At 58.6% G+C, this 45,626-nt stretch carries 35 protein-coding genes; 18 read left to right on the forward strand and 17 right to left on the reverse strand.

What is annotated here, in order from left to right:
- Positions 1-317: 317 nt before the first annotated feature.
- A complete protein-coding gene (locus AC1DF8_RS33770; protein WP_478157092.1) occupies positions 318-905 on the reverse strand; it encodes a response regulator in 588 nt (195 codons plus the stop codon).
- A gap of 1,280 nt (positions 906-2,185) precedes the next feature.
- Between AC1DF8_RS33770 and AC1DF8_RS33775 the strand changes: the two genes are divergently transcribed.
- Positions 2,186-2,872: a hypothetical protein gene (locus tag AC1DF8_RS33775; RefSeq protein WP_478157094.1), complete on the forward strand. Its 687-nt coding sequence runs from the start codon at positions 2,186-2,188 to the stop codon at positions 2,870-2,872.
- Positions 2,873-3,120: 248 nt separating this feature from the next.
- On the opposite strand, the gene AC1DF8_RS33780 is transcribed toward AC1DF8_RS33775, so the two are convergent.
- Positions 3,121-3,573 carry a ferritin-like domain-containing protein gene (locus AC1DF8_RS33780; RefSeq protein ID WP_113208570.1) on the reverse strand — a complete coding sequence of 151 codons (453 nt, stop codon included), beginning with the start codon at positions 3,571-3,573 and terminating at the stop codon, positions 3,121-3,123.
- 918 nt (positions 3,574-4,491) lie between these two features.
- On the opposite strand from AC1DF8_RS33780, the gene AC1DF8_RS33785 reads away from it, so the two are divergent.
- The 3 genes from AC1DF8_RS33785 to AC1DF8_RS33795 all read left to right on the forward strand — a co-directional run bounded on the left by AC1DF8_RS33785 (position 4,492) and on the right by AC1DF8_RS33795 (position 8,350).
- Positions 4,492-4,776, forward strand: a complete 285-nt coding sequence (locus AC1DF8_RS33785; protein ID WP_478157096.1) for an RT0821/Lpp0805 family surface protein — start codon at positions 4,492-4,494, stop codon at positions 4,774-4,776.
- Between the two features lie 203 nt (positions 4,777-4,979).
- A complete protein-coding gene (locus AC1DF8_RS33790) occupies positions 4,980-6,833 on the forward strand; it encodes a glycoside hydrolase family 15 protein (protein WP_113208571.1) in 1,854 nt (617 codons plus the stop codon).
- 599 nt (positions 6,834-7,432) lie between these two features.
- Positions 7,433-8,350, forward strand: coding sequence for an SDR family NAD(P)-dependent oxidoreductase (locus tag AC1DF8_RS33795; RefSeq protein ID WP_478157098.1), 918 nt, complete (start codon positions 7,433-7,435; stop codon positions 8,348-8,350).
- 452 nt (positions 8,351-8,802) lie between these two features.
- Here AC1DF8_RS33795 and AC1DF8_RS33800 read toward each other — a convergent pair whose 3' ends face one another.
- Positions 8,803-9,576 (reverse strand): SDR family oxidoreductase, encoded by a 774-nt coding sequence (locus AC1DF8_RS33800; RefSeq protein WP_478157100.1) that lies wholly within the window; start codon positions 9,574-9,576, stop codon positions 8,803-8,805.
- A 473-nt stretch (positions 9,577-10,049) separates the two neighbouring features.
- Here AC1DF8_RS33800 and AC1DF8_RS33805 point away from each other — a divergent pair, with 473 nt between their 5' ends.
- From AC1DF8_RS33805 to AC1DF8_RS33825, 5 genes are all read left to right on the forward strand, one after another.
- On the forward strand, positions 10,050-10,505 hold the full coding sequence (locus AC1DF8_RS33805) for a DUF883 domain-containing protein (RefSeq protein WP_113208573.1): 456 nt from the start codon (positions 10,050-10,052) through the stop codon (positions 10,503-10,505).
- Between the two features lie 329 nt (positions 10,506-10,834).
- Complete coding sequence (locus tag AC1DF8_RS33810; protein WP_113208574.1) at positions 10,835-11,032, forward strand: DUF2934 domain-containing protein; 198 nt, start codon at positions 10,835-10,837, stop codon at positions 11,030-11,032.
- Between the two features lie 1,286 nt (positions 11,033-12,318).
- On the forward strand, positions 12,319-12,606 hold the full coding sequence (locus AC1DF8_RS33815) for a hypothetical protein (protein WP_210301450.1): 288 nt from the start codon (positions 12,319-12,321) through the stop codon (positions 12,604-12,606).
- Between the two features lie 1,147 nt (positions 12,607-13,753).
- Complete coding sequence (ligD, locus tag AC1DF8_RS33820; protein WP_113208576.1) at positions 13,754-16,435, forward strand: DNA ligase D; 2,682 nt, start codon at positions 13,754-13,756, stop codon at positions 16,433-16,435.
- 81 nt (positions 16,436-16,516) lie between these two features.
- Positions 16,517-16,858, forward strand: coding sequence for a DUF4267 domain-containing protein (locus AC1DF8_RS33825; RefSeq protein ID WP_113208577.1), 342 nt, complete (start codon positions 16,517-16,519; stop codon positions 16,856-16,858).
- A gap of 111 nt (positions 16,859-16,969) precedes the next feature.
- Here AC1DF8_RS33825 and AC1DF8_RS33830 read toward each other — a convergent pair whose 3' ends face one another.
- Positions 16,970-17,122, reverse strand: a complete 153-nt coding sequence (locus tag AC1DF8_RS33830; RefSeq protein WP_478157103.1) for a hypothetical protein — start codon at positions 17,120-17,122, stop codon at positions 16,970-16,972.
- A gap of 389 nt (positions 17,123-17,511) precedes the next feature.
- Positions 17,512-17,943, reverse strand: a complete 432-nt coding sequence (locus AC1DF8_RS33835; protein ID WP_162735872.1) for a hypothetical protein — start codon at positions 17,941-17,943, stop codon at positions 17,512-17,514.
- 180 nt (positions 17,944-18,123) lie between these two features.
- On the opposite strand from AC1DF8_RS33835, the gene AC1DF8_RS33840 reads away from it, so the two are divergent.
- The 7 genes from AC1DF8_RS33840 (at position 18,124) to AC1DF8_RS33870 (ending at position 22,882) form a co-directional block, all read left to right on the forward strand.
- On the forward strand, positions 18,124-18,258 hold the full coding sequence (locus AC1DF8_RS33840; protein WP_246715738.1) for an entericidin domain-containing protein: 135 nt from the start codon (positions 18,124-18,126) through the stop codon (positions 18,256-18,258).
- 418 nt (positions 18,259-18,676) lie between these two features.
- Positions 18,677-18,820, forward strand: a complete 144-nt coding sequence (locus AC1DF8_RS33845) for a hypothetical protein (RefSeq protein WP_478157106.1) — start codon at positions 18,677-18,679, stop codon at positions 18,818-18,820.
- Between the two features lie 1,172 nt (positions 18,821-19,992).
- Positions 19,993-20,196, forward strand: a complete 204-nt coding sequence (locus tag AC1DF8_RS33850; RefSeq protein ID WP_113208579.1) for a hypothetical protein — start codon at positions 19,993-19,995, stop codon at positions 20,194-20,196.
- 24 nt (positions 20,197-20,220) lie between these two features.
- A complete protein-coding gene (locus AC1DF8_RS33855) occupies positions 20,221-20,412 on the forward strand; it encodes a helix-turn-helix domain-containing protein (RefSeq protein ID WP_113208580.1) in 192 nt (63 codons plus the stop codon).
- Between the two features lie 24 nt (positions 20,413-20,436).
- Positions 20,437-20,838, forward strand: a complete 402-nt coding sequence (locus AC1DF8_RS33860; RefSeq protein WP_162735873.1) for a helix-turn-helix domain-containing protein — start codon at positions 20,437-20,439, stop codon at positions 20,836-20,838.
- 686 nt (positions 20,839-21,524) lie between these two features.
- Positions 21,525-22,532 carry an adenylate/guanylate cyclase domain-containing protein gene (locus AC1DF8_RS33865; RefSeq protein WP_478157109.1) on the forward strand — a complete coding sequence of 336 codons (1,008 nt, stop codon included), beginning with the start codon at positions 21,525-21,527 and terminating at the stop codon, positions 22,530-22,532.
- Positions 22,533-22,660: 128 nt separating this feature from the next.
- Positions 22,661-22,882: a hypothetical protein gene (locus tag AC1DF8_RS33870; protein ID WP_478157111.1), complete on the forward strand. Its 222-nt coding sequence runs from the start codon at positions 22,661-22,663 to the stop codon at positions 22,880-22,882.
- A 361-nt stretch (positions 22,883-23,243) separates the two neighbouring features.
- Here AC1DF8_RS33870 and AC1DF8_RS33875 read toward each other — a convergent pair whose 3' ends face one another.
- From AC1DF8_RS33875 to AC1DF8_RS33920, 10 genes are all read right to left on the reverse strand, one after another.
- Positions 23,244-24,917: a response regulator gene (locus AC1DF8_RS33875; RefSeq protein ID WP_113208582.1), complete on the reverse strand. Its 1,674-nt coding sequence runs from the start codon at positions 24,915-24,917 to the stop codon at positions 23,244-23,246.
- A 10-nt stretch (positions 24,918-24,927) separates the two neighbouring features.
- A complete protein-coding gene (locus AC1DF8_RS33880) occupies positions 24,928-31,230 on the reverse strand; it encodes a HAMP domain-containing protein (RefSeq protein ID WP_113208583.1) in 6,303 nt (2,100 codons plus the stop codon).
- 445 nt (positions 31,231-31,675) lie between these two features.
- Positions 31,676-31,960, reverse strand: a complete 285-nt coding sequence (locus AC1DF8_RS33885) for a hypothetical protein (RefSeq protein WP_113208592.1) — start codon at positions 31,958-31,960, stop codon at positions 31,676-31,678.
- 354 nt (positions 31,961-32,314) lie between these two features.
- Complete coding sequence (locus AC1DF8_RS33890; protein WP_113208584.1) at positions 32,315-32,890, reverse strand: alpha-ketoglutarate-dependent dioxygenase AlkB family protein; 576 nt, start codon at positions 32,888-32,890, stop codon at positions 32,315-32,317.
- 700 nt (positions 32,891-33,590) lie between these two features.
- On the reverse strand, positions 33,591-33,890 hold the full coding sequence (locus tag AC1DF8_RS33895) for a DUF982 domain-containing protein (protein WP_112543206.1): 300 nt from the start codon (positions 33,888-33,890) through the stop codon (positions 33,591-33,593).
- 512 nt (positions 33,891-34,402) lie between these two features.
- Positions 34,403-35,476 (reverse strand): ROK family protein, encoded by a 1,074-nt coding sequence (locus AC1DF8_RS33900; RefSeq protein ID WP_113208585.1) that lies wholly within the window; start codon positions 35,474-35,476, stop codon positions 34,403-34,405.
- Positions 35,477-36,091: 615 nt separating this feature from the next.
- The gene (locus tag AC1DF8_RS33905) at positions 36,092-36,502 is read right to left on the reverse strand and encodes a hypothetical protein (RefSeq protein ID WP_113208587.1); all 411 of its coding nucleotides are present in this window, start codon (positions 36,500-36,502) and stop codon (positions 36,092-36,094) included.
- Positions 36,503-36,726: 224 nt separating this feature from the next.
- On the reverse strand, positions 36,727-39,045 hold the full coding sequence (locus AC1DF8_RS33910) for a bifunctional diguanylate cyclase/phosphodiesterase (RefSeq protein WP_183882166.1): 2,319 nt from the start codon (positions 39,043-39,045) through the stop codon (positions 36,727-36,729).
- Between the two features lie 356 nt (positions 39,046-39,401).
- Entirely contained in the window at positions 39,402-40,280 is an 879-nt protein-coding gene (locus AC1DF8_RS33915) for a DUF72 domain-containing protein (RefSeq protein WP_478157115.1), read from the reverse strand.
- Between the two features lie 314 nt (positions 40,281-40,594).
- On the reverse strand, positions 40,595-40,876 hold the full coding sequence (locus tag AC1DF8_RS33920; protein WP_113208589.1) for a hypothetical protein: 282 nt from the start codon (positions 40,874-40,876) through the stop codon (positions 40,595-40,597).
- 591 nt (positions 40,877-41,467) lie between these two features.
- Between AC1DF8_RS33920 and dinB the strand changes: the two genes are divergently transcribed.
- On the forward strand, positions 41,468-42,541 hold the full coding sequence (dinB, locus tag AC1DF8_RS33925; protein WP_478157123.1) for a DNA polymerase IV: 1,074 nt from the start codon (positions 41,468-41,470) through the stop codon (positions 42,539-42,541).
- Positions 42,542-42,570: 29 nt separating this feature from the next.
- Complete coding sequence (locus AC1DF8_RS33930) at positions 42,571-43,332, forward strand: DNA polymerase III subunit epsilon (RefSeq protein WP_312866609.1); 762 nt, start codon at positions 42,571-42,573, stop codon at positions 43,330-43,332.
- 395 nt (positions 43,333-43,727) lie between these two features.
- Here the strand turns inward: AC1DF8_RS33930 and AC1DF8_RS33935 are convergent, their stop codons facing one another.
- Both AC1DF8_RS33935 and AC1DF8_RS33940 read right to left on the reverse strand, forming a co-directional pair.
- A complete protein-coding gene (locus AC1DF8_RS33935) occupies positions 43,728-44,294 on the reverse strand; it encodes a DUF1003 domain-containing protein (RefSeq protein ID WP_478157118.1) in 567 nt (188 codons plus the stop codon).
- Between the two features lie 822 nt (positions 44,295-45,116).
- The coding region (locus tag AC1DF8_RS33940; RefSeq protein WP_478157120.1) for a Hint domain-containing protein at positions 45,117-45,626 on the reverse strand (510 nt) is incomplete at its 5' end.

A 45,626-nucleotide genomic window follows, 5' to 3' on the forward strand; every position in this document is an offset into this window, starting at 1 on the left:
GTGGGAAGCCCGGCTGCCGGCCGGCGGTCAGGCAACGCCGATGACCTATATGACCGATGACAACAAGCAATATGTCGTCATGGTTGCGGGCGGCCACGGTTCGGTCGGCACCAAGCCGGGCGACTACGTGATCGCCTACTCGCTCCCGTGAGCATTGGAGCCACAATCGACCCCGCCAATCCGGCTCATGCCAGCGCATCATCAGCTATGTCTGTTGTCGCGGGTAGGAACGGTATGGAGGGAGACCGATCTTCTCGCTGCCAGGGGGCTGCCCTGATGCCCGGCTCCTCGCATAGGCGGTGTTTCCAGCGCCAATGTCAGGTTCCGTATGCCGCCGCGGCGACTGGCATTCGTCCCGTAACGTGCCTTGCTGCCGCGGCCCAATCAGTTGGTTTTGTGAAAACCTTGGCGTTGCGATAAAAGGGTGGACGGGACATTTCGTCATAGCCAGTCACGAAGGCGAAGGGGATCTGCCGCATCGCGAGGAAGGCTGCAACAGGATAAACCGTCTCCCCCGAGAGATTGACGTCGAGCAGCGCCCCATCCAGGTCAAACTCGTGCTCTGCAATTTCGAGGGCTGCCGACATCGTGGGAACCGCGAGCACTTGAGCTCCAAGGGTCCTTAACCGCTCCATCGCCTCGGACGCGGTGTAATAGTCGTCTTCGACAAGAAGAAAGCGATAGCCTTCCAGGCCCGTGTGTAAGGCAAATTTTGCCCGTGCCGCGATCCGGCAGAGATCTTCCAGCTTGTCGCGCTCCACCAGACCATGTCGGTACATCCGCATGATGTAATGCGCAAAGCCTCTCCGATTCGCCGCCCCTTGAGAAAACCACGGTTCGGAACTGACCGTGATAAAGACATCACGCATCACCTGAAGGTCGCCAGGAGTGTAAATGCCATGCATTAAACTCTGCCCCATGCTGACCCCCGTCGTTTGGATTGAGACCGCATTCTTTCACTCCGGCCGCTTGGGATCAACCTAAGATCGCCGACTCAGACCGCTAGGACTGCTACCGTACCGAAGGTCTATTTTGGATCTGAGACGTAAAATTGCTTGACGAGACGCGGATCAGCGTGCCCGACGCCTGGGTGGGAAAGAACCGATGCTATGTCGTTCTGCAGGAGCGAGCAGCGGCTGTGGGAAAGTACTGCGCCAAGGCGAGAAGGAGTCGCTGCGTACCACGCAAGGCACGCCTCACGGCATGAAAGAACTTGATCGCTGCCCGCCGAGCCAGGGTATCCGCAAATGTACGCTACCGCACGGAAACAACCAGGGCTGGCGCAGGGTTGGGCGGCATCGGAATGAGGACGCCTGGATCGCGACGCCTGCAATGGTTGGCGACCTGCGCAATGGAGATAAGAGTGATGAATAGGAATGTCCTTGTGGATCTGGTGATCATCGTGGTCCTGTCGGTTATGGCCTTCGTGATTTTTTCTGGCGGCCCTGCCACCCGTGATGTGGGGTCGCCAAAGGCACCTTCTCCACCGGCCGGATCTTCGACTGCACCGCCTTCCAACGCGCCTGCTCAATGAGAGGAGGTTAGCCTCCCTTGCGCTCTAAAGTGCGTGTAGGTCGGTGCTTTATTGGCGACACCAGTAACTTGTGCTGGTCTACTGCCCCACGTACTGGTCAGCGGGTCCAGCAGGCGCGATCGAGCCGCGGTTGGATACGACACTCGTCTCCAGCGTCGATCAAGACTGCGTCTCGGACGTCAAGGCGAGAAACTCGCCAACGCCTTCAAGAAGCAGGCTTCCTGCAACAATCGCGCCCACCTTGCTGGCGGTCTGGGCAAAGGTCCCATGCCATTCGAACACCGGGGCAGCTCAAGAGAAAGGCTTATACTGAGGCTGGCCTATACGGAGGCGACTTCGCATCCCCGACCGAAAACAGGGTCGCGCAGGTTTCGAAACGGGGGAAGGCAGCAGCGCTGTCAGCGCGGATAGAGGTCGTAGCCGGCGGCGCCTCCCAGTGCGAGGAACGCTCCAAATTTTCACGGTCCCTGTTCAGATGCCACCCGCGCGAATTCCGTCTCGATTGTGAAGTGCCAAGCATAATTATCGCGGCTGAGAGTGTCGCAGCGCCAGGTGCATCCGCGATGTCCCGCCGTCCTGACGCTCCGGTCATGCGCGGTGTTCTTTCACATGAGATAGCCTCGGGATACGGCAGGCATCTGTCAGGCTGCGATGACCCTGCTCGCCCTCGATCCGCCGCCAACCATTGTTGCATCATGGAGTTCCCAGCCAAAAGACGGGTTTCAAGTTAAAGCCTTTTCAGTTTCTCTAGATCGTCTGGCAGACGCGCGCTGTGGAACATCCGGTGTAGAGGCTTGTTCGAAGAGGATGACAGATGCCCGCACAGCCTTTCAGGACGCGCTCGCCGAGATATCAGCGCTTAGCTATCCATGCGACGAGCGCTTTTCATTCCGGTTCTCGGTAGAATATCTCAGGAAAGATTTGACCTGTTACCAGTTCAGGGCCCGGAGCTGCAGCGGGCTTGTCCAAATTGACGGGCATCGCATTGACGTGAGTGGTGGCATTATCACCCGCCTGCCCGGAGCGTTGGCCGTAGCGGTCATTGATGCCTTTGAAGACAATGCCGTCATCGCGTTTTATAGAGGACGAAACGTGCGGCTGGGACGAATTACCTCCGAACTTTCAACTCAATTCGCGACCATCCCGGAGGTCCTCCTCGTCGAGATCATAACCCAACAGGACGCTGATGGGCCGATGCCTTTGTCCTTGACCCGCATTGCCTTGGCAGGGTTTGAAGCCGGCGCCCTAGGATCGCCAGCAGCAAACGGCCTTGGGGCACAAGAAGAAGACGATGTCGTTCATCCCTATTGGTGTCGCGACAGATACATTGCTCTGTAGCGGCAGCGGCCGGACCGTTTTCTGCCTCGGAACCAGAGCACGAAAAACTGCCTGGACGAACCTCGCAAGCCGTCTATCCTTCTCGCGCAGCGCACGGGTAAGCCAGGCTCGGCCCCATGGCAAGGCAGGCGCTCACATGGTGCTCGCTGTCGTTCTGGCCGAGCGTCCCGCAACGAGACGACCGCGGTCGACGTCGATCAGGTCGCCGTCCCCGGCTCGATTAAGGGCATAGTTCTGAAGTGGGGCAGTCAGGATAGTGTGTCCGCCGTCGTGCTCATCCATGCCCGATGACGTTCCTCATCCAGGTGTGCACTCATGAAAAACGCCTTCGTGGCCGGGATGGCATCCTCGTGCCGGATTGCACGCTCATACGCGGTGACGGTATCGTCCTCGTTCGTTTTCATCGCCTTAAGGATGGCGGCATCGCCCATAACTTCCGCGAGAGCGATCTTGCCAGTCGTCAGCATCTTCTTCAAATCGCCTCCGGGCGGCGCCTGCACACCCAACTCGCGGGCCATCTCGGTAAGCACCTTAAGGTGTTGTAGATGGTCCTGTTTGAATATTGCGATTTGTGCACTGAGCTCCCTGTTGTCAAGCCGAGCCATGCAGGACTCGTAGGCAGCGATCGCGTCGTGCTCAAGAGAGATCAGATCCGTTACCAGCTCTTTGATACTAGATTCCTCGCCGACCATCGTGACCATGTTGCTTCCTCTTTGCGATGTTTCCCGGCACCAATGGTCGAGGGGCATCGATGTTCCCCAAATTCGGGGAACTGTCCGCTGCCGTACACATATCACTTCGTGGGACGTGACAACTCAAGTTCGAGCTGCTCGCCACTCCCCGCGATCATTAAGGCGATCCGAGAACCGACAGGCGAAAACGCGTAGGGGAACAATTATGTGAAGCAGCCATTATCTTCTCGAACGAGAGGAGGCTCGATGTTCGTTCTGCTGACAATCTTGAGCGCCCTGATTGCCACAATGTTCGTGGCCTCGGTTGTGGCGACCATTCATGAACTGAAAAGGGATAGTGCCGACAAACGGCCATCGCGTGGCGCACTTCCATGGTAGCATCGCCAGCAGCCTGCTGAGCCTATAAACAGCTTCACTGAAGAAGGTTCAGTTCTTTTCCACACGTCGAATTCTGCGCCAAAGTCCATCAAGCGTCGTTACTGGTCGTTAGTGCTCAAGCACCTGTTTAACCGTCGGCCACCCTCACCGATTTCGCTCCGAAACATCCTACCCCAGGCCCCGATCGACAACCACGTTGCGAAATCGATCGACGTTGCGGAACAAACTGATCGTATGCAAGTCTTTATGACGGGATCGCGTGGCGGGCCTGTTCTCGCCCGTTCCTCTGTTCGCGCTGAGGCCGCGCGGTCCCACCAAGCACCTCCAGCTCAACTAGGCTGCAAGCGTTGTTCAAACGACATTTTCGCTCATGGCGTTCCGCGGATCGTATCGCTGTGGGTATCGGGTCATGGACATTCGACACCTCAACCGGAATTGGGTCAGGGGTCATCGTCATCTTCTAAGATTGCCGACGACCGTTGTGGTCGGTTACTCATAAGCCATCGCAATAATAGTGACGTGCAATGGGCGAAACGATTTATCTAGCAGATGAATCCGAAGCATTTCATCACGGCCACGGCCACGGGCGCGGCTCTGGCGGCATGTTCACAAGTTGAGCCTCTTGGGACGCCGCTCGCACGGGTGCCGCTGCTTGCGCCGGCCGATCAAGCAGTGATTGCAAATACCGTCGGACGTAGTCCTGTCGGCGCAACCGCGCTGGCCTGGGCCAATCCATCAACGGGCAGCGTGGGTGTCATTGAAGAGATCGATGCCAGCATCGACGGTCGGAATGGACGCCGCGGTTTTGTGACCAGCCGGCAATCGCTCGAATAACGCGCTTCAACGGCGTTGCCTGCCCGTCCGGTGACAGTTGGAAACTCACTGACCAATAAGGGTCGATTTCAGCTAAGCCCAATCTCTCTGGTCACTCTGATTGCTGATTGGTCAGGTTGTTCTTTCAAATCCGGACTGGAGCCGCGATCCCGGGACCCATCTGGTCTATCATGCGTTTCCTCGTGGTTTGCATGGAGCACTTCATGGATCCGCGAACGAAATCCAATCGCCTGTCGCCGCAATCCCGTAGAGAAGTCACTGTGCCGAGGCCGATTTCGGATCACGGTGTTATCGGCGATCTCGCCACGATGGCGTTGATTGCCAAGGACGGTGCCATCGATTTCATGTGCTGGCCGAATTTCGACAGCCCGACGATTTTTGCGGGCCTTCTCGACCCGGAGCGCGGCGGTGTCTTCGAACTTCGCCCCGAGATCGAGGACGCGCGGGTGACGCAGCAATATCTGCCGGATACGAACGTCTTGCTCACGCGTTGGATGGGCAAGGATGCAAGTGCCGAATTGACCGATTTCATGGCTGTAAGGGACAGCGACAGCGATAGCCCGACGACGGTTGGGCGCCGGCTTCGGGCAACACGTGGCGAAGTTCTCTTTACGATGCACTGCGCACCGCGTTTCGACTACGCCCGCGAACCGGTGGCGCCCGATGTCGACGAAACCGTTGCGTTGTGGCGGCCGTCGCAAGCTCAAGGCTTCCGTCTCTCTGCGAACTTTGCGCTCACGGCCGATGCTACCGCCGTCCGCGCCAGCGGTAGGTTCGTGGCCGGTGAAACGGCCGATTTCATTCTTTCGAGCATCGATGACGGGCAAATCGCGATCCCGGAGATCGATGACTTCGAAAATGCCACCATCACCTTCTGGCAGGATTGGGCCGCGAAATCCACGTATCGTGGCCGCTGGCGGGAAATGGTCATCAGATCCGCCCTGTCGCTGAAATTGATGACGTCGCGGCGTCACGGCTCTATCGTCGCTGCGGGAACGTTCGGCTTGCCGGAAGCGTTCGGCGGCACTCGAAACTGGGACTACCGCGCAACCTGGATCCGCGACGCTTCCTTCACCGTCTATGCCTTAATGCGCCTCGGCTACAGGCAGGAGGCTGAAGCCTTTAATTCCTGGATCGGCAAGCGCGCCATGAAATGTGGCGCCGGTGGCAAACTCGACATCATGTATGCCGTCGATGGCAGCCAGGTGCCTGACGAGATCAGCCTGGATAGCCTGTCCGGTTATGGAGGGTCACGTCCCGTGCGGATCGGCAACGGGGCAGCAGAACAGTTCCAGCTCGATATATATGGCGAGCTAATGGATGCGATCTACCTGAGCAACAAATACGGCCACGCTATCTCGCACGATGGCTGGAACGGCGTGCGCGAAGTGATCGACTACGTCTGCCAACATTGGCGAGACGCGGACGCCGGCATCTGGGAAATGCGCCGCGAGCCGCAGCACTTTCTCCATTCCCGGCTGATGTGCTGGGTTGCCGTTGACCGTGCAATCCGACTTGCGAGCAAACGATCTCTTGCCGCGCCCTTCAGCAAGTGGATCGATGTCCGCAACGATATATACGAGGATATCTGGGCGAACTTCTGGAACGAGGAGAAAGGGCATTTTGTCCAGACCAGGGGTGGAGATAGTCTCGATGCTTCCCTGTTGCTGATGCCGCTGGTGCGCTTTGTCAGCGCAACGGATCCTCGATGGCTCGCGACCCTCGATGCCATTGGAAAAACCTTGGCCGATGACGGCGTGGTTTATCGCTACAAGAACGCGGATGGGTTGAGAGGCAGGGAAGGCGCATTTTCAGCTTGCTCTTTCTGGTATGCTGAATGCCTTGCGCGAGCCGGGGACCTGAAGAAGGCCCGCCGCGTGTTTGAATCCGTCCTCAATTACGCCAATGATCTCGGACTCTACGCAGAGGAATTCGATGTTCGCGGAGATTTGCTTGGCAATTTCCCGCAAGCGTTCACGCATCTGGCCCTAATCAGTGCAGCCTATTATCTCGACCGCGAACTTGACCGGCGCAACGATCAGGAATGGCGACCGTAAGATGCGCTGGCTCGCCGCTCTGCCAGTGCAGCAATCCAGGCAGCTACGCGGGGTGTCTTCGTTTGGGGCCGTCGCGTTTCCGTGAGGACCGCCCGGCTTCTTGGCGGCGATGGCTTTTGCAATTTCACCAGAGGGAGGAGACCTCTACCCAACAGCGCTTGCGGTTCGACCCTGCTCACAATTCTCGATGCGGTATTGTTCTCGCAGACGGCTTGGAGACGGCCAGCAACGGCCCGTCAAGACGCAAGGCCCCGGTGGGAGCATTGCGTTGACATGGAGAGCGCGAAGTCCCGGCCTCATCACACAAGCAGAATTGCACGGGCGAGCACTATCCCGAGCGGCCACAAAAGCATTGGAACTTTTGCTGATAGTTGAGGTTCGATGCGCGGATCGTGCGGCGAATCTGTCGTACTCAGACCCTCGTGGCTGCCTTGCGGCGCGCGCCACTCTGTTGTCGTGCTCCTCAACAGCCCTCTAAATGAGAAGGATATCGTGGACAACATCGGCGTCACGGTACAGCCCGGTTGGCTAGTAGCCGAGGCTTGCAAAAGGCTTGGGCCAGCCACCCTCAGCTCAAGCGTCTCGGAGCCTTGAGTTAGATGAGCGCGACCTCAAAAGACCACCGAGCCATCGTCATTACCGGCGCATCCAGCGGCATAGGACGTGCAACGGCCGTCGCATTTGCCGCTCGCGGGGACCGACTGATTCTTGCAGCGCGCGATCGTTCGACACTTGAAACTGTCGCCGCTGAATGCATCGAACTGGGCGCGAGCGTCGAGTTCCGGTCGACTGATGTCTCGGACGAGAGACAAGTCGATGATCTCGCATCCCTTGCTGTCACCGCGTTCGGCAGGATTGACTTGTGGATAAACTGCGCGGCAGTCCTAGCGTTCGGACCCTTCTCGGAACTGCCGGCGGATATGTTTCGTCGGGTCATCGACGTCAATCTCATCGGAACCGTCCATGGATCGCGCGCCGCGATCAAAACGTTTCAGAAGCAGAATAACCGAGGCACGCTCGTCAACGTCGGCTCGATGCTGTCAATGTTCGCGGAGCCCTATCTCAGCGCCTATGTCGCCAGCAAGTTTGCCATCCGCGGGTTTTCGGCAGGGCTGCGCCAGGAGCTCGCGCACCATCCGGGTATTCATGTCTGCACGGTGCTTCCGGTGGCTATCGACACGCCCATCTACCAGAAAGCCGCAAATGTCATGGGCCGACCCGTACGTTCGATCGTGCCGCTTTACAGGACGCAGGTTGTCGCCCGAACGATTGTCGGCCTTGCTGTTCAGCCGAGGGCGGAAACGATAGCCGGGGGGTACGGATACCTGCTCGACATACTCAACCGCATGTCGCCTCATCTGGTGTCTTATGTGAGCAGTTGGCTGGCGCCGAAATTGCAATTTGAACAAGGCTCCGCGGTTAAGACCGCAGGCAACGTGTTCATAAGTCATGGCCCTCGCACCATCGATGGTGGATGGCGGCATTATTGGAAAGAACGGCTGCGGGTCTATCGGTAAGCGAGATGTGTCTTTTGAGGCGGCGCGAGAACAACACCCATGAAAGCCCCGCCCGGGAGGAGCGCAGAATGAAGGTTCAGACGCTATGGGTGGCAATGGTTGCGTTACTATTGAATGTGGCAAATGGGTGGCCAGCCTCGCATATTTGGTGCGGCCAAGGCCGTTCAAGCGGTCACAGCGAGCTGATGCAGAGGGGGCTTCGATTGCTTCTCATGATGCCGTTACGCGTACCAGTGGCCGGTTTGCTTTCCTTCCGGGCTGTCCGTTAGATCGCGAAGCTCAAGCGTGTGATCTATAACAACCCGGCTTTTGAACATGTAGCCCGCTCTCTGTGGAGGGTGGAGCACGAACCTGAGGAAAAGACAGTTTTTGCCGCCGCGCCCTGTCGGGACAGAGCCGTCAACAAAGCAGCACGAACCGCTATCGGAAATCGCGTAGCGCGGGCGCCTACCTTATCGCAAGAGGCCCTGGCCGCCATCGACCCAGACCGGTGAACCGGTCATGTGGCGGGCATCATCTGACGCGAGAAAGGCGATTACGGAGGCGACATCCCTGCTTCTGCCGGGCCTTCCCCCCGTGATCGGGACTTGCCCTTCGGGCCAGACAACCGGTATCGCCGTCTCCTCCTCCTGGCGAAGGTCCGTATTGCTTTCGATGTTCGTCTCGATTTCACCGGGGCAGACGGCGTTGATCCTTATATGATGGCGGGCTAGTTCAAGTGCGAGCTGCTGCACCATCGCCACCTGCCCTGCCTTGGTCGCCGTATAGGCCGTTGCGCCCGGCGTCGTAAATGTTCGCGTTCCATTGATCGAGGACACGACGACGATTGCGCCACCCCCCGCACGCTTCAAGTGAGGCACCGTCGTGTGGATCGTCAGGAAGGTGCCCGTGAGGTTGATCGCGATGGTGCGGTTCCATTCCTCGAGCGTCAGATCATCGATCGGCGCCCACACGCCATTGATGCCGGCATTGGCGACAACAGCATCGAGCCTGCCGGCCTGTGCGACGAGACCGTCGACGGCATTCCGCATCTCCTGTTCGTTGGAGATGTCGGCCTTTAGCAGTATGGCTTCACCGCCGCGTGCGCCGATCTCATGCGTGGTGACAGCGATTTCGGCCTCTGTGTGACCAAGCACGCCAACCTTATATCCGCGAGAAGCCAGCAGGACGGCTGTCGCCTTGCCAATACCCGATCCTGCTCCCGTCACCAGCGCGACCTTCGTCATGTCCGATCTCCTGCGTTCGCCGGGGGGCGGCGCCCCCAACCTTGATGATGATGCCCTGGTCAGGTCGTAGAGTGATATCGCCACCGGTTATGCCTTTCGCGATCAAAGGACGAGATGTCGCCACACCCTTCGCTCATTCAGGATCTCTGGCGAAGAGATTGAAACGACAAGAGCGGTGGCCGGTTCCGGTACGAGAACGTACAGTTGCCTGCGAGTGCGCGACACCTTCTTTAAAGGCATTTATCGTGTCGGATAATTCGGTTGAGCATGCTGTCTTTCGTGACGGTTGCGACCCATACCTTTAGCCGTGGCGTGAATGCGCCGATCAGTTATCTTCACCGCTCCCGTGGCCTGTTCTTCTTTCATCTCTACGCTCTTCAGCTTCTTTGGAACTCTGCATCGTCAAGGCTGTTCATGACGTGATGGGACGGGGCTTTCAACTGCGCCGTCACCGAGCAAGCCAGGAGGCACATATGGACAAAGTTCCAGCGGTCGTTGACTTGGAGCAGGACGGTACCGAGCACCGGGCGATACCCGTCTATAAACCTGAAAAAGGCCCGGAAGAGACTTCCCCGGCATCTCAACCACGATCGCCGAACGTTTCGTCCCAAGCTGAACCCTTCCAGTTCGCACCACCCGGCAACCTTGTTCGCGACGATGTCGCTCCCCTTGTCGATCTTGCTCTTGCGAGCGTACGAGATCATGACCGCGTGTCAGCGAGCGTATCGCCGGACGAAGAACTGGAAGCTCTCCGCGCCGAGGTAAGCAGGCTGCGGGAGAGCGTTGCCGAGATTGGTTCGGCGTCCGCCCGCGTCCTGCGCGCAAGAAGCGAAGGCCTGGTGGATGATGCCCGCGCCCGGATTAGGGAACACCCTTTCGGCGCTGTGGCCTGCGCCCTGATCGTCGGTTTTTTATTCGGCAGGATATGAGATTTTGCCATGAATGAGACCGCTATAATCGAGCTGCCGCACACGAGGCGATCCCAGGGCGCGCGTCGATTGGTCGTTCGAGCGTGCGCTCGAAGGGAACCAAGGTCACACTCTGGAAGTTCGAAATAGATACGTCACTACGACAAAAATAAAAGCTAGTGGAGATCGCGGTGAACAAGTCAAACCAATCGGAGACAAGCACGAAGAGTATACCAGCCTCTAGCGCCTCATCGAGGAAAGCGAGCAACAGAATTGGCTCCGCGGCCTGACGAGAAAGGAGAAGCTCTTGCCGATCGGAAATACCGAGATAAAAAGAAGAACAGAAGTTGATGGAATTGTTCAACCAGGATCGTGACGACTGGATCGCTAGACGGGCATACGATCTATGGGAACATGCCGGGCGGCCCTTTGGCCACGAAGCCGATCATTGGGATCAAGCTTCAATCGAATATGATCTGGCCAATCCCTTGCCCGCCAAGAAAGCAGTGACTGATGAAGGGTCGCGCCGACTGACGATCCTTCGTTGACTTTGTTTATTTGCCACGCGAAAGCTGCGCGGCGGGCCAGCAGGAACTCTCGCAGATCCAGAGAGCGAACCTGCTGCGGCCGACGGCAGGTACGGGCGGCGGCCGATACCGCGGCGATTGCGCACAGAAACGAACCAGGTTTGAAAGGGATCGTGGTTCGTCCAATGTGGTTTCCACCTCAGTTCTGAGCCCCTCCTCCCTCCAACGGGATCCTAGATTGAGAAGGTCCTGCAGGAGCAGGGTCGGTTAGCTGACCCTGCAGCAACGCCACCCAAGCAAACACGGCTCCCACAAAAATGGCCGCGATTGCGATTGCCCAGAGCGAGCGGGCTGTCCCGGCTCGCCCCCCACGCTTTCCTTGAGCTTCATATTCGGTTGACCTCTTTGTTGATCCGTAAGGGTCATAGTCCGTCATGTCACTCTCCTGAAATCAATGCCGGCAAGAGGGTCAATAGGACGAGCGGCTGGTGTTCCCGAGGGTCCGCTCTTTAATAATCCTCCGCTTGCATGTTTGCTTCGTCTTGCGCGCTTGTCCGTTGCCAGCCGAGACGCCTGGATGAGGCGATCCGCACATCCCTGCTTTAGGCAACCGATCCAGCTTCGGCTTTTCGGGCGGAGCATTTGCATGGTCGCTCGCGGCCGACAATGAGAAGGAAACTCGTCCTGCGTCGAAAGGATGCTGTACGGCTCCGTACAGTGCTGGCGAGCCGGATTTAAAGAGCGACAAGGTCGAACAGCTTGTCAGATCCGGGATGGACACCGATGCTCAGGTACGAAACGCGAGCTCATCGGACGCGGTGGTGAAGCGGAGCACCGGACGCCACGAAGGAACGCTGTCTTCCAATTGGAGACATTGGTCCTGGGAGATGATCAGTTCAGAGGCGTCTAGTCCCCGCCTCAGTGAAGTTTGCACTGGCCGCTGGGGATATTCGTTTCGAGGAACGGGCGGTCCACTTGTTAATCTGCCCTCACCCGCTTTGTGGACGCGATTCGCTGCCAGCGGCGGAGCATACCGCGACTAGCCGCACTTGAGGTGAAGCATGCGGAGCACCAGTCGAAGCATCGTAACGGGAACTCATCCTCGTGCTTCTTGTTCGTGCCGGACGAGAGCGAAGAAGAAGATCGACGATCGACAAGCCGTGCCTTTCGCCACGGCAAAAAGCTATGCGCCGTCAGCCTGACGACGACGGCACGACAGGACGCAGATGCGAACCAGCACGCGATCGCCACAAGTGAGGCATGTATTTTACGGCAATTGCCGGTGTAAATGAGAAAGGGAGCAACCAATGCTGAAAGACATACGCTTATCTGGCGGGATCGCAGCGATCATAGTCAGCCTCGCGGGCTGTGCTGCGCAGCCGACGACAAGCTCGCCTGCTGGCATGCGACCGCTTCCCGGCAGCCTCACCTACGGGGGCAAGGTTGTCCACTCCCGCTATAAACCTGGAACCGTGGTAAAGAATTCCTTCCTGGGCAAATTTGGATATCGTGTATTCGAACGCTACGTCGTACAGCCTGACGGAACGCTGAAACTCACATACCAGATGACCGGCCCCGATTTCCTGTGGGACTAATTCCGTTCCTGGTGCGCCCCTGATGGGGGCGCGATCGTGTTTTGCAAAGCAGGGCATCGGCGTCAAGCTTGTCTTATCGCAGCGCATTAGCCCATGGAGGCGACTGGTGCGGCATCGGCAGCCGGTGCAAATCCAGTCGTTCCGGGTCAATAGCGAGTTCAGGTCAAGTTTCCTGAAGATGATCGTGTTCCACATGGCACGCTGGAAAGTCGGCGATCAAATAATCATCGCCCAAAGCGGCGCCCGGCCTGTCCTCCTGCCTGCCTCGGCTCCGCGAGGGCCATCGATTTGCCACTATGATCTGGAGATTGGTCTCGTAGCCTCATCCTCGCCCGCGCACGTCTCCCCCGTGGCGGGCATCTTTCATTCGAACTATTCAGGATCTCTGGCCCCCCGCAACCATTTGGTCATTTTGGGTTGGGCAGCGGTGGTGGATCAGCTGACTGGTGCGTGGCGCTTCCAGCCCCAGCTCGAACTAGCCAGATTTGCGGAACTTTTTCGGCCGTTGGCCGGCTGCTTGGAAAAGCGAGTGCAGATTGTGGCCAGCCAAGGGAACGGGAGGACGCGAAAGTACCGGCGGTTGGTCGGTTCATCAACGACCTGCGGCAGCCATTCACGCCGCTCCTGCGCCATGAGATGCGGCGCCCTCTTCCGCCAAGAAGAGGGCGAAAGTCATGTCCACGCTCACCGAAAGGCAGGATCATCTCGCATCCCGTTCCCTCTGGAGATCAGCGCGTTGCCTCCCGACGAACTCGATAAGTACCCATTTGAGTCGAGGCCGCCACTTAATCATCATCATAGACGAAGACCGCACCCTCTCGTGCGACAGGACGACGACAGGCCGCTCTTCGAGAGGCTGTTGTTGTGAGAAGCCTAGCTCACCTTGAGGACTAACAATACGGACGGATCGGGGATTAAAGCGAGCCTCGATCGCGATGTGCTGCGGTCTGTAGCGGAACAAAATCAACCTTTGCACGCTTCTGGTAGCGAGGTCGCCGGCCGGTCAGCCGGAACGGACGGGGATGCACGACGCTGTTCAAGGCTTCGTCGCCACGAAGCGCCAGTTGAGATCCTTCCTGTCCTTGCCGATCCGCGCCGATCTGTCCTCCGCTTTAGAGGCGGACGACGAATTCGTAAGGGGAATACAATGGCCAGCGACAAGCTCTCGACCTACAAGCAAAAGCGAGACTTCAAGAAGACGCAGGAGCCGAGCGGCCAGGCCAAGCTGAGAGCATCGAACCGGAGGCGCTTCGTGATCCAGAAGCACGATGCCACGCGTCTGCATTACGACCTTCGCCTCGAGCTGGACGGGGTCTTCAAATCCTGGGCAGTAACGAAGGGACCCTCTCTCGATCCGCAAGACAAGCGGCTGGCTGTCGAGGTAGAGGACCATCCCCTCGACTATGGGGACTTCGAGGGAACGATCCCCAAAGGCCAGTATGGCGGCGGCACGGTGATGCTATGGGATCGCGGCTATTGGGAGCCGGAGGGCAACAAGAGCCCGCAACAAGCTCTGGCAAAAGGTGATTTCAAGTTTTCCCTGGAGGGCGAACGTCTTCGTGGCAGCTTCGTGCTGGTGCGCATGCGCAACGACCGTGACGGCGGCAAACGGACCAACTGGCTGTTGATCAAGCATCATGACGATTTTTCTGTCGAGGAGAATGGCGCCGCCGTGCTCGACGACAATGAAACCTCGGTCGCCTCTGGCCGGACAATGGCAGCGATTGCTGCCGGCAAGGGAAGAAAACCGAAGCCGTTCATGGTGGAAAGCGCTGACGTGCAGGCGGATGCGGTGTGGGACAGCGACCGGGGTCTGGCAGCCGAGGAGCGCGCCACCGGCCCTAAAGCCAGACGGCAGACAAAGGCGACAGAGATAGCAAAGTCATCCATTTCACCAACGTCAAACATGCCTGACTTCATTTCGCCGCAGCTATGCGAAACACGCGAGCGCCCACCTGGCGCTGCCGGGTGGATCCACGAAATCAAGTTCGACGGCTACCGCATCCAGATGCGGGTCAATGACGGCGACGTTACGTTGAAGACACGCAAGGGCCTGGACTGGACAGCAAAGTACCCGGCGATCGCCGGATCCGCCTCGGGTCTTCCTGATGCGATAATCGACGGTGAAATCTGCGCTCTCGATGAAAATGGTGCACCCGATTTCGCAGCACTTCAGGCAGCGCTATCTGAAGAAAAAACAGACGAACTGGTGTTCTTTGCCTTCGACATGATGTTTGAGGGCGAGGAAGATCTGCGCCAGCGTCCCTTGAGCGAGCGGAAGAGCCGCCTGCAGAGAGTGCTCATCGACGCCGGCGAAGATCCGCGGCTGCGTTTCGTCGAACATTTTGAGACTGGCGGGGACGCGGTCTTAAGATCGGCATGCAAGCTTTCCCTTGAAGGCATTGTCTCGAAACAGGCCGAAGCTGCTTACCAATCGGGACGCACCGAGACCTGGGTCAAGTCAAAGTGCCGCGCCGGGCACGAGGTGGTCGTTGGCGCCTATGCAAAGACAAACGGCAAATTCCGCTCGCTGCTTGTTGGTGTCAATCGGGGCGACCATTTCGTCTATGTGGGACGTGTCGGGACGGGATATGGTGCAAGCAAGATCGAGACGCTTCTGCCCAAGCTGCGCGCATTGGAAACGAACCGATCGCCATTTACCGGCATGGGTGCGCCGAAGAAGGACGCGGAGATTGTCTGGGTGAAGCCGGAGTTGGTGGCCGAGATTGAGTTTGCCGGCTGGACCGCCGACGGGCTTGTCCGGCAGGCGGCCTTCAAGGGTCTTCGTGAGGACAAGCCTGCAACGGAGGTCGTCGCCGAGAAGCCCGCCGCGCCCGATAAGGCAGGCACTCCCGATCCAGCGACATCTGCCAAGCCGAAACAAGAGGCCAAGCGCCTCCGCAAAGGTGGCAAGGAAGATGTCATGGGCGTTTTGATCTCCAACCCCGACAAGTCGCTCTGGCCGGATGCCAACGACGGCGAACCGGTGTCGAAGGCCGATCTCGCCCGCTATTACGAAGCGGTCGGTTCCTGGATGATCGACCATATCAAGGGACGGCCGTGCTCGATAATCCGTTCGCCGGATGGCATTGGCGGCGAGCAATTTTTCCAGCGCCACGCGATGCTCGGCACCTCGAATCTTCTGGAGCTGGTCAAGGTATTTGGCGACAAGAAGCCCTATCTCCAGGTCGATCGGATCGAAGGCCTGGCCGCCATTGCCCAGATCGGCGGGGTCGAGCTGCATCCATGGAATTGCGAACCTAGGCAGCCGGAAGTACCGGGCCGCCTTGTCTTTGACCTCGATCCTGGCCCGGATGTCTCCTTCGCGACCGTTGTCAAGGCAGCTCGCGAAATGCGCGACCGACTAGAAGAACTCGGGCTCGTCAGCTTCTGCAAGACAACTGGGGGTAAGGGATTGCACGTCATCACGCCGCTTGCTGTGCCGAAAGGCAAGAAGCTGATCTGGGCCGAGGCGAAGGGATTTGCCCATGACGTCTGCCTGCACATGGCTCGCGACAATCCAGAACTTTACCTTATCAAGATGGCGAAGAACCAGCGCAACGGCCGCATCTTCCTCGACTATTTGCGAAATGACCGGATGGCGACCGCCGTCGCTCCTCTGTCGCCACGGGCGCGGCCAGGCGCTACGGTGTCGATGCCGCTGACCTGGAGCCAGGTCAAAACCGATCTCGATCCGAAACGTTTTACCATCCGCACCGTGCCGACGCTGCTTGCCAAGACGAATGCCTGGCAGGACTATTGCGATGGGCAGCGATCTCTCGAGCAGGCGATCAAGCGTCTGGCAAAGGCGACGAGACAGGCCGCTTGACCAGCGGCCCGGTCGCCGACCGGCAGGAGGATCCCAAGAATGGCGAACATCATGCAACGATCGAGATGGTGGAGACCTCTGGTGCGGGCACTGGGCCTCGCATTGCTCGGTCTCGGCATCCTCATTCTCATCGAACCGTCGATAGGCGCGTTGCTGTTTGCCGCGCCCATGACCGGTATTGCTGACCCGCTCTTCCTGCGCGCGTTAGCTGCTCGAGATCTCGCAACCGGCTCCTGGCTATTGGCTGCCCCGTCGATCTCGATGCCCGCCGCCACCGTTTCTCTTTTCGCGATTGCCCTGATACCGTTTGCGGACGTGTTGCTGGTCCTGTCAGAATGGGGATGGACACTGGCGCTGCTGCCGCACGCAGCCAGCCTCGTTGCCGTCATGATGCTCGCGCTTTGGGGCCGCCATCTCGCCTAGCCAACGGATACAGCATTTGATTGCCAGTGCGCCGGCCGATTTCCAAATGTCGCCCTTCCCAGGCTGTTGCCTGACGAACGTGACCGTGCTCCGGCAAAGGCAGGCCAGTCGTCAGAAACTGCCCGCATTCGACCCGCTTGCAGCTTTCGTATTCGAGCTTTGCTGCACAAGATCCCTGTCGGCAACCCTCAGGAGTTCCACGAATTCGGTGATGGTCCGAGTAGAGTAGCCGACCGTCAAGACCTGCCATATCGTACCGGCCATGCTCCCTCGCTCCGTGTCCGCTCTACGCAACCGCAGCCAACACCTCTCCGATAGTTAGCTCACGCTGGCACCCGAACAGCACCGGAAGCCCGCCAACCAAGCCAGGAAACTGGAGGGTTCCTTCGAGGCGCTGTAAGGACAGTAGCCTGTATCCAGTCTGGACTTCGCAGCGATAGTCCCATCTTCAAAGGCAGCAATCAGGTCTTTGACATCGACATCACTGCCTTGACTTTGCGTTTCGCTATCAACGAACTCTTGGAAGACGCAGCGGCATCGATCCGCAAGCACAGCTTCTATACCTCCTCGACAGAAAGAACCTCACGCATCCAACTTGAACAAACCACTGGCGCAAAACCCGTCGACGCGCCTCTCATGGGTCTGTCTGGACGTCAATGGAGGCAACGTTTCACCACGGCCAGAAAGAGATCCCCGAGCCGTACTCGTTCTTCCGCGACCGTGAACAGGATGTTTTCCAGGCGGCGAGCAGACATCCTCGATCGCTCAGCGCGGCAATGATGCTGTGCCTCTATCAAGATACGGGGGCCGATTGCCGGTTGATATTGGGCAAGAGCGAGGCCTGCCCTGATCAGGAGCGCGCGTGTATCGGGGCGGTGTTCGGCGGCAATAGCGACGCAGAAAGCCTTCACAAGCCCCAGCTTTGGGATGGGCAACTCAATTTCATCGACCACCTGCTTGCGGATATCGTTCGCTTTGACAAATCGGAGGTACTCATCGACAAGAGCATTAGCCCGCTCGAGTTCATCAAGCGCGTCAATATCGCCGACGGCGCGATGATAGTCTCCTTCCATGGTCAAGCGCATAGCGTTCTCCTTTTGAACGGAAACGCTGAGAACTGCCGTTGGTTCATTCGAGCTCGCGCTAAGATGTCTATCGAGGTGCGCGTTCTGATATCGACCCAGTCTTGGGAACCTTGAACACTCCAGACGGTTATAGGGTGGTTACTACGAAACCGGGGTCTTTCCATGAAAATCGCTTGTGCAATGATCGCAACACTTACCCTTGCCATAACGCTGTCATCCTGCGGCAACACCATTCGGGGGATGGGCCAGGACACAGCCAACACTGTGAACGCCACCCAGAACGCCGGACATCGCGTCGCCAACGCAGCTAAATAAGATCCGTTAGCCCGTCGCCTCGTCAGGCCGGCGGGCTAATGCCGGACCGGTAACGGATCTGCTTGTTGCTAGGAAGTTCTTGTCGTCATAGGGTTTATGGGCAGATCCTGGGGCGCATTTTCTCCCGCCCACCAGATATCGCCGATGGCACTCTCCCTTTTTCAGACGTTCAGGCCGACCACAGAAAAGATCACCAGCGTCAGAAACGTCCCCCTAAGCGGTTCGCGTTAAGCCTGGCTTCGCTTCGGCCACGTAGGCGAAATCGTGTTGACGACGGCAAATTCCTTGGGACGAAGACAGGTTGCGGCTGCGGAAAATCCCTTTCTCTATTGTGAAACAGGCATGCCGGGAGTTTCGCCGCAAAGACCACAGCTGCCTCTCCTTGCGTAAAGGAGTGCGGCTGGGAGGGAGAATGCACATGTACTACGAGTGGAGCGAGGCCAAGGCACGCCGGCAATACCTCATAAAGTTCGCTTCTGTTTGGTTGGTTGCTATTGCACTGGCCTGTCTGCCGGTTTGGTGGTTGGTGCAGGAGACCGCTCTCAAAGCCGCCAACATGTAGCCTGAAGGCTGCCTGTCCAGGTCAAAATGCCTCCGGCTGGAGGAGATCGAGCCGAAGGCATTTTTCACGAGGTAACGCAGCGATCGAGAGGGGCGATCTTGCCTCTGGGGAGGTCTAGGCGGCCGCGTCTTTTTAACGAACCTCTACCTTTTGCTTTGGTTCCAGCTTATTTTCAAGAAAGTCGCAGCGCAGCGAAACGGATCTTACGGGGCGACTGCGCGACTTGAGCTATCGGGAGCGGATGGAGAACACCGACGCTGCCGCTCGGACGCACGGCTCAGGGATGAATGCCGCAGAAGCGGGCGGGACCAACCGACGAAAATCTCGCTCCCGTCAGCTTTCGCGCTCCTTCTTTAGGCGACGGCGACGATAAGCTAAGGTGGAAAGCGATCGCGCCCGACCCGCGCACCACTGTCTGCGTGCCGTCGGTTGTTATGCTTGGGTTCGTTTACCGAGGCGTTCGGGGAAACCTGTGGCCAGACCATAGCGAAGGCTGCAACAAGTGAGCTGTCAAAAAAGGAAAGCAGCCGGCGCTTTAGGGAACCACTCCAATTGCGGGCAGCCGGATTGCCGGCCGTGGCATTAGACGTGCTCACGGACCCGGGGTTCGCCTGCCCACCGAGATGCAGTTTTCGTTTTGGTCGGCTGCGCGACGCTTGGCCGTCGCAGCAAGGCGGGGCGCGAATCTCCGCCCTGCGTCCCCGTTTGCTCGCCCTGCCGTGCCGCCGTCGCTTCCCCGGATAGGTGCTCCAAGCGGCTCCCCCAGTCGGGCCCTCCCCAAACCGCAGCAGGAACGCGATATTGGGCGAATGAAATCGACAGGAGATAGACAGCCGCGCCTGTGATGGGAGTTTCGACGAACATTCAGCATTTCTTGCGTTTGAGGCCGGACACCCGAGCAAACACAAGGTTCCAGTCGCATGCGTCGCCGTCTTCACAGATTTCGTAGTTGTCCTGCGCTCAAGAAGGAGGCAGCAGTTTTCCGCGCCAGCGATCCCGCGAGGGCTTCACGACGTCGCTAGGCAAGCTCATTATTTTGCCGTGATGCTGACGTTTTTGGAGGGGTTCGGCATCATTGGGAAAAGCAGTACGCTAGCGGACAGGGACGCTCAAGGCGTTGAAGCGGCAAGGCAATCCGCCCATATAAGGGGTAACCTTCAAGGATGATTGCCATGGTGAGCAGGCTCAGAAAAACCCTGACCGTGCAGCAACGCGCGTCAGCTTTCGAACATACGAACAAGATCGCGACCGAGGCCGCAGAAGAAGAGCGTCGTCTTCGCAAAGAGAAGACTGAACGGTTGAGAAGACTGCGGCTCTCTGAAGACGACGAACCTTCCGGTAGCTGCGGAACACAGCCTGCGGTCGGACATTCCTAGTGAGCTCGAACCCGGAGTAGACACATGGACCACGAAAATTTATCAGAGGCAACCAGCCCTTCGGAAACCCGTCGTGCAAAGCGGATCGCCAAGGGATACACGATTGAAGACCTAGCAATCGCAACAGGATTGACGGCTACTGAGATCGCAGCCTCCGAGCAGGACGACGCGGCTCCAGAGCACCACGTCGAACGCATCGCACATGTTTTGGCATAGTCTTCAATCACACGGAGAGGAACATTGGCACGAACAGGTAAAAGCGCCATCGATCTCATAATTGGTGAAAATCTTGCCCGCATAAGAAAAGCGAGAGGGTTGAGCCAGTCGTCGATCGCCGAAGTCCTCGATATCACGTTCCAACAAGTCCAGAAGTACGAAAAGGGCACAAACCGCGTGAGTGCAAGCGTCCTGTTCGAATTGGCACAGGCGCTCTCGGTGCCAATGGACGACTTCTTTCATGGAGCCGAGCCGACGATCCGAAATGACGCTCTAAGAAGATCTCGCCGAGCCCCTCCCCTAAGCGGCGAACTCAGTGCCGTCAAAAGTGCTGCCGTAAAGAAGGCGCTATTGGGTTTGATCAGGGAGGTTTCGGCAGAACCGGACGAGGCCGATCCTTCCCGAACCAACGGCAGGTCGCATTGACTGGCCCCCCGACCCTGTCGAAGCCATTGATTGACGCTCGCTGCTCAAAGACCCAGCCCATCTGCGCTGCGCCACAATTAAGCGACAGGGACGCTCATCTTTAATCGACTGTGCGCATGTTGACGAGTGCGGCCTTGCCGATCTCATAAGCGTCATGTCGTCACTCGCCGTTGGGCAGCCTGGCTAACCGAAGCGACCATAATAAACAAGGCTGTGTCGGCAGCGGAAACATAGGACCGCAGGCCATTGGAGCTCCAGCACCTTCATTCGCTCGCTGCTTTTGCCACGGCACCAGTGTTGGCTTTTAGGCAAGTGCCGGATAAATATTCCGTCCAACCTCCACGCATGGGTTAAATCCCGTCCGCCACCGTACGTTCTGTGGATGTACATGAGATGGACTTGTGTTGGTCCCCGCGACCCTCAAATGGTTATTGACTTGCGCGTTTGACATTGCTGCCGAAGACTGTCCGTCCGCAAATATCTTGTGACTTTTATGAGGTCGCACGATCAATGAACCCAATGGTTTCCAACACCTGCGCATGTGCAATGTGATGCTGCAGGCCCGGCGAGCGTAGAATCGAGGATCCCGGCTCTTTTTTTGTTTCCTCGTCTTCGGATTTGATCGGATAATACGCTGGAGACTCTGAAGCGGTTCTCGGCATGTTTTGAGGAAGGAGGAGCACGCTTTGCAGCGAAGGCTGGCAGCCATCCTGGTCGCCGATGTGGTCGGCTATTCACGGCTTGTTGAGAAGGACGAAGGCAGGACGCTTTCGGCCTTGTCCACTTTGCAGACCGCATTGCTCCAGCCACAGATCGCTGCACACGCAGGACGCATCGTCAAGTTGATGGGCGACGGCTTGATTGCTGAATTTGCCTCGGTCGTTGAGGCAGTTTCCTGCGCTGTCCAGATGCAGAATGCGATCGCGCGACAGCATGATCGGTCCGATACCGCCAGTAAGATCGTCTTTCGGATCGGCATTAATGTTGGTGACGTCGTTGTCGATGGTGACGATCTGCTCGGGGATGGCGTGAATGTGGCGGCACGGCTGGAGCAAATCTGCCCGCCCGGTGACATACTGATCTCAGGCACAGCCTATGACCATCTCGCCGGAAAGATCGACACGAAGATAAACTATGCGGGAGAGCAGCACCTCAAGAACATCTCGCGGCCAATCAAAGCCTATCATGTGCCGCTTAGCGGATCGACTTTTGTCTCCTTAGCGGCTTCGACCTCGATCGGGCCAGCAATCGCCGTACTGCCCTTCGAGAACATGTCGGACGATCCGGAACAAGTCTATTTCAGCGATGGCATAACCGCAGACATCATTACCGAACTGGCTCGTTTCACTGAACTGACGGTGATCGCCAGAACCTCATCGTTTGCGCTTCGCGGGCGCACGACGGATTTGCGCGAGATCGGGCGCACTCTTGGTGCAGGTTACATTGTCGAGGGTAGCGTCAGGCGCGCCGCAAGCCGGGTGCGGATTACGGTACAGCTCGTCGAAACGGTCGGCGGAATGCATCTCTGGGCCAATCGCTACGATCGGTCCATCGACGATATTTTCGCCACTCAGGAAGAAATAGCCCAGGCCATCGTTGCGATGGTAGCGCAACGCGTCATCGACAATAATGAGCTGACGTCGCGAAGACGTCGCCCAGAGGTCTTGCTGGCGCCGAGATGGCCTGTCGGCTGAACCCGCTCTATCCCAGCTGGTATAATTATTACAAAGCTCGCCTGCTCTTCCTTTCAGGCAGGTACGGTGAAGCATCGCTTCTGCTCGAACAGAGAACATTCGCGACGCCGGACCGAGAGCCGCGGGACATGGCCTGGCGCGCTGCATCCTATGGACATCTCGATCGGATCGCGGATGCCGAAAGATGCGCCGCAATCTTCCTCAATGCCGTCGGCGCGCGGTGGCGAGGGAACAAGGCGCCAAGCGGGGCCGACTACGTCAACTGGCTGGTGGACGTCTCCTATCTCAGCGAAGAGCGCGATGTTTCGCGACTGCGCGAAGGACTTAGGCGCGCTGGCCTACCAACCTAGCGATTTCATAGCTCCGGTGCCGTCCGCCGGGGCTTTGCTGGCTAGCAACCAATGCCCTCGAGATCAGCCATCATGCGAGCGAGCGATATAGCGGGTGATGTTGTGGTGCCCTTTGCGCAGAAGCGAGCTTTGCGTGCCGTTGATCGTATCAATATCCGGCTCCATCGTCAGCCAGTCGAAAGCTCGAGGCGCCGCTGAAACTTGCCCTGCTCGAAGATCCGACAATACAACCGAATCTCTGGAACTAGCGCTGCAAGCAAGGCCAGCCCCCCCGGTTTCGGCGCCAGGCGATGATTTTTTAAGCCCTACCCCGCCGTAAGCGAATCACGGCGCACAAAAGGCGACACGTTGATCGCGATCTTCAAGCGGCCGTCACCCGGTTGGCTGCCACATGCTGTATAGCCGTCTGAAGCTGTTCCTGCGTGAAGGGCTTTGTCATTCTCAACAGGTTCAGGACGGCCGGATCGTCCGGAAGCTCGGCATAGCCCGAAGCCAGAATCACGGGCATGCTTTTGTATTGGGTCGATATGGACCGGGCAAGTTCGGCTCCCGTCATCCCAGGCATTGCATGATCGGTGACCACGATATCGCAGATTTGACCGGCCGAGAGAATTTCCAGCGCGACTTGAGCAGACGATGCCTCTAGCGCAATATGTCCCAGATCTTCCAGCATCGCCATGGTGCCCAGCCGCACGAGGGGATCATCGTCCACGACAAGGATCCTCAAGGCGTGGCTCACCGCTACGGCGGTTTCAATCGTCTCGGCCTTCGTCACGCCTGCTGTATCATAGACTTGTGCCACCGGTAACCAGAGCGACACGGTAGTCCCTGTCCCTTTGATGCTCGACAGTTCGAGCATCCCGCCGGACTGGGCCGCAAGACCATGAACCATGGACAGACCGAGCCCGGTGCCTTTTCCAGGACCCTTCGTGGTAAAGAACGGCTCCGTGGCACGAGCGGCAACGGCCTCGTCCATGCCTTCGCCGTGGTCGGTGATCTCGAGTTTCACGTAGCGGCCGGGTTTGAGCGCGACAGGACGAACCGAATGATTTTCTTGCGCAGACACCAGGATCGTGCCGCCCTCACCCATCGCATCGCGCGCATTGACCGACAAATTGAGCAGAGCGAGTTCGAGTTGATTGCCGTCAACGAGCACACGCGGCAGGTCCGGTTGGATCTCGCTCCTTATGTCGAGGCCTGGACCGATCGCCTTTTTAAGAAGATCCTCAACATTCTCGAACAGTTCCCGGAAATCGACGGCCTGCGGCTTGAGCTCCTGCCGTCGCGCGAAAGCCAGAAGACGTTGCGTCAGCGCCGCTCCTCTTTCCGCCGCTTGCAAGGCATTCGCCATGAGACGATCACTCTTATCGTCGGGTGGTAGGCGCTTCTTCAGAAGGTTCAGGCTTCCCATGATTGCCATGAGCAAATTATTAAAATCGTGCGCGACGCCCCCGGTCAGCTGACCGATCGTGTCGAGCTTTTGCGCTTCGAACAGCTGGGCGAGGGCCTCCTCCCGCTCGCGCGTCCTCTGATCAATGCGCTGTTCGAGTTCTTCATTGAGCAGGCGCAGCGCCCTCGAGGAGGATTCCAGCTCGGCCGTGCGCTCCCGAACCCGGTTTTCGAGTTCCGCATTCAGCAGCTCAAGCTCCCTCGTCTTTCGATAGAGCTCGGTGAAGACCCTCACCTTGGCCCGAAGAACGTCAGGAACAATCGGCACCGATACATAATCGACCGCTCCGGCCTCATATCCGCGCAGGCGGTCCGGCTCAGCCATCATGATCGCCGAGACGAAAATGATTGCCGTGTTCTGATAGCGTGGATGTTCCCTGATCATGTTGACGAGTTCGAAGCCGTCCTGTTCAGGCATGCAGACATCGACCAGAATGACGGCTATTTCGTTACGCAGAAGATGTTCTAGGGCCTCGCGCCCTGACTGGGCCTTGATGAGGTTTTCTCCAAGTTCCTGGAGGATCACCTCGTAGCTGAGAAGTTTCGCGGGCTGGTCATCAACAAGAAGGATATTGACGGGATTCACGGCCGGCTCCTCAGCGATGCAGCCACATGCGCAGCGCCGACAGGAGCTGCTCGGTGTTGACCGGCTTTGCCAGATAATCCGAAGCCCCAGCTTCGAGACATTTCTCTCGATCGCCCTTCATCGCCTTCGCCGTCAGTGCCACAATCGGCAGGCGACGGAAATTCGGATCGGAGCGGATGACCTGCATCGTCTCGTAACCGTCCATGCCCGGCATCATGATATCCATCAAGACGATCGCCACTTTAGGCTCGTTGTTGATCACCTCGATCGCCTCAGTGCCGGTGGTGGCCGTCAGGACCTTCATGCCGCGGCGCTCCAGAACGCTGCTGAGCGCGAAGATGTTACGTGCATCATCGTCGACGAGCAAAACCGTCTCGCCAACAAGGTCTTCATCCGAACTGTGCAGCTCCTCCAACATCGCCTGCTTGGCGGCGGGCAAGTCGGCAACGACACGATGCAGGAAAAGCGCCGTTTCATCGAGCAAGCGTTCAGGTGACTCGACGCCCTTGACCACGACGCTACGGGCCATGCTGTGAAGCTTGGCGTCTTCTTCGGGCGAAAGTTCGCGGCCCGTGAACACAACGACAGGCACTTCACCGATCTCAGCGTCGTCACGCATCCGTTCCAGCACGTCGAAACCGGACATATCGGGGAGCGAAAGATCTAGCACGACGCAATCGGCAGGATCTCTTCTGAGTGCCGCAAGCGCTTCCGATCCCGAGCCAACGCTCGCTATATCGATATCGTCATGGCCAAGGAGCGCGGAAACGCTCATCCGCTCCGCCTCGTTGTCCTCTACCAGGAGAAGACGCTTGCGTCTCGGTTCGGCGTAGGCCTTCAGGCGTGAAAGCGCCTTGCCGAGGCCATCAGGCGTCGTCGGCTTGCTCATGAAAGCAAAGGCCCCACGCGTCAGTCCGTGTTGGCGGTCTTCGTCGAGGCTGATGATCTGCACCGGAATGTGCCGCGTCAACGCATTCTGCTTGAGCTGGCTCAAGACCGTCCATCCCAGCATGTCTGGGAGGTAGATGTCGAGGGAGATCGCCGACGGCTTGTATTCCTGCGCGAGCGCCAGAGCCTCGCTGCCGCGCATCGCCACGAGAACCTTAAAGCCGCTGTCACGGGCGAGGTCGAGCAGAACCCGCGCATAATGGGCGTCATCCTCCACGACGAGAAGCACCGTATCGGCGGTCGTAATATTCTCGCGGTCGTCTTCCACCTGCTCGCCGGGCTTGTCTGGCCGCCGTCCGGCGATGGCCTCCGAAAGCTGAACAACATTGCTGGCTTCGGTAACAACCTTCGGCGCCACGGCGCCCGCACCAACGTAAGTCAATGGAAGGTAAAGTGCGAAAGTGCTACCCACTCCGGGGCTGCTGCGAAGCTGGATCTCGCCGCCGAGCAGATTTGCAAGCTCACGGCTGATGGCAAGGCCAAGCCCTGTGCCGCCATATTTGCGGCTGGTCGAGGCGTCAGCCTGTTGGAAAGCCTCGAAAATTATGCGCTGTTTTTCCGGCGGGATGCCGATGCCGGTATCAACAACCTCGAAGGCGAGGACGGACGGGGCGTGTTTGAGCGAAGGATGGTCGGAAGACCAGCCGCTCGCCACCGCCGAAACGCGCAGCGTAACGCCGCCCTGCCCAGTAAACTTGAAGGCATTCGAAAGCAGGTTCTTCAGGATCTGCTGGAGCCGCTTGGCGTCCGTGAGGATGCTTCTGGGCGCATCCGTGCCGACTTCGACCGCAAAGGCGAGACCACGATTGTCCGCCTCGTGGCGGAAAGGCCGGGCGATAACGTCCAGAAGGTTGTTGATAAAAATTTCCTCGGCGTCGACCGATACGGTTCCGGACTCGATCTTGGAAAGGTCAAGGATGTCACTGATGAGGTTGAGGAGGTCCGTGCCTGCGCCGTGGATCGTCTTTGCAAACTCCACCTGCTTTCCGGAAAGATTACCTTCCGGGTTTTCCCCGAGCTGCTGTCCCAGGATGAGGATGGAATTGAGCGGCGTACGCAATTCGTGCGACATGTTTGCCAGAAATTCCGACTTGTATTTCGACGTCAGCGCGAGTTCGGTCGCCTTTTCCTCAAGTGCGCGACGGGCCTGTTCGATTTCCTGATTTTTGGCCTCGACCTCGACATTTCGCTCCGCAAGCTGCTGGGCCTTCTGTTCGAGCTGCTCGTTGGTCTGCTGAAGCTCGCCCTGCTGGGTCTGAAGCTCGGCGGCGAGCTGCTGCGACTGCTTGAGCAAGCCTTCCGTCTGCATCGTCGCTGCAATCGAGTTGAGGACGATGCCGATCGACGTGGTGAGCTGGTCGAGGAAAGAGAGCTGCAATTCGGTGAAATTACCGGCCGATGCGAGCTCAATGACCGCCTTGACCTGCCCCTCGAAATGCACGGGAAGGACGATTGCGCTTCTCGGAAGTGCCGAGAAGACGCCGGAACTGATCGGAACGACATTGCTCGGAAGATCGGTGATCAGGATACGCCGGGCGTCGCTGGCGCACTGGCCGACAAGGCCCTGCCCGAATTCGAGCCTGGTCGGGTGAGACGTCTCCGTGCCCTGCGCGTAGACCGACAGGAGCGACAGTATCGGCTGGGGGCCGTCATCGACCTGGTAGATCACGCCCTGGTGAGCACCGACCAGAGGCGCCAGTTCCGACAAGAGCATTTTGCCGACAAGCGTCAGATCGCGCTGACCCTGCAGCATGTTGGTGAAGCGCGCCAGATTTGTCTTCAGCCAGTCCTGCTCGGTATTGCGCTCGGTCGTCAGGCGCAAGTTATCGATCATCGTGTTGATATTGTCCTTCAGCTCCGCCACCTCGCCGCGTGCCTCGACCTGGATCGAGCGGGTCAGGTCGCCTTTGGTAACCGCGGTTGCGACCTCGGCGATTGCGCGCACCTGGGTGGTGAGGTTGGCGGCAAGCAGGTTGACGTTGCCTGTCAGATCCTTCCATGTACCGGCTGTTCCTGGAACATTTGCCTGGCCACCCAACCGGCCCTCGACGCCCACTTCGCGGGCCACGCTGGTGACCTGATCGGCAAAAGTGGCGAGCGTGTTGGTCATGTTGTTGATCGTCTCGGCGAGGGCGGCCACCTCGCCCTTGGAGGCGACTGTGAGGTTCTGCTTCAGGTCGCCATTCGCGACAGCCGTTACCACCTTGACGATGCCTCGCACCTGCTCGGTCAGATTGGCGGCCATGACGTTGACAGTGTCGGTCAGATCCTTCCACGTGCCCGCAACGCCCGGCACCTGCGCCTGTCCACCGAGCTTGCCATCGGTTCCCACTTCGCGCGCAACACGCGTCACTTCACCGGCAAAGGCGTTGAGCTGATCGACCATCGTGTTGATGGTGTTCTTGAGTTCGAGGATTTCACCTTTCACATCGACGGTGATCTTTCGCGACAGATCCCCGCGCGCCACCGCCGTCGTCACTTCGGCGATATTGCGAACCTGGGTCGTCAGGTTGGCCGCAAGAAGGTTGACGTTGTCGGTCAAGTCCTTCCAGGTGCCGGCAACGCCTGGAACAACAGCCTGGCCTCCGAGACGCCCGTCGGTGCCCACTTCACGCGCGACACGCGTCACTTCGCCCGCAAACGAGCGCAGCTGGTCCACCATCGTGTTCAGTGTGTCCTTCAGGAGCAGGATTTCGCCGCGCACGTCGACGGTGATCTTGCGGCTGAGGTCGCCATTGGCGATCGCTGTCGCCACTTCGGCGATGTTGCGCACCTGGGCCGTCAGGTTGCCAGCCATGGAGTTGACACTGTCGGTCAGGTCCTTCCAGGTACCCGCCACGCCGGAGACCTGCGCCTGTCCGCCGAGCTTGCCTTCCGTTCCCACTTCGCGAGCCACGCGCGTGACCTCGCCGGCGAAGGCATTGAGCTGGTCCACCATCGTGTTGATGGTGTTCTTAAGCTCCAGGATCTCACCCTTCACGTCGACTGTAATTTTTCGCGAAAGGTCGCCACGCGCAACCGCCGTCGTCACTTCGGCGATGTTGCGCACCTGGCCGGTAAGGTTCGACGCCATCGAGTTGACGTTCTCCGTCAGGTCCTTCCAGGTGCCGGCGACGCCCGGCACCTGCGCCTGCCCGCCTAGCTTGCCTTCGGTACCGACCTCACGGGCAACGCGCGTCACTTCGGAGGCAAACCTGTTGAGCTGATCGACCATCGTGTTCAGGGTTTCCTTCAGCTCGAGGATTTCTCCCGAAACCGAAACGGTGATTTTCTTAGACAGGTCGCCATTGGCGATCGCCGTCGAAACCTCGGCGATATTGCGCACCTGTGCCGTCAGATTACCAGCCATCGAATTGACATTGTCGGTCAGATCCTTCCAGGTGCCGGCCACGCCACGAACGTTTGCTTGCCCGCCCAGGCGCCCTTCCGTGCCGACTTCGCGCGCGACACGCGTTACCTCGCCCGCAAAGCCATTGAGCTGGTCGACCATCGTGTTGATCGTTTCCTTCAGCTCAAGGATTTCGCCAGAAACGGTCACCGTGATCTTTTTCGACAGGTCGCCCTGGGCGACGGCGGTCGCAACTTCCGCGATGTTGCGAACCTGCCCCGTGAGGTTGGAGGCCATGGAATTGACGGAATCGGTCAAGTCCTTCCAGGTCCCGGCAACGCCGCGCACGTTTGCCTGACCGCCCAACTGCCCTTCGGTGCCGACCTCACGGGCGACGCGTGTAACCTCTGAAGCAAAGGCGTTGAGCTGGTCGACCATCGTATTGATCGTTTCCTTCAGCTCCAGGATCTCGCCCTTCACGTCGACGGTGATTTTCTTCGACAGATCGCCGCTGGCAATCGCGGTCGAGACCTCTGCGATGTTGCGTACCTGAGCGGTAAGGTTGCCCGCCATCGAATTGACATTGTCGGTCAGGTCCTTCCAAGTCCCCGCGACACCTGGCACCTGCGCCTGCCCGCCCAGGCGGCCTTCGGTGCCCACCTCGCGGGCGACGCGCGTCACTTCTCCTGCAAATCCGTTCAACTGGTCGACCATAGTATTGATGGTCTCCTTCAGCTCCAGGATTTCTCCAGAAACCGTGACGGTGATCTTCTTAGACAGGTCGCCGTTGGCGATTGCGGTCGAGACGTCCGCGATGTTGCGTACCTGAGCGGTCAGGTTGGAGGCCATCGAGTTGACGTTGTCGGTCAGATCCTTCCATGTTCCTGCGACACCTGGCACCTGCGCTTGCCCGCCAAGGCGGCCTTCGGTGCCCACCTCGCGGGCGACGCGCGTCACCTCGCCGGCAAACCCGTTCAACTGGTCGACCATGGTGTTGATGGTCTCCTTCAGCTCCAGGATTTCGCCGGAGACATCCACGGTGATCTTGCGCGACAGGTCGCCCCGCGCAACGGCCGTCGTGACCTGAGCGATATTGCGCACCTGTGCCGTCAGGTTGCCGCACATGGCGTTGACAGAGTCCGTCAGATCCTTCCACGTGCCAGCGACGCCGGGTACCAGTGCCTGTCCGCCGAGTTTGCCCTCGGTGCCGACTTCGCGCGCCACGCGCGTGACTTCTGAGGCGAAGGCGCGAAGCTGGTCCACCATCGTATTGATTGCTTCTTTCAGCTGCAGGATCTCACCCCGCACATCGACGGTGATCTTCTTTGAAAGGTCGCCGTTGGCAACCGCTATCGTGACGTCGGCAATGTTTCGCACCTGCGCCGTCAGATTCGAAGCCATCGAATTGACGCTTTCGGTAAGGTCCTTCCAGACACCCGTGACTTCTGGCACCTGCGCCTGCCCGCCGAGCTTGCCGTCCGTGCCGACCTCGCGCGCAACGCGGGTTACCTCCGAGGTGAATACGCCGAGCTGCTTGATCATCGTATTGACGATATCAGCGGAGCGAAGAAACTCCCCCTGCAGGGGCCGACCGTCCACATCAAGAGGCACGGTCTGGAGGAGGTCGCCTTTCGCAACCGCGGTAATCGTGCGGGTAACGGCCGTCGTCGGCCACAGGAGATCGTCGATCAGGGTGTTGATCGAGCTTTCCATGTCGGCCCATGCCCCGTCGGACAAGCCAAATCGGACGCGCGTGCTGGTGCGGCCGTCCCGCCCGACGACCTGACCGACATTCTCGAGTTGTGCCGCCATTTTTTGATTTGCGGCGATAATATCGTTGAGCGTATCGGCAATTTTGCCGGTCACTCCGGTCAAGTCAGAGCGCATCCTGACAGAGAAGTCGCCTCTTTTCATGACCAGAAGGACGTCCAGGAGCGCGCGTGCATCAGTGCTCGCCATCGCCGTCGGATCACCATCCGGACGAATGTGCGCAGCCGTCTCGTCAAGTTCGACCGGATTGTTCTGTTTTCCCACCATGTGCCCTCCGCGAAAGTGGTCCTGAATCTAGGGCTCCAGGCAGAAATTGCCATGGCGGGCTACGCGCGGAAGCGTTGGGAACGACGACTGGAGCAATTCCGTTCCAGGACCCGGAGGAGCGAGCACCCCAAAGGGTTGGACAAGCGCTCCCCAAGCCAGCATCCCCTACTGGCCGTACCCCTGTTCAGACATCGTCCGGGAAGCTTTGCCGACCGTAGGGAAACCGAGCCCTCGAAGGTCTTCGTCATCGTCAATCGGGCCTGATCCAATCGTCCATCATATGGATGAGGCGGTTTTTGTCGTCGACCGGCACGCCGGTCGTCGTTCTCCCATACCAACCAATGCAGGGATCAATTGGAAGTCTCGACCTTTCTCAGGTAGGGCACTGCAACCGGTCTCTATCGACGAGCGGAAGGCCGCGGCTCAATGCGCCGTTAACGCTTCATCAGTGGAGCGCCGGCCCTACGGGATATTCCGGGTGAATTGAATGAAAGGTTGCAATGAGGCTGATCGCACGCAGGACGACGTCCTGGGCAAGCCCAAGATCGTTCGCCGCCAAGTCGTTGGCGACCAAAAGCAACGCCTTTCCCACGGATGCCATCACCATCTCAAGGGCATCATCTCCCTCGTCTGCGGCCCATCTGGCGTTGCGCTCAAGAGTGACCGCGAGCCGCTCGAGCATGGCCTGACGTTCAGGCAGGGCTAGCTCCTCAAAATTCTGAAAGACCATCTCCAATGAAGACTCCATGATCGATGACGTCCGCCGATCATGAACGTCGGTTGCTGCAAAAAGATGCAGTACGGATGAGATGTCTTCTCGCGACACTCCGAAGGAACTCGGCTGCGATGATCGAAGCAGCCCTACTGGCCTCTTGATCAAATTTGTCCGGCTTGGCAAAACCGCCGGTAGCTGGTCTACGACACCGAGAGCGAAGAGACCCCTCATTTTGCCCTCTGGCCGGCGCCGCACCTCGCCATGATTATCGCCTCAACAGCGGAAACGAAGAAGCCAGGAAGCACGCTCCTCAGTGCTTGCAAATGCTGGATCGCAGTCCAGCCGATGCGCGGCTTGAAAAATGGCGGCTCAGCCGATTTCACGGAAGGTGATGGAATAGCGCATTTGTTCCACGGGCGGGATGGAGTGCTCCCATTCGCTGCGTGCAGGACCGGAAAGGAGGTAGGCAGAACCAGGCTCGACCCTCACCGAAGCGCGTTCCCACTTATTGCCGACGCGACGCCTCAGCCTGAACGTGCAGCTCGATAGCAGTGAGACGCCGACAACCCTGCCGAAAACCTTCTTGTCCTTATGCCACCCGATCGGAGCTCCTTGGGCATATTCGGTAACAAGGGCCTGCTGCAGCCTCTCGGGATCGATGCCGGCAAATGTTGCCGCACGCTTGCGCACCGGAAGGAGAAAAGGTGGGATTTCGGTGACGCGGCTTACCTCGTCGGTGTCGAAGTCGTATTTCCAGCCATAGGAGGTGGCTCTTCGCTTGCCCTCGAAACCGTGAAATTCGAAGGGCTTCAGCGGCAATAGCCCGATTTCGCGAAGTAGATCTGACTGCACGTCCGCCGGAACGACATCTGGCTGATAGCGAAATCCATCCGGTAATGCGGGTGCGAAGACCGCGAACAGGTCTAGCTGTGCAAAGTCGGCCATCGTCGCTTCTCCTCTAATGGACGCTTGGGGTTATGAAGATTGCCGTGAATTTCTCCACCCCCCGTTCGCTGGAATGTGATCGGCCGTTCCTCGGCAGAAAGACTGGAGGCTATCGAGCGGCCGATCCGGTCCTGAAGGCGCAGCTCCATGATCCTACGACAATCTTCAAGTCGTTCGGTCGATACCCTAACGCTACGCAGTTCTTCCGTATTGCGCCTTTCGATCTGCGGGCAACCTCAGCGCTCAGCCGAGTTGCTTGGCGATGATCGCCTTCAGTTCGGCGCGGGTGAGCAGGCAGGGATATGGCTTCTGATTGTTGGCTGGCTTATCAGCGCGAGGGGTAGCTCCGTGGGGCGTTGAAGCCGCCGGGGCGGCGGTAGTGGGTATCTTGTTCATTCGATTCCTTTGAAAGCCAACGCAGCCGAGACCAGTCGAGCGATCAAAACGCTCCCGACCGGCGTCCAGTGGGACGTCCGGGGTGGCAAAATGCAATGTTGTCAGCGAGATGCCGTAGATAAGGCGTGGCGCGGCGGATTACAAGACGACCGCGATGTCAGCAGTGCCCCTTTCGTCTGCGGGGACGAACTCCAACGCGGTTGAGCAGTCTTCACATCGAACAGTTCACGACCACCGACGCCGGCTTCTTTGTGACGCCAAGGATGGCCGTCTCCAGAGGAGGCCGGCCAACCTTCTGAGACCATCAAGTTGCAACTCTCCGCGCGGCGCGGTTCGGCTTCGGTTTCCAATGCGCCATAACAGCCGGCATTCCAGCCTCGAGACAAGCGGCCATGAATGCCTCCCGTGCGACGAAAGCGGGCACCACCCCGTTCAGTGCGGCGCGGCAGGTCTTCACGGCCCGGTGATGGCGCTCTCCGTGCCGCAACGGCCATTCGTTTTCGAGAAAGTCGAGGGCGTCGTAAATGCCGGCGAAAGTCTTTTCCAAACCGCATTGCAATCGGATCGTCACCGGCCGGGTCCATTGAACATCGTTGAGCGGCATGTTCTTCCTCCTTCCAATGCCACTGATTGTCTCCTCAGGATGATATTGTGAAACGGTGTTGCCGCTTCAAGAGGTGGCTTGGCCATATACCGCGTCTGCGTGAGCGTGGCCGGAGCATAAGGAACAGAGCATGCTGTTCGCAGCGGCTATCATGGCGCCAATGACCATCCTGCCATCGCGCCTCCACCTTCGGCAAATCCTGGCGGGGTAGATTGGCTCAACGCTGACCGGCCTCAGCTGGATTACCGCCGGTTCCGCAGGCAGCTGACGTACCGGCGGCGACTGCAAACCTACAATACGAAGAGGGCTTGCAACCGGCCGTCCCGATAAGATCAAACGGCGAACGTGCCGACGGGCAATGGGCGAAGACCATTGTTTGCCGGACAAACGGATCGATACCATATGCTGTCCGCGGACAACCACCGGCATCGGTCGATCTTGAACACGTGCGACGTCTCGCCGGCACGACCACGCAACGAGCGTGTGAGACGGGCCTGCGCTGTTTGTACGATTTAATTCTGAGAACGATTGGTGAAATGCGCGTTCCCAAGCCCGGTTCCGATCGTCAGGATTGCCCAGCTTGACACATCGGTCATCAGCGGAATCTGCGAAAGCCCCTGAACGACGCCGTCATTGTGCATCATAACGAACGTTTCCCCCTCGTTTATCTTAGGAATGCTTTTGACGAGAGCGGCAGGCAGGTTGAAATGATCGCTCTCCCAGTTTCCGCCTGGCAGGTTCTGACCTCCCCGGACGATGGCACCATCGGCTTCGATCACTCCCGGGCAGCCGATCCCGATCAGTGGCGCAAGGTTGAGCTCCGCCTCTGCCGCTTTGGTCACTAGTTCTTCAAGCATTTCCGATAGCTTCGCGACGGTGGCAGTCCGGCTCGGGTTTTCCTCCGCGTGCTTCCAGATGAGCGACGCCGCCACGGCGGCATCTTTGCTTGTGCTTCTCTTATCCTTGCCGAACCGAACCACTCCTGCCCTGACGTTGGTTCCGCCAATGTCAACGGCGAGTATTGCATCATGGCCCTTCAGCATCCATTCGGGCATCAGGTGCACCGAACCGATCAGGCCGGCATCGTCTGGATGATGCGCAATCGGAACGAGTTCGATCTCGACACCATCACCGCGCAGGAGCATCATCGTGCGCGCGATGACAAGTTCGCCAACCCTTCGCTGACGGAAACCGCCGCCAACAGCAATTCGTTCGGTTTTCTTCCATGACTTTTCGTTCAAGAACTTTTTTATTACGGCGGCAAAGTCCCGAGAAAACTCCTCTACCGCACCGAATATCATGGCTGCGGCCTCTGCATCCTCGCCGCAAAGCAGCGCGTCGATATCCTTCTTCTTCAACTCCTTAGTCGCGACCTTTCCAAAGGGGTCGCGCGCGAGCTCTCGCAAGAGCTTTCTCTGCTGGTCTACCTTGTCGCGAAAAGACTTCTTGTTTGCGCCGTCACCGATGAAACCTTTCCGGTCCCGCGCCTCGTTGTTGTAGTCATCGATAACCACTGAAGGCAATGTTGCCCCACCGTGAACGAGTGGTGTCGTATCGTTGGCGGGCTTGCGGTTTGTTTTGGTCATTAAAGCTCGCAGGGCAGTGGGTCGGGACCGCAGGAACGCGCGAGCGACGTTTGATGTTCCCGAGGAGGACAAGGGAGTTACCAGACAACGCAGCAGCGCGACGGATGTCAGGCTCAAGCCGGCTGCGCGGCCACCGTCAACTTGCCGTAAGAATGCGTCATTGATCGGCAGAGCGAGCTGACGGCTGGAAAGGGAGCGTGAAAAGACGTCGGTGCGGTGGCCCCGAAACTCATCGGTATCGGGCTTGTCGAGAAAATGGGTCGTCAATAAGTTCATCGGCGCGCTCGGCATCGATGGCGAGGAAACCGCCTACGCCGGACGACTACTGGAGCGTCGCGTGGATCAGCCCACGAGCAAGCTCCGGCCGGTCTTCGCACGCTTTTCGAAGAGCGTTCACGGTCGTTCCTCAAGGAGATCGGGCATCTCGTAGAACATCGAGTTGGGTCTCGACGGTCGGATCGTTCGGGGCCTCGCGGCGAGCGCGTGCGATCAGGCGATCCGTCGTCGACAATGCCCAGAGCGGCATTGATTGTGATGTTCAGCATGTTTCCCCCCTTTACCGGCCCCCTGGCAAGCTCGAGGGGAAACATGCTCGGCGGCAATCCCGAAATTTGGCTAGAAGCGACCGCGCACGCTGTCGTACAAATCCCGCAAATCCTCGAGGCTTCGGTCGTAGCGCGTCCGCCTTGGCGCCGTCCGAAATCCGACGATCGCGAGAGCAACAACTGCTGCGGCCGTGGCAACTGCCCCGAGGGTGGATAGCGGGTAAAGCTTTACCGTTGCTTCCGTCTGCCGAACCGCCTGACGAGCCCCACCTTTTACCGCGACGGAGGCGTCGGCCACTTGCTGGCGAAGCGCTTCCAATTGTTTCCGAAGGACGCCGATCTCGTTTTCGGCATTGAACTCGGGCTGCGGGGGAATACCGACTGACGCCGTGTTCGTGTCTACAATGGCACGCGGCACAGGTTCGCCAATCCTCGCTCCTTCGGCCACCAGCGGTTTCGTAATAGTCTTCTTTGCAGGCATGATCGTCCTCCTTCATGAAGCGCCGAGCGCGCATCCAACGATTATGCCTCACGGGCGATTTTTGTTCCGGAAAGCGTGAGAACCACGGTGCGCAACGAATGCACAACCCGACAGCGCGCCCTTACAAATAGACACCGCTTGCGGCTGGCAGTTTGCGCGCCTTGCGGTTCTCGACGGCAGTACCACTCGATAGCAAGTCAATGCAGCTCGAAACCGACGTCGCCTCAACTGGGCAGAGTTCGAGATGATCTTGGGTGTCGTCGCCCGACTGATCGGCCGTCATATGCTCCCGGCCGACCGAAGAGGAAACCCTGCACCAGGTCGGGGCCTTTCGTTGAAATCAGCGCCCGTTGCTCTTCCGTCTCAATGCCTTCAACGACGATCTTCAATCCAAGGCCCCGACCGAGTGCCAGTGCGCAATCAAGGATGACGCCGGCGCCTGGGTCGTGATCGAGAGCCGAGACATAGCTGCGGTCAATCTTGAGCTTGTCGAAAGGATAGCGCCTGAGATTGGTCATCGACGAAAAACCGCTGCCGTAGTCATCCATGGCGAGCTTTATACCCTGTGCCTTGAGCGCCTGAAGCGATTGCGCCACTTCGATGCGATCTTCGAGGAGTGACGTCTCCGTAACCTCCAGTTCGAGCCTTGATGCGGAAAGGCCGCTAGCCTTGAGCGCGGCATTTACATGATCGAGCAAGTTGGGCGAAAGGAGCTGTCGCGGCGAGATGTTGACCGCCAGGAACAGGTTCTCATTCCAACCCGCAGCTTGATGGCACGCCTCGCGAAGGACCCATTCACCGATCTCGACGATGCTGCCGCTTTCTTCCGCTGCGTCTATGAAGACTGCCGGCGAGAGAACGCCGTAAGTCGGATGGTGCCAGCGCAGGAGTGCCTCATAGCCTTGGGGCAATCCGGACTGGGCATCGACGATCGGCTGGTAGAGCAGGAAAAACTCCTGTGCTTTGACGGCCCGGCGCAGTTCCTCCTCCAGCCGTCGCCGCTCGCGCATTTGTTGGTCGAGGACCCGGTCAAACAAGCAAATCTGTCCCCTCCCCGCCGCTTTCGCGCGATAGAGAGCCGCGTCCGCGTTGTTCTGCAATTGCCTGAGGCTGTCGCCATGTGTTGGGAAGGCTGCTATTCCTACACTAACGCCTAGCGCCGCAGCCTTCGTGTGAGATGTAAATGTCGATCTGAAGCGAGACGCAAATTCAGCTGCGACATCCTGCGCCCGAACGATATCGGAGGCTGGAAGCAGCACCGAAAATTCGTCACCACCGATCCTCCCAATCAGCGCCGTTTGGTCGAAAGATGACCTCAGTACGTCGGCGACCTGCTGGAGCACCTGATCGCCATCAAGATGGCCATGAACATCGTTGATCGTCTTGAAGCGGTCGAGATCGAGGATCAACAAACTCGTCGCTGATCCCGAAACATGAGACTGGCGGATCATTTCGTCCGACCGAGCGTTGAACGCGCGCCGGTTAAGAAGGCTTGTCAGAGGATCATGTGAGGCGAGGTGATCAAGACGCTGGTGCGCCTCAAGTCGCTCGCTGATGTCACGCAGCCCATACACGATGGTTTCGCGGCCGCGATATTCAATGACACCTTCAACCACTTCGACCGGGATCTGGCCGCTCGGCGAATCTACAGATCCCTGTGTTGCTCCGCTTTGACGCAGAAAATCTTCGAGCCGACGCGCTTTCAGTTCGGCGGGCGACTTACCGACCATCGAAACAAACTGCTCGTTGGCGTGGACGATGACGCCCGCGCGCGTCAGCACAATGGCTTCGAAGGTCGCGTTCGCAAGGCCCTTCACGTCGGTCAGGTACCGGTCGAAGAAGAGTGCGGCAACACCTGCCGAGATCAGCAGGCTTGATACCACGCATACGGCAGCGGCAATGCCGATACGGTTGATAAACGTCAACCCGTTTTCAGGGCCCGGGTAGAGGGGCACAATTCGCAGGCCGCTCATTGAAATCAGATGGTGGCTCAAGACGGCGGCCACGAGAAGCAATGCCGTGAACACCAATCTGATCCTCGTCAGCTCGCAGCAACTGACGAACATTGCCGCGACCGTAAACAGGAGGCCAAGCAACCATGCTGCAATGACGGTGTCAGCTCTGGTTTCGACGTAGGCCGAGTTCCAGATAGCACTCAAGCCGATCGTGTGCATTGCCCCGATCGCGAGGCCAAGGAAGCAGCCACTTGTAACTGCGCCTCGACGGCGAGGCATGCCGACAGTCGCAAAAGACCCGAGGCACGAGATCGCGACCGCGACCAAAATAGATGTGCCGGTCGCAAACAGCTGATAGGAGACAGGGATGTTGTAGGCCAGCATGGCGAGAAAATGCGTCGCCCATATCGTCCCGCCGAGCACGAAACCTGCCACAATGAGCCACAGGTTCCGGTGGACTCGAACACACTGGCGAGCACGAGACAGCATGAAGACCGCGGCCAAGTTTCCTGCGACGCAGACACATACGGCGACAGACAGAAGCGGAAAATTGTGCTGTTGGGCAATACAGGAAACCAGTGCGACCATTGCCACCTCCGGCCGGCACCCTTTCATGCGGCATATAACGTGGCGTTAGCGAACTCGCTAAGAATTTAACGATCGGGCGATTGCTCCAGGCCACGTACCAGGGGCCACGCCTGGCCGCAGCGATCGATCTCAGGTCGCGGGATCAATGGTTTCTTGCGATCTTGCCCGGAAACTGTGCCGTAGTCGGTGGATGACTATCGTCATGTCTTCCTCAGTTCTTGCCTCAACGGGAGCAGAGCACGCCCACCCGATTGAAGCAGGACGTTCTGTGAGGCCTTGCGTGGGCTCGGTTCGCCTCTGGTTCGACCTCCCAGGCTCCAGCAGCTGAAGCCCCTGGTCGCAGCGCCTCATTCGCCTTAGCGCTGAGGCTTCAGCATCTCAGCCAGGCGCTTAGCGTTCTTGATTGAGTTACCGTCGCGGTCGTTGTTGAAATAGACCCATATGGTCTTGGCGCCACTTTGGCCTATGCGCTCTGCCCACAGCTCCAGCTCGGCGTCGCTGTAGTCGTGGCGATACCATTTTTCGATCCCGTGGAAACGGACGTAGACGTCATCGCCGGTGCACACGAGTTCGTCTGGCAACCGAGGTCCACTGCAGGCGCAAAAAATCGTCCCAGCCGCTTTGAACGCAGCATAAACCTCCGGGTTCCACCAGCTTTTGTGACGGAATTCGATGACGTTTCGACGTCGGTGATCGAGCTGCGACAAGATCGAGTGCAACATTTCCGGCGAGTATCGTATGCTCGGCGGCAGCTGAAACAGGAAACATCCCATCCTCGGTCCAAGCAGGTCGGCAATATAGCCGAAGTCATCGATGAGAATTTGTGTCTGCTGAAAACGCTGGACATGGGTGATGAGCTCACACACCTTGACCGTGTAGACGAAACCGGGAAGCGCCTGTCGTATCCAGGTCTTGACCGCGCCAACCGTTGGCCAGGAATAAAACGGGGCATTGAGTTCCACTGTCTTGAAGTTGGCCTGGTAGATCGAAAACAACTCGCTCGACGGCGTATCGGTCGGATAGAAAGACCCTTTCCAGTGCCAGTAGTACCATCCGGAACAACCAACATGGATGCGGCCCGTAACATCGCCATTGGTTGCTATCGGGGACGGATCTCCGGCAAGACGGGCGAGGTGCATCTTAGCAGCCCGCGTGACATTGGCGTCGCGCTGTTTCTGCCGACGTTCTGCGCGCCTGGCCCGCCGTATGGCGATCTCTTCGGGGGTGCGCTCCACCTTTTCAACCCAGGTGACGAAAGCGTTGGGGCGTCATTTGCTCAACCGATTGCTGGTCGTTCGAAATTCATCCCTGGTCTAACCAAGACGGAGGAAGCAGGTTCCGCCGGTGGGTACAAAGTCGTGAGACGTCGACCGGTGCATCCGCACCTGTGCAGCAGGCAATCTCGAGAATTGCGTCAGGCTGAGTGAACGGCTGGGCGAGTCTAACCTGGAGAAAGCTGGCCTCGTTACAGTGAAGAGAGCTCACCTTGATTTCAGGCATATGGCAAATGACGATGACGCCGTCCCTGGGCTCAACGACGGCACAGGCCTCAGTGTAGCGCTACTTTTTCAGGCTTCCGATTTGAGAACTGGTATACCATCATAATTCCCTGCTCGAGCAGCAGTTCGGCAACCTCGAGGTCGCGCGATCCGAGATCGCAACACATCCCGCGAATGGTGTTCATCACGGACAAAGAATTTTCGACAAACCGCGCGTCTCCTTCAACCTTGGCTTCGTCGGCAGATGCTTCAAGCGCGTCCGCCACTGTCTCGAGCAGGTTGGTGCGTTCGAGAAGCGTCATTGCATTCAAGGTCTTCGATATTCCGTGCATGTTGTTCTCCGGCGCGGGCGAGGATCGCGGCGCAGCTGATGTGAAGGTCTGTCGACGGTCGCAGTCATGTGGCGACGCGCCACGTGCGCTGCAAGTCATGGCTGCCCCGCGTATTGCGCATGTTGTTTGTCCTGACCTTACTGGGCTTTGACTTCGGCGAACCTGCCGAGCGTCTGCACTGAGCCCGTCAATTCGCCCGAGGAACGTGCACAAACGTTTCACGAGATTTCTTTTATGCAAAGGCCCAATAGACATCCGGTGTGATGAAAGGAATGTTTAAGCCTGGAACGATCGCGGCGTCGATCGGCGGAAACAGACCGTCAGACGGCGACGGGTATCACGGCATAGGCAATGGAAGACGTCTCCCGAGTGACGGGAAGCTCCCGCGGTCGAAGATGGCTCTGTGATTAGGTTCGTGTCGCCATTGTTTTCTCTCAATCTTCGCTTTTGCTTCCTAGCCCCCGGAGGAGAGGGACCGCTTGTAGATTCGCCAGATGTGACTTTCACCTGGACGCGGCGTCGGAAGCTGCTATGTTCTGCTTTTGTTTTAACGGACCGGCTTACTGACCAATGGACGCAACTGCCTTGCCTATGAGGAAAATCATCCATGTGGATATGGATGCCTTTTACGCATCGGTCGAGCAGCGCGATAATCCGGAGCTTCGCGGCAAACCCGTGGCTGTTGGCGGAGCGGCCGCCCGCGGCGTCGTCGCAGCAGCAAGCTACGAGGCGCGCGAATTTGGGGTTCGCTCTGCAATGGCGTCGGTCACGGCGGCACGGAAGTGCCCGAGCCTGATTTTCGTGAAGCCGCGGTTCGAAGTCTATCGTGCCATTTCGCAGCAGATCCGCGAGATTTTTGCGCAGTATACGCCGGTGATCGAACCCCTCTCGCTCGACGAAGCCTATCTCGACGTCACCGAAAATCTCAAAGACATGCCGGTCGCCACCGAGATTGCGCTGGAGATCCGTGCAAGGATCAAAGCGGTAACCGGGCTGAGCGCTTCGGCAGGCATCTCCTACAACAAGTTTCTTGCGAAGATGGCCTCGGACTTGAACAAGCCGAATGGCCAGGCGGTCATCACGCCGAAGAATGGTGCGGCTTTCGTGGAGCAACTCGCGGTGAACAAGTTCCATGGCGTCGGCCCGGCCACAGCGGAGAAGATGCGACGGCTCGGCATTGAGACCGGTGCGGATCTGAAGGCAAAGCCCCTGATGTTCCTGATAGATCATTTCGGGAAGTCCGGCCAGTACTTCTATGGCATTGCGCGGGGCATCGATGCGCGCCAGGTCCGGCCAGATCGGATGCGCAAGTCGGTCGGCGCGGAAGATACATTCACTGTCGACATCAGCGATCTCGATCTCGCGACCAGCGAGCTGCGGCCGCTCGCCGAAAAGGTCTGGTCTTACTGCAATGCCAAGGGTTTCAGCGGCAAAACGGTGACGGTGAAGCTCAAATATTCCGACTTTACCCAGGCGACCCGGAGCCGAACAAATCCCCTTCCCTACGCGGGCGTCGATGATATTCTCGGGGCCGCAAACGTCTTGCTTGCGGGTGTATATCCGTTCAAGCGGCCGGTTCGGCTTCTCGGCGTGACACTGTCGTCGCTCATCAATGACAAGGATGCCGACGACGTGGAACAACCGCAACTCGGGCTAGGTTTATAATTCAAGAGCCGGGAGGGGAACCACCAGCAGTGAAAGCCGAAATGTCCCCACCCTGCATTCGCGTCATCGACCTTGAAACGGCCGGCAACGGGCCGGCCGACGTCTGCGAGATTGGGTGGCAGGACGTTTTTCAGGACGAGGATGGGCGATGGCAGATCTCGGCAGAGCGCGGCTCGGTGCTTGTGAATCCTGGCCGCCCCATTTCAGCAGAGACCATGGCGATCCATCATATTCAGGATTGCGAAGTCTCAGGCGCACCGTTCTGGAAAGAGGTGGCGCCGAGCATCCTGCGGCCATCTTACCCGATAGTCGCCCTTGCCGCCCACCGTGCCGCTTTCGAGCAGCGCTACTGCACACCCAGACTGGCAGGGGCCACGCCCTGGATTTGCACATGGAAATGTGCACTGCGCGTCTGGCCAGAACTTCCGAGGTTTTCCAACCAGATGTTGCGATATCAGCGTGCGCCGGAAGGTCTGATTCATGAGATCGGCCTTCCCGCCCATCGAGCCATGCCCGACGCTTATGTCAGCGCCCACCATCTGCGTGACGAGTTGAATTCCGCGTCTCTGGATGAGCTCCTGTTGTGGAGTTCTCAGCCTGGCCTGCTTCCGCGGGTCCCGGCGGGCCCTGACCGTGGGAAAAACTGGGACCGTCTGACTATCGACGCACTCACCACCTTTCTGAGCGACCGCGACGCGGACGTTCGCTTCAGCGCCCGGGCGGAGCTTCTGCGGCGAGGAGAAACGGAAACACCTAAAACGACTACTCCCACCCAGCAGACACTTTTTTAATCGATTCGACTTCACGCGACGAGCCCGGACCGCCGGTTTGACACCATCCGATGATCCGACAGGCCGAATGCCGAGGATGATGCTACGGCTCGATCTGTTGGCCAGAAACGCTGTCCTTTTGACGGTTTTCCGCGGCACACCTGACGATGTTTCACCGGCTCCGGGGGCACACGTCGAAAGCCTTCAGTCTGCTGAAACAGAGAAGAGTGCAATCTCGGCGCGGATTGGCGGCGTCCGTCATCTCGGTGACAACCTCGTGTTCACGAGCCGAGCTGAAATTCAATCCACGGTGTGTCCTGCGCGGCAATCGTCCACTGGCTCGGTTAGAGCGCCGCTCCGGACCATCCTGGACATGACGCCTTCGGCCGCGGCACGGACGGTTATTTGAAGCATAGCTATTCGGTGCTCGAAGTCGCGCTGTCGAGACCGATGTCCGCGTCATTCGAGATCTTCTCCATTGTGTCGAGAACTTCCTCTGGCGTGACGTCCTCCTGAAGCTCCTCGATCTCCGCCTTCTGTTCGAGGTTGAGACCCATCTTTTCGGCGATGGCGGCAACGATTGTGAGAAGTTGCGTGGTCTCGTGCTCGGACAGCAGCGAGATCTGCAAATTCAGATCGGCCCGCTTATCGTCGGCCTCGGCCATGCGGTTCTGGCTGATCATGACGAAGGTCGAAATGAAGATCGCCTCCACCGACGCCACCATCGCCAGGATGACGAGAGAAGGGTCGAATGCCGGGAGAAACGGGAGCACCCCAACCTTTATCAGGATCCAGCCACCGAACAATATGGCGTGAATGTAAACGAAGGTCATCGAGCCGGCGAAGCGGGTGATTGTGGCCGCAGCTTTTTCCTGCGCCGACGCCTTTCGAGCCTCCTCGCGCCGTCGTTGAAGAAGCGCTTCGATATTACGATCGAGGCGGTTGGCAAGGTCCGGCTCGTGGTGGGAGGCGATGGTCGACATGGGAAAGCTCCGGGTTTACATCGAAACTTCGCGCCGTCCGTCAAGTTCCGCTCGGTTCTCTCAAGCCGGCATCGCGACCTTCGGGTGTTACGCCTGACGCCAGCAGAGAAGACCGGCAGAAGGTCCTGTCCACGCCATAACCGCCGGTTTTTGAACCATGCGGACCCGCGGTCGCGGGCATTTGGGGCGATGGAACAGTCGCAAATCCTTGGAGCTGGACGTGGCGTCCTCTGAGGCTATTGCGCCATGTTTGCAATGAGTGCCTGGGATGTGTCACCCGAACGGTGTCGCTGCGTCGCCAGCTTTCCTAGCTGTTTACAGACCCATTCAGCTATGTCGAATGCGGTAAGGTTCGGTGCGACGCTGAACGGCTGGAAGTGGCGCCACCGAGGGAACTGGTCAGGTAGGCGGGTGATCGCAGCGCTCGTACATCCGCAGGGTCTGTTACATTTCTAGCTTGGCGAAGTTGCCATGGCCGAGACGGTGGCCGGAGGCGAGTAGAAACGGTATGCCCCGCTTCGCGAGAAGGTCGGTAGCTCATCTTCCCACCGAGACTGATGTCTAGCACAGCGCTGTCTATCTGCTCAGCATCTTCGAGCAGATCCAGGCTCGTTCGAGCGTTGAGGTGCGCCCAATCACGGTCGCTCCGAGGCGAGTCGACTAGGTCTTCGGAAGTAATACTCGTCCTCGGCGACCAGAATGGCCAGGATAGACGCCCAGCTTTTCTTCTTCTATGCATGTGGCCTGGCAAGGCCGTTGCGCGGTCTGAGCGACTGAGCTCTCCGGTTTCGAGATGCGCCCGGCAAGCAAGCCCGCAGTGGATCAGGCCGACAGTTCCCTGGCCTGCGCGTCGATCTTCCTGCAGGCATCCGCGAATGGATCGCGCACCGGCACCAGAGGCGAAACGCCAAGGAGGAGGAGCGCTTTCAGGTGCTTCCAGCCACCTTCCTCGCCCAGCACCGGGGCATAGGATGTCATCACGCCGGGCCTTTCGCCATAGAGGCGCTTGAACTCGGCGAAATTGGAGAAGGCCTCGTGGTTGTTGTCCACGAGATGGAAGCTCTCAGCCGCCGCACCTTCGGCCAGGATGGCCTCATGCGTATCGAGCAGTACGGCATAATATTCGAGCGGCATGTCGTCGGCCGGAGTGACCGGTGCAATGGTCGTGCCGTTGACGAGATCCTTCACGCGGATCAGGACGCCGTTCAGAAACAGCGCATGGCCGGATGACAGGTAGAGATCGGAGTGCGGGGTGCGGCCGTCCAGCGCATGGCGGCGAATGCGGATTGGCACGACGGCTTCCTGCCAGCGTGCGCCGTTCTTCCTGAAGGC

The organism is Rhizobium sp. 05N49, from assembly GCF_056396805.1.

What these genes read in the sequence shown, in the direction of transcription:
- AC1DF8_RS33850 (WP_113208579.1), top strand. Translation starts at nt 19,993, where the DNA reads ATGGTGAGCAGGCTCAGAAAAACCCTGACCGTGCAGCAACGCGCGTCA.
- AC1DF8_RS33880 (WP_113208583.1), bottom strand. Translation starts at nt 31,230, where the DNA reads ATGGTGGGAAAACAGAACAATCCGGTCGAACTTGACGAGACGGCTGCG.
- AC1DF8_RS33845 (WP_478157106.1), top strand. Translation starts at nt 18,677, where the DNA reads ATGTACTACGAGTGGAGCGAGGCCAAGGCACGCCGGCAATACCTCATA.
- AC1DF8_RS33775 (WP_478157094.1), top strand. Translation starts at nt 2,186, where the DNA reads ATGACCCTGCTCGCCCTCGATCCGCCGCCAACCATTGTTGCATCATGG.
- dinB (WP_478157123.1), top strand. Translation starts at nt 41,468, where the DNA reads ATGAGGAAAATCATCCATGTGGATATGGATGCCTTTTACGCATCGGTC.
- AC1DF8_RS33855 (WP_113208580.1), top strand. Translation starts at nt 20,221, where the DNA reads ATGGACCACGAAAATTTATCAGAGGCAACCAGCCCTTCGGAAACCCGT.
- ligD (WP_113208576.1), top strand. Translation starts at nt 13,754, where the DNA reads ATGGCCAGCGACAAGCTCTCGACCTACAAGCAAAAGCGAGACTTCAAG.
- AC1DF8_RS33815 (WP_210301450.1), top strand. Translation starts at nt 12,319, where the DNA reads ATGCTGAAAGACATACGCTTATCTGGCGGGATCGCAGCGATCATAGTC.
- AC1DF8_RS33830 (WP_478157103.1), bottom strand. Translation starts at nt 17,122, where the DNA reads ATGGCCGGTACGATATGGCAGGTCTTGACGGTCGGCTACTCTACTCGG.
- AC1DF8_RS33780 (WP_113208570.1), bottom strand. Translation starts at nt 3,573, where the DNA reads ATGGTCACGATGGTCGGCGAGGAATCTAGTATCAAAGAGCTGGTAACG.
- AC1DF8_RS33795 (WP_478157098.1), top strand. Translation starts at nt 7,433, where the DNA reads ATGAGCGCGACCTCAAAAGACCACCGAGCCATCGTCATTACCGGCGCA.
- AC1DF8_RS33895 (WP_112543206.1), bottom strand. Translation starts at nt 33,890, where the DNA reads ATGCCGCTCAACGATGTTCAATGGACCCGGCCGGTGACGATCCGATTG.
- AC1DF8_RS33835 (WP_162735872.1), bottom strand. Translation starts at nt 17,943, where the DNA reads ATGCGCTTGACCATGGAAGGAGACTATCATCGCGCCGTCGGCGATATT.
- AC1DF8_RS33790 (WP_113208571.1), top strand. Translation starts at nt 4,980, where the DNA reads ATGGATCCGCGAACGAAATCCAATCGCCTGTCGCCGCAATCCCGTAGA.
- AC1DF8_RS33805 (WP_113208573.1), top strand. Translation starts at nt 10,050, where the DNA reads ATGGACAAAGTTCCAGCGGTCGTTGACTTGGAGCAGGACGGTACCGAG.
- AC1DF8_RS33870 (WP_478157111.1), top strand. Translation starts at nt 22,661, where the DNA reads ATGGCCTGGCGCGCTGCATCCTATGGACATCTCGATCGGATCGCGGAT.
- AC1DF8_RS33890 (WP_113208584.1), bottom strand. Translation starts at nt 32,890, where the DNA reads ATGGCCGACTTTGCACAGCTAGACCTGTTCGCGGTCTTCGCACCCGCA.
- AC1DF8_RS33905 (WP_113208587.1), bottom strand. Translation starts at nt 36,502, where the DNA reads ATGCCTGCAAAGAAGACTATTACGAAACCGCTGGTGGCCGAAGGAGCG.
- AC1DF8_RS33885 (WP_113208592.1), bottom strand. Translation starts at nt 31,960, where the DNA reads ATGGTCTTTCAGAATTTTGAGGAGCTAGCCCTGCCTGAACGTCAGGCC.
- AC1DF8_RS33810 (WP_113208574.1), top strand. Translation starts at nt 10,835, where the DNA reads ATGGAATTGTTCAACCAGGATCGTGACGACTGGATCGCTAGACGGGCA.
- AC1DF8_RS33840 (WP_246715738.1), top strand. Translation starts at nt 18,124, where the DNA reads ATGATCGCAACACTTACCCTTGCCATAACGCTGTCATCCTGCGGCAAC.
- AC1DF8_RS33785 (WP_478157096.1), top strand. Translation starts at nt 4,492, where the DNA reads ATGAATCCGAAGCATTTCATCACGGCCACGGCCACGGGCGCGGCTCTG.
- AC1DF8_RS33920 (WP_113208589.1), bottom strand. Translation starts at nt 40,876, where the DNA reads ATGCACGGAATATCGAAGACCTTGAATGCAATGACGCTTCTCGAACGC.
- AC1DF8_RS33935 (WP_478157118.1), bottom strand. Translation starts at nt 44,294, where the DNA reads ATGTCGACCATCGCCTCCCACCACGAGCCGGACCTTGCCAACCGCCTC.
- AC1DF8_RS33800 (WP_478157100.1), bottom strand. Translation starts at nt 9,576, where the DNA reads ATGACGAAGGTCGCGCTGGTGACGGGAGCAGGATCGGGTATTGGCAAG.
- AC1DF8_RS33910 (WP_183882166.1), bottom strand. Translation starts at nt 39,045, where the DNA reads ATGGTCGCACTGGTTTCCTGTATTGCCCAACAGCACAATTTTCCGCTT.
- AC1DF8_RS33770 (WP_478157092.1), bottom strand. Translation starts at nt 905, where the DNA reads ATGCATGGCATTTACACTCCTGGCGACCTTCAGGTGATGCGTGATGTC.
- AC1DF8_RS33900 (WP_113208585.1), bottom strand. Translation starts at nt 35,476, where the DNA reads ATGACCAAAACAAACCGCAAGCCCGCCAACGATACGACACCACTCGTT.